This is a genomic window from Pseudidiomarina homiensis, from assembly GCF_003987225.1.
Lineage (GTDB): Bacteria > Pseudomonadota > Gammaproteobacteria > Enterobacterales > Alteromonadaceae > Pseudidiomarina > Pseudidiomarina homiensis.
This window is the reverse complement of sequence record NZ_PIPX01000001.1, coordinates 57672-115342: the sequence shown is the minus strand read 5'-3', so window position 1 is coordinate 115342 and position 57671 is coordinate 57672. Positions and strand designations below refer to the sequence as shown.

Here is a 57671-nt window from a genome sequence, read left to right as displayed (position 1 = left end):
AGCCCTTAATTAGATCAGGGAACTCACGCTCTTTAAGTGTCATGGAACTAATAATAGCTTCCATGCGCACTGTCATTTTGTCGTCCATTTGACCTTTCACTTGAGCACTCATCTTGCCCATGCCTGGCAACTTATCCATGAGGCCCATCATGCCGCCCATATCCCGCATTTGTGCCAATTGCTCACGAAAGTCTTCGAGCGAGAACTTGCCCTCTTTCATGACTTTCTTAGCGACTTTTTCTGCTTTGGTACGATCGACTTTTTGCTCAAGCTCATCAATCAATGAGAGCACATCGCCCATGCCCAGAATGCGTGATGCCACACGTTCTGGATGGAACGGCTCTAATGCCGTATTTTTTTCACCAACCCCTAAAAACTTAATCGGTTTGCCAGTGATGTGGCGAATGGATAACGCTGCACCACCGCGGGCATCACCATCAGTCTTGGTCAAGATAACACCGGTTAACGGCAGTGCTTCATTAAAAGCGTGCGCCGTGTTCGCAGCGTCTTGACCGGTCATCGCATCAACTACGAATAAGGTCTCAACCGGATTGATGGCAGCGTGCAAATCTTTAATTTCAGCCATCATGGCATCATCAATCGCCGTACGGCCTGCGGTATCGACTAACACCACATCGATGAATTTTTTCCGTGCATGGCTGATTGCCGCTTCAGCAATCGCTACCGGCTTTTGCTCCGTGCTCGAAGGGAAGAATTCGACTTCAACTTCATTCGCCAACGTTTCCAACTGCTTAATGGCCGCTGGACGATAAACGTCAGCCGATACTACCAATACTTTCTTCTTTTCGCGTTCACGCAGAAAGCGCGCCAACTTACCCACGCTGGTCGTTTTACCGGCACCTTGCAGGCCTGCCATCAAAATAACCGCCGGCGGCTGCGTGGCTAGGTTCAACGGCACATTGCCTTCACCCATCGCATGCTCAAGTTCCTGCTGAACAATCTTCAGGAATACTTGGCCAGGAGTTAGGCTTTTATTGACTTCAGTGCCCACTGCTCGCTCTTTGACGCGCTTAATAAATTCGCGCACCACTGGCAACGCCACATCTGCCTCCAATAAGGCCATGCGTACTTCGCGTAAGGTGTCTTTAATGTTGTCGTCGGTTAGACGCCCACGACCACTGATATTTTTTAACGACTGCGAGAGGCGTTCACTTAAATTCTCAAACATCGGTTGTTGTCCATCTACTGCTAGCTGGAGATAATCTGGCGGCGATTATAACGTAATTCAAGCAAAGTTTCCCGATCCTATTGGGTTTCTCTGGCACAATGCATATACTTGGGCTTTCAAGTCAGGAAGTTACATCATTTAACCTGTGGAAACGATAATGCTAGGCCTGCTCGTTCTTACCTTAGTTTTGTACATTGTCAGCGCTGGACTCCTCTGGCGTCAGTTGGCGCATAAAGACTCGTCGACCACATTGATCAGCTGGGTAGCATTAGCTGCAGTCGTCAGTCACGGTGCGCTACTCGCGTGGTATTTGGCCAGCGATGGCTTTGACCACCTTAATGTGGCGAGCAGCTTAAGCGTTGTTGCTTTTTTACTGGCGTTGCTCTCTTTTCTAAAAGTGCAACCTAACAGCGGACTTGTGCTACGTCCGGTTATTTATTTGTTCGCCGCAGTCAGTTGTCTTATCTTAGCGCTCAGTCCGGCCCATTGGGGTGCGAGTATTGCCAATACTCATGGTCTCGCGATCCACATTATTCTGAGCCTACTTGCCTACGCAATTTTAATGTTAGCGACACTCTATGCAGTGCAATTGCTGTATCTTAATTATCTGCTGAAAAACCACCGGATGAATGTATTATCGAACTACCTTCCGCCTTTAATGGTGGTCGAAAGATACTTTTTCCGCCTGTTAAGCAGCGGGACCTTGTTACTTTTTATCGCAATTGCTAGCGGCTTTGTCTTCCTCGATGACATGTTTGCCCAAGGGCAGGCTCACAAAACGATTCTTAGTTCTATCGCGGTGCTCATCTACCTCGCCATTGTTGTCTTACATCGCGTACAAGGCATGCGCGGTCGCATGTTGGTCATCGCTAGTGTCGTCGCCAGTATCCTCCTCAGTCTTGGTTATTTTGGTAGCCGCTTCGTCCGTGACGTACTGCTGAGTTAATTCAAACTTGACTTGTCTGACCATCTCATTAAATTAGGCATTCAAGTATTCAATATAGGTAACCTTCTTGGACGAGATAGCCACGTCGACCCTGCTCATTATTTTAGGGTTATTACTGTTTCTCTCGGCGTATTTTTCAGGTTCGGAAACTGGCATGATGTCGGTCAACCGCTACCGCCTGCGTCACCTCGCACAACAAGACCACGCTGGCGCTAAACGCGTGCAGTATTTGCTCGATCGGCCAGATCGGCTGATTGGCCTGATTCTGATAGGCAATAACTTGGTCAACATCGGTGCTTCAGCCATCGCCACGGTCCTCTGCTTTCGCTGGTTCGGTGACGCTGGAATTGTGGTTGCTACCTTTGGTTTAACCATCATTGTTTTGATTTTTGCGGAAGTAACACCCAAAACCATCGCCGCCTTACATCCTGAGCGAGTCGCTTTTCCGAGTTCTATCATTCTAAAACCGTTGCTGACGATCATGTATCCATTCGTAGCTACGGTGAATTTTATCACCAATGGTTTTATGCGCCTGTTAGGCGTGAACCCTAACACCACGATGGGGCAAGATGCGTTAAGTTCAGAAGAACTACGCACGGTGGTCAACGAAGCACAATCAATGATCCCGAGCAGCCACCAAGACATGCTGCTCAGCATTTTAGATCTGGAAAAGGTTACGGTTGAGGATGTCATGATCCCCCGTGCGGACATTAGCGGGATCGACGTACAAGACGATATCAAGTCAATCATAAAGCAACTTTCGCAAGCGCAATACACACGCCTGTTGCTTTACCGTGGTGAAATCGATGATGCCATTGGTTTTTTACATGCTCGCGACATCATGCAAATTGTGACGAAAACCAATAGCGAAACGGATAAAGCAGAACTCATTCGCTCTGCCCGCGAAATTTACTTCATTCCTGAGGGCACACCGCTTAACGTGCAGTTACTAAAATTTCAGCACAACAAAGAGCGTATTGGCCTTGTCGTTGATGAATACGGCGACATTCAAGGGTTGGTAACCCTCGAAGATATCCTCGAAGAGATTGTTGGCGACTTCACCACAAATATTACGCCGGCGCCAAGTGAAACGGTCACGGCGCAAGAAGATGGCTCAATTGTGGTGGAAGGTACCGCTAACATTCGTGAACTCAATAAAGAAATGAATTGGGAGCTGCCCACTGATGGACCCAAAACAGTGAGCGGCTTAATTATTGAGTGGCTAGGCGATATTCCGCAGCAACCTTTATGCTTGCGCATCGAAGGTTACGCGCTAGAAATCGTCGAGAGCAGCGAAAGCATGGTCAAACAAGTGCGCTTCTTGCCTCACGAGTCACACCATCAAGAACAACAAAATTTGTTTAGTTGAACGCCCTAGAAGAACAGATCCAAAAACCAGTTTTTCTTGAGGTCCTCTTCACAACGACGTAATTGCGCGCCATAAACACCGGCGCGCTGTTTTACGCGTTCGGCCGTTCGCATCAGCCAAGCTTTGGAGCGATAGGTCTGATGTTTATAGCCCGTCCAACCTTCATGGTAGTTTAAGTAGAGCCCGTAAGCGTCCCACTTCGACACCCCGTTCAAACGGTGGCTTTTATCAATGAACCAGCCCATGAAGTCAATAGCGTCTTCAAACGAGTCGCGCGAGGCCCAACTGTTGCCAGTTTCTCGCTCATAGTCATCCCAAGTTGGCGTCTTTGCTTGTGAATAACCATAAGCACTACTCACCCTCCCCCATGGAATGATCCATAGCAGGTAATCTCTTGGCGGCACAGCGTCATGCTTAAATGAGCTTTCTTGGTACATCATCGCCATTGGAATTTGAATCGGCACACCCCAACGGTCACGCATTTCAGCAGCAGCATCATACCAATCAGGCTTTTCATAAAAAATTTCGCACAAATCTTCCGGCTGCTCCGGAGGCGCCGAAGCACAACCCGAAAGCGCCATGACTATGGCGCTTGCTACCGTAAGTGACTGCCACTTTTTCATTACTTCTCACACTCCGCCGCTGTACACTTCGCCTTAGTAAAATAATCATCAAGGAAAGCATCGAACGAGGTCCCTTGGTCATGCTGCTCTCTCGCCTCTTGCTCAGCAATCGAGGCCTGTGTCCAGGTGGCAAAATCGGCCTCGCTGAAATATTTCAGCGGTGCCTGCAACTCTTTTTGATAAGCTCGTGCTAAGCGCATACCCAGATGACTGTTATCCAGATTTTCATCGCGCATCAGCGCCAGCATACGTCCAGACAACGTTAGCTCCGGATTCAGAACCATTTGATAATGCTCGGCAACCGTTTCGCTGTATGCGTTGTCGTCGCCTTGATCCATGAACCGAGCAAGAGCCTGTAGGTCAGCGAACAACTCTTCTAACCAATCACTAATAGGACGCTCATAGCCGTTGTCATTTAACGTCAACCGCGGGTTACGTCCATCAAGCACAACTTTATTAAAGTTCTTTTCGGTAACTTGTTGAGCATCCCAATCGAGTTCTGGACTATCATTGAGCAAGCAATACAGCAACAACAAATCGAGCATCCGAATTTGCTCAGCCGTGATCCCAACAGGGCTAAACGGATTGACATCCAGTGCACGCACTTCGATGTACTCAACACCACCGCGTTCTAACGCTTGAGTAGGCGTTTCACCGTTTTGCGCGACACGTTTAGGACGGATCGGTGAGTAAAACTCGTTTTCAATTTGCAAAATGTTGCTATTCAATTGGAAATAGTCAGTGTCACCTTGTGCGTTTTGCTGTTTTACACCAATTTTGCCAAACCGTTGCGACGGTGTGGTAATTGCTCGGCGTAGGCGCGTGACGTAATCTTCAAGTGAGTTATAGGTAATTTGCAGGTCGGCCTGCTCTTTGTTGGTGTAACCTAAGTCACTCATCCGCAATGATGTACCATACTCGCGGTAAACCGTGCCTTTGCCTAAAGACTTCAGTTCGATAGTACTATCGGCATGCTTGAGGAATGACTGACAAATCGCTGGCGAAGCGCCAAACAAATAGGGAATCACCCAGCACACGCGTTTGTAGTTACGAATTAAACCGAAGTAACGCGTAGAAATATAGTCCGCTGAGGGTTCAACGCCATCCTGCGCTGCCAACGCTTGCCACATCGCCTGTGGTACCGAGAAGTTAAAATGTACACCGGCGATAATCTGCATACCTCCACCATAACGGTACGTCAGCCCACGGCGATACAAGTTCTTCATACGACCGCTGTGAGAACTCCCATAACGCGCAATGTGGATGTCGTGTTCATCGCCAACAAAGCACGGCATACTTAGCGGCCACATCAACTCGTCACCCATATAACGGTAGGTATAACTGTGTATGTCGGTCAGTTGATCAAGTGTGACCTGAATATCCGTTGCCACGGGCGTAATAAACTCGAGCAGCATCTCAGCATAATCGGTGGTGATATGCGGGTGCGTCAACGTTTTACCCAACTCTATGGGGTGCGTGGTCGGCGCTAAACGTCCTTCCGGAGTAATACGAAGACACTCACGCTCGATTCCACGCTGGATGCCTTTCACTGCCTTCTCATCCGCGGTTGATTGCAAGTGCTCGAGCGACTTCAACAGTGTTGTTTGCAAACTCAGTCCTGCCTTTGGCTACATCGGGGTTAGATGTTGCAAAGCTTACTGTTTCTGACCACAAACGTCCATGATCATGAGATAATTTGGCGAATGCATGCGCCCGTGGCATGATATTTAGCAACCTTTACGATGATTGGAACCGCATGGCCGATAACGAGAACAGCCCGAGAGATTTAGCAGAACTAGAGCAAGCGATTGCATCTGCTGAGGCTGCGAACCAAGCCAAAAGTGAATTTTTGGCTAATATGAGTCACGAAATTCGTACCCCGATCAATGCTATTTTGGGGATGACACAACTGTGTCTAAAAACTGAGTTGAATGATAAGCAGCGGGGCTATTTAAAATCGATTGAAGGATCGTCCAAGATACTCTTGGGGATTATCAATGATTTACTTGATTTCTCGAAGCTGGAAGCCAATAAACTTACCATCGAATCCATTCCATTTGATTTAGAAGAAGTCCTGCGCAACCTTGCTGATCTCTTTGCCTATCGCGCGCATGATAAAAATTTAGAATTCATTATCAATTTACCGCCGAATTTACCCACGCAATTGGTCGGCGATCCACTGCGACTGAATCAAGTACTGGTTAATTTAGTCAGCAACGCAATTAAATTCACTGAACACGGCGAAGTCGTTGTCTCGGTTACCAAGCTTGATCAAACCGATAGCCATTTGTTTTTACGACTATCGGTGACCGATACCGGTATTGGGATGGACGAAGAGCAACGGCATAAGCTATTTCAAGCTTTCACCCAAGCAGACACCTCGACAACGCGTAAATACGGGGGCACCGGCTTAGGTCTTGCCATCAGCCAACGCATCGTCAAACTCATGAATGAACATGGTATCGGCGTTACCAGCAGTAAAGGGCAAGGCACTACCTTTTTCATAGAACTGCAGCTGCCGCTGCAGCAGCCCCAGCAACCACGGATTCCTTTATCAGTGCTGCCGGAACTTGCCGGTAAACGCATCATGATTGTCGAAGACAACCTCACCACGCGTGAAATGCTCAACGACTTATTGCGCAGCTTACAGATTGACGTTGTCAGCTTTCGCACCGCTGAAGATGCCCTCAGCAAGCACCAAAAAAAGCCTTTCACGGCCGCTATCATTGATTGGCAACTCCCCGGCATGAGTGGACTTGAACTCTGCCAACGTCTTTTGCAACATCCAGAGCCACCCAAATGCATTTTAGCGACCAGCTACCATGCCACTGAGCTCATTGATAAGGCGCGCGAATATGGTGTCCAAGGCCATCTTCTGAAGCCGTATACAAGTCATGCCGTGGTGCGGGAGCTTAGCTCTGTATTAGCGCTCTATTCCCAACGCCACACCGAACAAGCGGACGACTATTGGCAAGAGTTGCAAGGCACTCGCGTGTTATTGGTTGAAGACAACGATATCAATCAACATATTGCCAAGGAAATGCTTGAACATTTGGGGCTGCAAGTCGATATTGCCCAGCATGGCCGTGAAGCCATCGAGTTAGTCGAGCAACACGCCTATGGTATCGTCTTTATGGACATTCAAATGCCAATCATGGACGGTTATAGAGCAACACGTGAAATCCGCTCACGCTTTTCGTACGAGCAGCTTCCGATCATTGCCATGACCGCAAACAGTGCCAGCGAAGACGTTGAACAATCACTTGCGGCAGGCATGCAAGACCACTTGGCGAAACCCATCGATGAAGCAAAATTACAAGCAACGGTGAAAAAGTGGTGTCGCCGTGACCGCCAAATCGAGCAAACTTCGCAAGCTGCCAATTCCATGACTGACAAGAAGCGACGCTACCCTAATCATCATGACATCGATTTTCAGAGTGCGTTGACACGTCTCAATCACAACATTGAGCTCTACGTCGATTTGATTGCGCGACTTCATGGGAGTTATCAAGAAGCCCCCCAACGTGTCGTCGACTTTCTGAGTAAAGGTCAGCACGAGGAAGCTCGACGCTATTTTCACACCCTGAAAGGCTCGGCCGCAAACCTCGGCTTATTGGGGATCGAAAAACTTGCTACACAATTAGAGGCAGCAATGAAAAATGCTGAACTTGATCAGGTCGCAGACCATATTACACGCCTGCGCCCGATGCTAGAGCAAGCACAGCTTGCCGCAACCGATTTAAAACTATGGGTGGAACGCCAATGATTCGATTTTTATTTCTAATACCGCTAGTACTTGGACTGATGTGGTGGCTCTATCTAAGAGCGAATGGATTCACCTTGAAGCAAGGTCGTAAAGGCTTTGTTTACATCTTAGTTGTAAGTTTATTTATCGCTGCGGTATACACGTTGTTGTTGTGGTTAACAGGACGCCAATTTTAGCGCCCTGTTCCACCATTCCTTAACCTACCAAGGCAAGTAGGATACCAGCAGCCACTGCTGAACCTAACACACCCGCCACGTTCGGTCCCATTGCGTGCATGAGCAGAAAGTTGCTTTGATTGGCATCTAAGCCAACCTTGTTAACTACTCGCGCCGCCATAGGTACGGCCGAGACTCCAGCTGCACCAATCAGCGGGTTGATTGGCGTCTTACTAAAGCGTGCCATTAATTTCGCCATCAACACACCAGAAGCAGTACCAATACTAAAAGCGACCGCGCCGAGCGCTAAAATCCCGAGCGTTTCTACAGTTAGAAACTCGCTCGCTGAAAGTTTTGAACCAACCGCAAGTCCCAGAAAAATAGTCACAATATTGATGAGTTCGTTTTGCGCTGTTTTGCTAAGTCGCTCAACCACGCCCGCCTCACGCATCAAGTTACCAAGACAAAACATCCCCACTAATGGCGTTGCCGTCGGTAAGAACAACAGCGTCAAAAACAACACAGCTAATGGAAATAAGATTTTCTCACGACGGCCGACCTGACGCAGTTGCTCCATACGCACAGAGCGCTCTTCTTGCGTCGTTAACAACTTCATGATCGGGGGCTGAATGATCGGCACTAACGCCATATAAGAATAGGCAGCAACGGCGATGGCACCTAGCAGCTCAGGACTCAGCCGTGAGGCTAAAAAAATAGCCGTGGGGCCATCGGCGCCACCAATAATCGCGATTGCGGCGGCGTCCTGCATACTGAACTCGAAGCCGGGAATAGCATTTAACGCAATCGCGCCAAATAAGGTTGCAAAGATGCCGAACTGAGCAGCAGCACCTAGCAACAATGTCCGTGGGTTAGCAAGTAACGGACCAAAGTCCGTCATCGCGCCAACCCCCATAAAAATGAGCAGTGGAAAGACGCCTGTATCAATACCGACAACATAGATGTAATAGAGAATACCGCCTGGTTCGGTGAAGCCAGCGAGTGGGATATTCGCTAAAATGGCGCCAAAACCAATCGGCAACAGCAATAAAGGTTCAAACTTTTTACGGATGGCCAGATACAGCAGCAAGGCGCCAACCAACATCATTACCGCTTGCTGCCAAGTAAATGCAGCCAGAGCAGTGCTTTGCCATAGTGTTATCCATCGCTCCATGACTTACTCCAACGTCAACAATGCATCGCCGACAGCGACGCTGTCACCTTCTTTGGCGTACACTTCAGCTATTGTGCCATCCCGATCAGCTTTGATATCGGTTTCCATTTTCATCGCTTCAAGGACGATCAAAACGTCACCTTCACTAACCTGTTGGCCAGGTTTGACGACCACTTTAAATACGTTACCGGCAAGTGGTGCGGTTACTTCTTCCGCGGTTCCAGCACCACTGCTCTGTTTTACCTCGTCGGTAGATGCTTGTTGTGACGCGCTAACCGTGCCCGCCGGGCCAACTTCAACGTTGAACAACTTACCATCGACTTTCACGCTATAGGCTGCAGACTTACCCTGCACTGGAGCGGCTTTGGCCTCAGCCTGCGGCGTTGATTCAGCTTCGGTAGCTGACGGGATAGGTTCAAAAGCATCAGGGTTATCGCGATTTTCAAGATACTTTAAGCCAATTTGTGGGAACAATGCGTAAGTCAGCACATCGTCGACTTCATTATCGGCAATCCGCAAGTTCTTCTCTTTAGCGTGCTCGCGTAACTCGGTAGTGAGCTTCTCCATTTCGTCATCAATAAGGTCAGCTGGCCGGCAGGTAATCGGCTCAGCGCCTTCAAGCACAAGCTTCTGTAGTTCTTCATTTACCGGTGCGGCGGTCGCGCCGTACTCGCCACGCAAAACTCCCTTGGTTTCTTTCGATATCGACTTATAACGCTCACCACTTAATACGTTTAATACCGCTTGAGTGCCAACGATCTGTGATGTCGGCGTGACCAAAGGAATAAAGCCAAGGTCTTCACGCACCCGTGGAATTTCAGCTAACACTTCATCAAATTTTTCTACCGCGCCCTGTTCACGAAGCTGGTTTTCCATATTCGTCAGCATGCCACCAGGAACTTGGGCCAACAAGATACGTGCATCAACGCCCTTGAGTGAACCTTCAAATTTCGCATATTTCTTGCGTACGTCACGGAAGTAACTGGCAATATCTTCCAGTTTTTCGAGATCAAGTCCGGTATCACGCTCAGTACCTTCGGTCATCGCGACAATTGTTTCGGTTGCCGAATGCCCATAGGTCATACTCATCGATGAAATTGCGGTATCTAACATATCGATACCGGCGTCAATGGCCTTCTGATAAGTAGCAGTACTTAATCCCGTGGTTGCATGACACTGCATAGCAATTGGCAAATCAGTGGCCTTTTTCAGAGCCGTAACCAGTTCATAGGCAGCTTGGGGCCGCAATAAGCCAGCCATATCCTTGATGAATAGAGAATCACAGCCGAGGTCAGCAAGTTCTTCTGCCATGGCGACCCACTTGTCTAGCGTATGCACTGGGCTTACCGTGTACGACAACGTTCCCTGCGCATGGCCTTCAACGTCTTTGGCAGCCTTAATTGCAGTTTTTAGATTGCGCACATCATTCATTGCATCAAAAATGCGGAACACGTCAACGCCATTTTCCTTGGCGCGTTCAACGAAACGACGCACAACGTCATCAGCATAATGCCGATAGCCCAACAAGTTTTGTCCGCGTAAGAGCATTTGTTGAGGTGTTTTCGGCATCGCCTTTTTCAGTTCGCGAATGCGCTCCCATGGGTCTTCGCCTAGATAACGGATACAAGCATCGAACGTTGCACCACCCCATGACTCCATTGACCAGTAGCCTACGTTATCAAGCTGCTCGGCAATAGGTAACATATCGTCCAAACGCATACGTGTTGCCAGTAGCGATTGGTGAGCGTCACGTAACACCAGCTCCGTCAGTTTTAATGGCTTTGACATGCTAGACTCCTTCCCTTCGTGGTTCGTTATTCGTTGTTTGCGGTTCGCTATTGGTGATCGCGGCGGTAGGCGTGAACGGCAGCTGTGATCGCTGCTACGCGCTGTGCGTCAGTTGCTTGCGTTTTGGCTTGTGGCGCCTGTTGTGGCGCCTGCGCAGGAGCTGTCTCGTCGGTTGCGGCAAAGCGCCGCAATAGCCCCATGGCTAACAGTAACAAGGTCAGAAAAACAAAGACCGTGATCATGCCAGTTAGCATGATGGTGAATGCTTCAGAGAGTTGTTGTTGCATCGTGTACCTGCCAGCTGAATCTTAAAAATAAGCGTAACTGAAAAGCAGAATAACACAACTTTCAGAGATGAAAGTCTTTGTAAGGTCTATAGAAGGTATAAATCTGAGAAATGGCGCGCTCGGGAGGACTCGAACCTCCAACCGCCTGGTTCGTAGCCAGGTACTCTATCCAGTTGAGCTACGAGCGCACTATATCGGTAGTAATTTGATTACAATGGCGCGCTCGGGAGGACTCGAACCTCCAACCGCCTGGTTCGTAGCCAGGTACTCTATCCAGTTGAGCTACGAGCGCGTTGTAAACAAATGGCGGTGAGGGAGGGATTCGAACCCTCGATAGGGCTACAAACCCTATACTCCCTTAGCAGGGGAGCGCCTTCAGCCTCTCGGCCACCTCACCGCTTACTTGTGGCGTTGCATTCTAATGGCACAGCCAACAATGTCAATTAATTTTTCTGAATTCAGGTTCGTTTGTGGGAATTTTGAACATCTCGCGTAAATTTCCCGCAGAACGCGTTATTTTCTGATGTTACAGACAAAAAAAGCTGATGACCGCTCATCAGCTTTCGCAACAGGAAAACATTATTCGGACGAGTCAGACTTATCCTGATGTTCTGCCTGAATTCTCATATAAATCTCTTCTCGGTGTACCGAGACATCCTTGGGCGCATTGACACCAATCCGCACTTGGTTCCCTTTTACACCCAATACCGTGACTGTGACCTCGTCTCCGATCATTAAGGTCTCACCCACTCGACGGGTTAAGATCAACATGTTACCTGCTCCTTCCCTACTTTTTATGTGTGGGCATCCTTGAGAAACTCCACACGACCAGCCTGATTTTAATTCTGATAATGATGGTGCATGATTTATCACCAACTGTCATGCAACCATCATTCTAGCAAGGAACTTTCGACCTTGACAGCATGAATGTTAGCAACCGCCGCCAACCTCATGTTGTTTATCGCAGTAATTCCTCGATTCGCCGCTGTGCGGCCGAAAGCGCTGCGCTAATCTTGCTTGCATCGCTACCACCCGCTTGCGCCATATCAGGGCGACCACCACCTTTACCACCTACTTCAGCAGCGGCACAGTTAACAACGTCACCGGCTTTTACTTTAGCAGTTAAGTCTTTGGTCACGCCAACAATTAAACTTACTTTGTCGTCATTGGCTATCGCTAAGACCACGATGCCACTGCCCAGTTGATTTTTAAGATCATCAACCATACCGCGCAGGGCTTTACTCTCTACGCCTTCAAGCTCGGCCAAGATCACTTTGTGACCAGCAATCTCTTCTGCCCGTTCAACCAAGCTTCCACCTGCCTGAGCGGCCATCTGCTGCTGCATATCAGCAATGGTGCGCTCCAGCTCTTTGCTGCGTTGCAATTGCTGCTGCAGGCGCTCAGGCAACTGACCGATATCCGCTTTCAACATGCTTGCACTCGTACGTAGCAGTTGTTCATGTTGTTGGGCATGACGCAAGGCAGCAAGGCCTGTTACCGCTTCGATACGGCGTACACCTGACGCAATACCGGCTTCACTGACAATACGGAAACTGCCAATATCACCGGTTCGCGTGACGTGCGTACCACCACACAATTCGATCGAATAATCACCCATGCGTACCACGCGCACTTCGTCATCGTATTTTTCGCCAAACAACGCCATGGCACCGGCTTGCTTAGCTTCATCAATCGGCATAACGGCCGTGGCTAATTCATGATTCGCCACAATTTGTTCGTTCACTTGTTGCTCAATCGCACTAATCTCTTCAGCGCTAACTGCGGCAAAGTGCGAAAAGTCAAAACGCAGTCGCTCAGCAGTGACCAAGCTCCCCTTTTGCGTCACATGCTCACCAAGAATGTTACGTAACGCGGCATGCACAAGGTGCGTTGCACTGTGATTACGCTTCACCGCAGCGCGGCGCTCGGCATCAATGTGTGCGGTTACTTCATCACCCACCCGTAACGCGACATCAGTTTGGCCATGATGCGCAATAGCTTTGCCGATATAGCTGGTGTCGCTCACGACGAATTCGCCGCCGTTAGCTTGTAAGTAACCGGTGTCACCTATTTGGCCACCACTTTCGGCATAAAAAGGAGTCTGTGAGAGTACAACAACACCTTGCTGGCCCGCCGTTAATTGCTGCACAGGTTTACCGTCAGCAAATAGCTCGATAATTTTGCTGCGGCCTGCAACGTCGGTGTAGCCGGTAAACTCACTTTGCTGGCTCGACTTCAAACGCTCGTTGTAGTCCACACCAAACTGTGATGCTTGCTGTGCGCGCTTACGTTGAGCGGCCATTTCTTTATCGAAGCCTTCAACGTCGATGGTGAGCTCTTTTTCGCGTGCGATGTCAGCCGTCAAGTCAACCGGGAAGCCGTAAGTGTCATACAGTTTGAACACCACATCTCCTGGGATAACGGTGCCGTGGAGTTCATCCAAGGCATCCTGCAAAATAGCTAAACCGCGCTCTAAGGTTTTGCCGAACTGCTCTTCTTCACGCAGCAGCGCATCAGCAATAATTTTTTCTTTGTCGACTAACTCAGGGTAGGCAACACCCATTTGCTCGAGTAAGGCCGGAACCAGTTTATGGAAGAAGGTACCTTGCGCGCCCAACATGTTGCCGTGACGCACTGCGCGACGAATAATGCGGCGCAATACGTAGCCACGGCCTTCATTTGACGGTTGCACACCATCGGCAATCAGGAAGCTGCATGAACGAATGTGATCGGCGATAACTCGAAGCGATTTACTATTTAAGTCCTCAGTACCGATAATTTGTGCAGCGGCCTTAATCAGCGCTTGAAACAGGTCGATTTCGTAGTTGCTATGTACGTGTTGCAACACCGCTGCAATACGCTCAAGGCCCATACCGGTATCAACCGAAGGCTTTGGCAGCGGCTCAAGAGTACCGTCCGCTTGACGGTTATACTGCATGAAAACCAAGTTCCAAATTTCGATGTAGCGGTCACCGTCTTCTTCTGGTGTGCCTGGTGGTCCACCCCACACCTCTTCGCCATGATCATAGAAGATCTCAGAGCAAGGTCCGCAGGGGCCAGTATCACCCATGGCCCAAAAGTTATCTTTTTCGCCGATGCGCGAAATGCGATCTTCTGGCACACCAATTTCGTTGGCCCAAATAGCGTAGGCTTCATCGTCTTCGGTAAAGACCGTCACCCAAAGCTTTTCTTTTGGAAGTTGCAGCACACCCGTGAGGAATTCCCAAGCGTATTGAATGGCTTCACGCTTGAAGTAATCGCCAAAACTGAAGTTACCCAGCATTTCAAAGAAAGTGTGATGCCGTGCGGTATAGCCGACATTCTCTAAGTCATTGTGCTTGCCACCGGCACGCAAACAGCGCTGCGACGAGGTCGCTCGGTTGTAGTCACGTTTCTCATCGCCAAGGAAAACATCTTTAAATGGCACCATGCCGGCATTGGTGAACAGCAAGGTGGGATCGTTCCCTGGAATCAATGATGCTGAGGGCACACGTTGGTGGCCTCGTTCAGCAAAATAAGACAAAAACGCTTCACGAATTTGCGCGCTAGTCATACTCATATGGACACTTTCCTACTACAACTTGTCGGGGTGAAAATTTCGATTATTTAGCGCGCAAGACTACCACGATTGTCGGCTTTCGACTAGTCTGCAAACGCATCGGACTGCATAGCCAGCGCCGCTTTGATCTCATCAAAGCGAAACCCTCGGTTCAACAAATGCCGCATGATTTTGTCCCGCTCTTTTGGCGTTTGCGGTGGCTGCTCACCAAATTTTTTGCATAAGCGCTCATAGCAAAGTTCACGCCAATCGGGATTTTCCTTAGCCAAGGTTGACTGTAATAGATCTTCATCGATGCCTTTGGTCGCCGCTTGGGCCTTTATTTTTAACCAACCATTGCCGCCGAGCAACGCTTGCCGTAGCCAGATTTCGGTGTAGCGTTGATCGGACTGCCAACCATGTTCCTGCGCCTTTGCTAAGGCCTGCTCAATTACCGCGTTGGAGAACCCGCGTTGCCGAAGCTTTTGTTTAAGTTCCAAAGCGCTGTGTTCGCGGCGTCCCAATAGACGCACCACAACCTCGTCGGCCTGAATTTGTTCTTCAGCTTGTGTCATTTGTCTCACCATGGAATTTTTTTACTAGTCTACACTCTATAACTACAAGTGTTGAGCGCCAATGCCTCAGCGTTATCTAGCTAAAAAAGGAAGATTTATGCGTTACTTAAGTTCAGCTTTTGTTGGTCTTTGTGCTCTTGGCCTGGTCGGTTGTCAGCCACCAACTACAGCTACTGCAGCGCCGCAGCACACCTTGTCAGTATCTGGCTCGGCCAGTGTCGAAGCGGTTCCAGATCGGGTTCAGCTCAGCTTGAACGTCGAACGGATGGGGATGGATATTCCCGCTTTAAAGAGTGAAGTAGATGGCATTACACGAACGCTACTTACGCAACTAAACGAACTAGGTGTCGAAGAAACGTCGATTCAGTCTCACGCGATTCGTGTGTACCCGCAACACCGTTATAGCGATGGCGAACAAAAGTTGATTGGCTATCAAGTGAATCGTCGAATCATTATCGACTTTGACGATGCTAATCAACATTCTGGCTTTTTAGAATTTGCCCTTAACAATGGCGTGCAGCGCGTTGACGAGCCGGTTTACCAATTGAGTAACGCTGACGCCCTTTACCAACAAGCGTTAACTCAGGCGATTGAGGCTGCACGCAGTAAAGCAGAACAGATGGCCGCAGCGGCGGGCGTTGAAATTAGCGGGGTACATAGCTTGCAGGAGAACTCCCAACAAGCGCCTATGGTGCGCTATCGTGTCGCCGAGGCGAGCATGGCAGACTCGGTCAGCTTACCCGGTCAGCAACGTGTCGAAGCCACTGTGTCGATGGTATTTACCTTAACTGGGCAAAACTAAACTCAAGCAATGGGGTCCACCGCCGCCACGGATCATTTCCGTGGCATCGATGGGCTCGACCGCAAGCTCAGGTAGGGCGTCTCGCAGCAATGCCAATGCCTGTTGATTACTCGACTGGCATGAACGATAGCTAAACTGTGGCACCAATAACACCTCTGGTAAGCGGATCATATTCACATAACTTGCTAAGCTCCCCGTCATGCCCCGCGCACGAACACCTGGTCGGCGTTGCACATCAGCAAACAAGGTTGGATCGTCGTACACGAGTTGGCTCTCCGGTAATTGCAGCCAACGATACTTTTTTGCCCACGGTTGCTGCCGCAACTGCTGGACTTCGGCATTCCATAGAGGATCATTTTGCGAACCGGCAAAGGCAATAACATCGGCGCCGATAAACTGGATCTGGTTATCAACATGCCCACCCGTTTCATCTGCGTTTAACCCGTGCTGAATCCAAATCACTCGCGACAAGCCCAATGCACATTGCAACTGGCGCTCTAGTTCGCTTAAACGCCACTGCGGATTGCGCCGCTGCAGGCTTTTGGCGTGCACAAGTGCGGTACCAGTGCCGTCATGGCTGAGCATTCCGCCTTCAAAAATAAACGGCAGTTTGCCAAGCACTGAATGACAGCATTGCGCTAACTGCTGTGGCACTCGGCGGTCACGCTGATAATGACTATGGACACCTTGCCAACCATCAAATTCACCGGCCACAGCCCGCACTTTAAAGTTCTCACGAACAAAGTGCGGGCCACTGTCGCGTAGCCAAGCATCATCATATCGCAGCGGCGCCCATGCGAGTTCGTCGGGTAATTGTGGAATAGCAGTTTGCAATTGCGGAGGATGAATACCTAGAAGCACCGCGTGATGTTTGGCGACGGCATTCAATAATTGCAGAATAGCTTGTTGAGCGGGCCTTGCATTGGCCCGCCAGACGTCATTTCGATACGGCCACAGCGCCAGCAGCGGACCCTGCAGCTGCCAGTCAGCCAACAAGGTCATTTGCGTGTGCGTTGTTTCGCGTTCTGTAGGCGTTTCGCTTGATTACGGCGAGCACGTGCATAGCGCTTTTGCCGTGATTCTTGCTTACGAGGGTCGATAAAAGTGCGTTCTTCAGGCTTTAGCCCTACTAACTCACGCAGATAATTAATTTGGTTGAGTGATAACTCGCCCCAACCGCTTTGTGGTAAGCCTTGTTCAAGTTGAATGTTGCCATACCGCACGCGCATTAGGCGACTTACTGTCACCCCTTGTGATTCCCACAAGCGCCGCACTTCGCGGTTTCTGCCTTCCGTTAAAACCACACGGAACCATTGATTCATGCCTTCGCTATGCGTGCCACCCGTGCGTTTAACTTCTTTAAATGCGGCTGGACCGTCTTCAAGCTGCACACCTTTCATCAGCTTACGTAACATCGCGTCGGTGACTTCGCCAAAAACGCGCACTGCGTATTCACGCTCAATTTGGTGACCAGGGTGCATCAAGCGATTCGCTAACTCGCCATCAGTGGTAAACAACAATAGCCCTGATGTATTTACATCGAGTCGTCCAACAGCGACCCAACGCGCACCCTGAACACGTGGCAAACGGTCGTAAACTGTAGGTCGCCCTTCGGGATCTTTACGCGTACACATTTCACCTTCAGGTTTGTGGTACATCAATACCCGACAAACAACGTCTTCCGGCGGCTTGATGGCAACTTCGCGCCCGTCGATGCGTACCTTGGCATCACCGTCAATGCGCTCACCTAAAGTGGCAATCTGGCCATTCACACTAATGCGCCCAGCCGCGATCATCGTTTCTAGTTCACGGCGTGAACCATGACCTGAACGGGCTAGTACTTTTTGTAACTTTTCACTCATTGGGTGCTTTCACTCTCTTTTGGCGCTGTCTCAGCGTTTATTGTCTTTGCGGGGGGCTCAGGTATCGCCGGCAACTCAGCTAAATCGGTTAAATTAAAATAATCTAAAAACTCGTTGGTGGTGGCGTAAAGTTGTGGTCGCCCTGGAACCTCACGATGCCCTACTACCTTAACCCAACCACGTTCCTGCAAGGTTTTCATAATCTGTGTACTAACGCTAACACCGCGGATTTCTTCAATATCGCCACGGGTTATGGGCTGCCGGTACGCAATCAGTGCCAGGGTTTCCAACAGGGCTTGTGAATACCGCGGCGGCTTTTCTTGCCAGAGGCCAGCAATTATACCACCTAATTCGGCGCGCGTCTGAAATCTGTAACCCGACGCTACTAACTGTAACTGAACACCTCGCTCGCGATAATCTTGCTCGAGTTCGTCCAACACCTCGCGAACCTGCTTACGGCTTGAATCACGTCCTTGTTCCAGCAAATAATCACAGAGCTGCGCCACGGTTAACGGTGCGTCGGCGACAAACAACAGAGCTTCGATAAGTTGTTTAAGCTGTTGGTTCTGCATAGACCTGTCCACGTGTTGAAATATGGATTTCGCTAAAAGCATCCACCTGTACCACGTCAATGAGGGCTTCTTTGACGAGTTCAAGGACCGCTAAAAAACTGACCACTACGCCTTGTTTCCCTTCTGCTGCCACAAAAAGATCCGCAAAGCGCAGGCGTTGCTGCGTTTGCAGCATATCGAGTATGCGACTCATGCGCTCCCGAGTTGAAAGTTTTTCGCGCTGCACTTGGTGATGATGCTGTAATTCTGCCTGTGCCATCGCATGCGCGAACGCCACCGCCAATTCTGCGAGGGCAATATCAGGCAGTTGCTGTTGAATGTGCTCTTTAGCATCCGTCTCAGCATGCACAACAAAATGATCGCGGCCTGACTGAGGGAGTTCGTCGAGATGGCTCGCGCCTTGGCGAATGGCTTCATACTCTTGTAACCGTCGTACCAGCTCCGCGCGCGGATCAACTTCATCGTCCTCTTCCGCCGGTGGGCGCGGCAACAACATGCGACTTTTAATTTCCGCTAACATTGCGGCCATTACTAAATAATCCGCTGCCAACTCCAGTTTAAGTTCCTTCATCATATCTACGTATTCCATGTACTGCTTGGTAATAGGTAGTATGGGCAACTCAGTAATTTCTAGTTTCTGGCGGCGAATCAAGTACAGCAGCAAATCCATTGGACCAGAAAAGCTTTCTAAAATAAGCTCAAGGGCGTCAGGCGGAATATAGAGATCTTCAGGCTTCTCGATCACCGGCTCACCGCGTACAAAGCCAAGCGGTAATGACTGTTGTTGAGGAGAAGGGTTACTTGCGTCCATGGTGGCCTGGTTCGTTTACAACGTAAACGGTGTTGGGTCGCCAGCCCCTACTCGGGTGACAACAATATCGCCGTCCGCTAAATCGACAACTGTAGTCGGCGCCTCGCCGCGGTGCTCACCGTCGATAATACCGTCGACTTGGTTATCGAGCTTTTCGCGAATTTCGTAAGGATCTGATTCGGCAAAATCGTTATCGCCAAGAATCAAGCTGGTCGACATCAGTGGCTCACCGAGTGCCGCGACTAAGGCTGCAGTTATGGGATCATCGGTAACCCGAATACCGATGGTTTTGCGCTTTGGATTCATTAAACGCTTCGGCACGTCCTTAGTGGCTTTGAGAATAAAGGTGTAAGGCCCAGGGGTGTTGTTTTTCAATAGCCGAAAAGCACTATTATCCACGCGAGCATACGTCGACAGCTCAGACAAATCGCGGCACATGAGTGTGAAGTTGTGGTTTTTATCGATATCACGAATGCGACAAATACGTTCCATCGCATTCTTATCGCCGATGCGGCAACCAATGGCATAGCCTGAATCCGTCGGGTAAACCAATACTCCGCCTTGCTTCACAACTTGCACGGCTTGTTCAATCAAACGTGGCTGCGGATTTTCTGGATGAATCGCAAAGTATTGACTCATAGGTTTTATTAGCTCGATATCAGGAAAGTGTCCATGTACTCCATATTGGCACAGTGTCTGGCGGTAAACAAAGGTTTTTGCCGAGTTCTCGCCATGGCCTAGGGCCATGAAAATCCGAGCCTGCAGAAGCCTCGAGACCAATTTCGCGCGCCATCGTAGCGAGTGCTAGTCGGTCACCTGGACGCTGCTGACTTATGGCGACTTCGACGCCATCGACACCCCACGCTTTGCTGTCGCGTAAAAGGCGGCGTAGCCATTTATTACTCAACTGATAGGCGTGCGGATGCGCAATGGCTGCTTTACCACCAGCGGCCTGCACCGCCGCTATAGCATCAGCCAGCGAACTCCACTCGGTTGCAATATAAGCTTGTTGACCTTTCCCTAAGTAGCGACGGAACGCTGATTCGATGTCTTTTACCCAGCCCTGTGCCACCAAAGCATCAGCAAGATGCTTTCGAGTCGGCATGGTGAGTTCACCAGCAAGCGGCGGAGTGACGTCGATACCGGCTTTGTGCAGCTTCGCCAGCATCGCTTCGTAGCGCTGTTGCCGCATCTGCTGCTGTTGTTGCAACAATTCAACTAACGCGGGGTGTTCAACGTTAACGTTCAAGCCCACCAAGTGAATTTCAAAAGCTTCCCAACGGCAAGTTATTTCCACGCCAGCAATGAGCTTTAATGGTAGTCGCTGCTCTTCAATCGCTTGTCGCGCCACCGCAATGCCGGCAGTGGTGTCGTGATCGGTCAACGCCAAGTGCGTCACGCCAAAGTCGACTGCGCGCGCTACCAGCTCAGCCGGCGCCAATTCACCGTCGGAAAAATGACTATGACAATGCAAGTCGTATAAGTCGTTGCCAGCATTCGGCGCAAAAGTTACCTGATGACTTTCCATTACAATCTCGCCGCTAACTCAGCGCCCTGCCTAATCGCGCGTTTCGCATCGAGCTCAGCGGCCACATCAGCCCCACCAATAAGGTGCACAGCTTGCCCCGCCTGCTGCAATTCTTCTTGTAGTTCACGTAACGGCAACTGCCCGGCACAGACCACAACAGTGTCTACCGGTAGCAACTGTTCGTTACCGTCAACCTCAATCCACAGCCCCTGGTCATCAACTCGCTTATAAGTCACGCCAGCCAGCATATGCACGCCTTTTTTCTTCAACGTCGCGCGATGTACCCAACCCGAGGTTTTCCCTAAGCCTTTGCCCACTTTGCTCGTTTTCCGCTGTAACAGCCACACTTCACGTGACGTCTGCTCAGGTTTTGCTTGGGTTAATGCGCCGCGGCCTTGATAGTCCTCGTCGACGCCCCAGATGTCGTTCCATTCATGAATGTTTAACGCCGGTGAGCTCTCGGTCGTCAGGTACTCCGCAACATCAAAACCGATGCCGCCAGCACCAATCAGTGCCACCTTGTCGCCTACAGTTTTATGATCACGCAGTACATCAAGGTAACCAAGCACTTTGCCATGATCGGCGCCGACAAAATCAACCTCACGCGGCACGACACCAGTCGCTAAAACAACCTCATCAAACTTCTCAGCCAGCAACGACGTCGCTGTCTGGCGACTGTTCAAGTGCACATTGACACCAGTATCAGCCAAACGTTTCTCAAAGTACCGCAGTGTCTCGTGAAACTCTTCCTTGCCTGGGATCTGTTTGGCGTAATTGAACTGCCCACCAATCTGGTCAGCGCCATCGAACAAATGAACTTGATGACCGCGTTCGGCAGCATAACAGGCAAACGCAAGTCCCGCGGGTCCAGCACCCACCACGCCAATGCGCTTGGTTTGTTGCGCCGCCGGCATCACCAGTTCAGTTTCGTAACAAGCTTGCGGATTCACCAAGCAACTTGCGCGTTTGTTCTCAAACACGTGGTCTAAACACGCTTGGTTGCAGGCAATACAGGTATTAATGCGATCCGCTTGGTCAGCGGCAGCTTTATTCACAAAGTCCGCATCCGCAAGCAATGGCCGCGCCATCGAAACCATATCGGCCTCACCTTGAGCAAGAATTTTCTCGCCTATCTCTGGCGTATTAATACGATTCACGGCGACCACCGGAATCTTAACTTGCTCACGAACCTTTGCGGTGATCCAACTAAATGCGCCGCGCGGTACCGAGGTCACGATAGTAGGTACACGCGCCTCATGCCAGCCTATACCACTATTGATTAATGTCGCGCCAGCCGCTTCGATCTGCTTGGCGAGCGCAATCACTTCGTTGTACTCATGCCCATCGGGGACAAGATCGAGCATCGACAGTCGATAGATGATAATAAAGTCATTGCCCACCGCTTGCCGCACTGCTTTCATGATCTCTAATGCAAAGCGCGACCGATTTTCAAACGAACCACCCCAACGGTCGTTGCGTTTGTTGGTACGAGGACACAAAAACTGATTGATCAGATAGCCTTCGGAGCCCATCACCTCAACGCCGTCGTAGCCAGCTTTCTGGGCTAATTTGGCACAGCGTGCGAAGTGTTTGATAGTGGTCAAAATCTGGCGTTCCGACATTGCCGTTGGCGTGAATGGCGAAATCGGCGCTTTGAGCTTGCTCGGTGCTACGGCAAAAGGATGGTAAGCATAGCGCCCGGTGTGCAAAATCTGCAGACAAATCTTGCTGTCATGTTTGTGTACTGCTTCGGTTATTTTGCGATGCTTAGCAACATGCCAAGGACGGCTCAACTCAGAGCCAAAGGGCTGTACCCGGCCGCGAAAATTAGGACTGATGCCGCCAGTAACGATAAGACCGACGCCACCTTTCGCGCGGGCTTCATAAAATGCAGCGAGCTTGTCAAAACCGTGCTTTTCTTCTTCAAGCCCAGTGTGCATAGAGCCCATCAAGACACGGTTTTTTAACGTGGTAAAGCCCAAATCGAGGGGCTTAAGCAAGTGCGGATATGGGGTTGTCACAGTGACCTCAACTTAAACGACTGTTTGAATCGTTTCACTGTACTGATTTCACCGCTTGGCGGCAAGTGCCAAGCGGTGAACGTCGGGTGGTAGACTTAGAAATAATAGCCAATATTGATGTTAAAGCGGGTATTGGTATCTTGCGAATTCCCCGCCATTGAGCCACCAATAAACGGTTGGTTCTTGCCGGTCACTAAGTCAAAGTAGGTGTAGAGGCCGCCGGCCGATACCGCCATACCCAAGACATTCATCACCGTGTCTTCGCCGCCACCACGCTTGTTCGTCATCAAGCTATAATCGTTGTAAAACGTCAAGTTGGTGATGGGGCCAATTTTCACCGGCATGCTGTAAGCAATATTAGCCGTATAAAGTGTCGCTTTACTTGGAATAGTGTCGTAGAACGCATAGGCCCCTACCACAATGCCGTCATTGGCCATGTCCATATCATATTCGTATTGACTCACTTGCCCCATGAAGGTCCAACGGTCTACCGAATAGACACCATGCGCAGCCCACGCACTGCGGTCACCAACGTCATCGACACCATCATTCATTTGCCCAAACTGTCCCGACAAGCCCCATTCAAAACTGCGATCGTCAGCCAAGGCATATTTGCGCGCAACACGTGCCGCGAAGCTATTTGATTCGCCTACTGCCAAGGTTGGCGTATCGTAAATGCCTTCATCCTCAAAGCGAACGCCCAGCGGATCATAAGCGTAACGGTCATCGCGATTGCTCACAAAACCGTCCACTCCGCCTTGTTCATCGTTTTTAAAGAAGGCGATGTCAAAGTCCCATTCTGGGTCGCGATAGCGTAATTTCACACCTGCATCATGATCATCTTCTAGCCCAACATAGAAGTTCGAGCTAAAGAAATAGCTATTGGAGTTATACGGCGTGATACCGAAAGGCACTTTGGTTATGCCCAGTTGGCCTTGCCAGTTTTCGTCGAAGTTATAACCGACCCATGCATGCTGCACCGACTCCATGTATTGGAACCAACGATATTGAGCCGATAAGATGACATCGCCAATAGAGCCACTGTAGTCGATTCTGAGCAAATCAAAGTCGAAATCACCACTGCGGTCTTTGTTGCCATCGTTATAGTCTTCCCATACGTACTGCGCACGCACAGCGCCACCAATACTGATCGGCGCGTTCTGTGCAGCCTCAACATCTTCCTCTAGACGTTCGACGCGGGCGGCAAGCGCCGTATTGTTGGTAATTCGCTTACGCGGTGCAACCGCTTCGCTGGTTGCCGAATCGTTGTCACCGTCCCCCTCCTGCTTGACGATCACAACCTCTTTCTCGACTTCTTTTTCACGTTCTTCGGCAAGCTGTTCTTCAAGTTCTGCAACGCGGTTTTGTAATTGCTCCATTTGCTGCAAAAGCTTTTCTAACTGCGCCGCAGTCGCACTATCACTGTCTTGCATTGCCATAGCGGGGGAGCTCAAAAGAGCTCCCACACACACGGCTAACATTGTCTTTTTCATATGCCCTCCTTACCGCAACACATGCAAGAAATGCATATGCTTATGGTAGTGATCAATAACATCACCAATCACTGCATCACGCGACCAACCAAGAATATCGTAGTCTTGACCACCTTCGCGTAAATGAACTTCCGCGCGATAATATTTCTGCTCTTCACTCACTTCTGTTGGCTGTTCTTCGCCATCAGCATGAATGAACGCAGGTTGGATGTGGCTGACTAAATGAACTTGATAAATAAAGTCAATTTCATCGCCATGGATAACTCTAAACTCCATCGCTTCACTGTCGTCTATGGTCAACTGCACCGTCAGTCCGCTGGCTTTCATTTCTTCAGCAACGTCATCAAAAGCAGGCTTCACGACTTGCTGTAAAAAGCGCTGCCCCACTTGCTTACTTGGAAAGTCGATAATGTTGTGTAAGCGTTCTCGCCAATTCTTGTTGCTCAAGGCTGAGCCGGTCAGATAATTGTTCTGCAGTGCATCTTTCTTGTGCACATCAATGCGTAATGCTTTGATCAAGCCAAAGGTGGTGATCATCAGAATAATCGTAAAGGGCAATGCCGCTGCGATGGCCATGGTCTGTAAGGCACCCAAACCACCCGCAAGCAAGAGCACGATAGCGACAACACCCTCGCCACTGGCCCAGAAAATACGCTGCCACACTGGTGTGTCATCGCGGCCATTGGAACACAGCATATCAACGACCATAGAGCCTGAGTCTGACGACGTGACAAAGAACACGATCACCATGATCGTAGCAAGTCCTGACAAGAATGTGCTAAACGGGAACTGTTCTAAGAACGCAAAGAGCGCGACTGGCGTATCGTTTTGCACCAACTCACCCAGCTGGTCGGCACCTTGGTTCAAAATCATATCAATGGCAGAGTTACCAAAGAATGTCATCCACATAAGGGTGAAGCCTGCGGGCACGAGGAGCACACCAAGCACGAACTCACGAATAGTACGTCCACGCGATACGCGGGCAATGAACAAACCAACGAACGGTGCCCAACTTAACCACCAGCCCCAATAGAAAACCGTCCAACCGCCAATCCAGTCGGTCTTCTCATAGGCAAATAAATTAAAAGTATTGCCAACGATTTCAGAGACATAAGCGCCGGTATTTTGCACAAACGCTTGTAATAAGAATACCGTAGGCCCTGCAATAAGGACGAAGAGCAGTAACAATACCGCAAGCCCCATATTCAGTTCAGACAAACGACGGATGCCTTTATCCAAGCCGGTTGTCACCGAAATGATGGCTAGGCAGGTGACACCAATGATCAAACCAACTTGCACCATATCCGACACCGGAACGCCGAATAGATAGCCTAAGCCAGAGTTGACCTGCGCAACGCCGAAGCCCAACGATGTAGCAACACCAAACACCGTGCCAATCACCGCAAAAACGTCAACAGCATGACCAATTGGCCCGTAAATGCGTTCGCCAATTAACGGATAAAGTGCCGAGCGCAACGTCAATGGTAAGCCGTGACGATAGGCGAAAAACGCCAAGATAAGTGCGACAATAGCGTAAATAGCCCAGGCGTGGAGTCCCCAATGGAAGAACGTTATCTTCATTGCTTCACGCGCTGCTTCGACGGTGCCGGCCTCAACCACCGGCGGCGCAAGAAAGTGCATCACTGGTTCGGCCACACCGAAAAACATCAAGCCGATACCCATACCGGCTGAAAACAGCATCGAAAACCAGGTGAGCTTGGAATAGTCTGGACTCGAATGATCGGGGCCAAGTTTTATTGTACCAAACCGTGAAAAGCCTAAGTACACCACCGACAACAAGATAACGGCAACGGCGGTTACGTAGAACCAACTCGCATTGGCAATAATCGCCGCTTGAATTGTGTCGAAAGTGCCAGAGGCCGCTTCAGGAAAAACACTCGAAAATAATAAGATGATAAAGATGAGTCCCGCCGCACTATAAAAGACGGGGGGGTTTAGACGGGCTTTCTCGCTCGACTCCATGCTCGATTCTCCCAGTTGTTATGATTTTCCATTTATTATAGAGGGTTATGAGCAGGTTGCGAATTTCGATCACAATACAAATAAAAAGGCCTCCACAAAGGGAGGCCTTTTTTAAGCGTTTTTGCTATCTAAAACTTAGATAACTTCAGCGCGCTCTACAATTTCAACAAGTGCCCAAGACTTGGTCTTAGATACTGGACGCGTTTCGCGAATAATCACGGTATCGCCCATTTTGCACGAGTTGTCTTCGTCGTGAGCATGTAACTTGGTAGTACGAGAAATGTACTTACCATATACAGGGTGTTTCACCCGACGCTCAACAGCAACAGTGATAGACTTGTCCATCTTGTCACTGATTACACGACCTTGCAGAGTACGAACACGTTTTTCTTCAGCCATTACGCACCTGCCTTCTGATTCAGAATAGTTTTCACACGTGCGATATCACGACGCACTTGCTTCAACATGTGAGTTTGATTCAGCTGACCAGTCGCTGCTTGCATACGCAGATTAAACTGCTCACGACGCAAACCCAGCAATTCTTCTTGCAGCTGCTCAACGGTTTTATCATTCAGTTCGTTCGCTTTCATTACATCACCGTCCGAGATACAAAGATGGTTTTGAATGGCAGCTTACGTGCCGCAAGAGTGAACGCTTCACGCGCTAGCTCTTCCGAAACACCGTCGATTTCATACAGGACACGGCCTGGCTGAATTTGAGCTACCCAGTATTCCACGCTACCTTTACCTTTACCCATACGAACCTCAAGAGGCTTTTTGGTAATTGGCTTATCAGGGAACACGCGGATCCAAATTTTACCCTGACGTTTCACGTGACGCGTCATGGCACGACGAGCCGCTTCGATTTGACGCGCAGTCATACGACCACGGTCAACAGCTTTCAAACCGAAAGTACCGAAGCTAACTTTGTTACCTGCTTGCGCCAGACCACGGTTGCGGCCTTTGTGAACCTTACGGAATTTTGTACGCTTTGGTTGTAACATTTAGTATCTCCTTACTTACGGCCTTTAGGGCGTTTCGCTGGAGCTTGTGGCTTTTCTTCAACTGGCATACCGCCCAGTACTTCACCACGGAAGATCCAAACTTTCACACCGATGATACCGTAAGTGGTGCTAGCTTCTGCAGTTGCGTAATCGATGTCTGCACGCAATGTGTGCAGCGGTACGCGACCTTCACGGTACCACTCAGTACGAGCAATTTCTGCACCGCCTAAACGACCGCTAACTTCCACTTTGATACCCTTGGCACCAAGACGCATTGCGTTTTGTACCGCGCGCTTCATCGCACGACGGAACATTACACGACGCTCAAGCTGTCCAGCAATGTTTTCACCAACCAGCTGCGCATCCAATTCAGGCTTACGCACTTCTGAAATGTTGATTTGAGCTGGTACGCCAGTCAATTTAGAGACTGCTTGACGCAGTTTCTCAACATCTTCACCTTTCTTACCGATGACCACGCCTGGGCGTGCAGTATGAATGGTGACACGGATGCTTTTCGCAGGACGCTCAATCACAATGCGCGAAACTGAAGCGTTGCTTAGTTTCTTGCGAAGTAATTCACGCACCTGGTGATCACTGTGCAGGTTATCGGCAAAATCTTTTGTATTCGCGAACCAGGTTGCATTCCATGGCTTGGTGATACCTAGGCGAATACCATTAGGATGTACTTTCTGACCCATAACTTATCTCCTAGCTATCTGATACAACCACAGTAATGTGGCTGGTACGCTTAAAGATACGATCAGCACGACCTTTCGCACGAGGCTTGATGCGTTTCATGGTAGGACCTTCGTCAACCATTACTTTAGCAACCTTCAACTCGTCGATGTCGGCACCTTCGTTGTGTTCAGCATTCGCGATAGCTGACTCCAACACCTTTTTCAGCAGACCAGCTGCGTCTTTAGGGCTGTAGTTCAGAACATCCAGCGCTTTCGCTACTGGTAAACCGCGAATCTGGTCAGCAACCAACCGGCCTTTTTGCGCAGAAAGGCGAGCAAACTTGTGAATAGCAATAGCTTCCATCTCAACTCTCCCTTAGCGTTTCTTGGCTTTCTTATCAGCGGCGTGGCCACGATAAGTGCGGGTTGGTGCAAATTCACCAAGCTTGTGACCAATCATTTCGTCAGAAACGAAAACTGGCACGTGTTGGCGACCGTTATGAACAGCGATAGTAAGGCCGATCATATCAGGGATAATCATTGAACGACGGGACCAAGTCTTAATAGGCTTTTTGTCACCGGCTTCCAACGCTTTCTCCACCTTCTTTAACAGGTGAAGGTCAATAAATGGACCTTTTTTAAGAGAACGTGGCATGTTTAATCCTCAACTCTTATTTGTTGCGACGACGTACGATGAACTTATCAGTACGCTTGTTCTTACGGGTCTTATAACCCTTAGTCGGTGTACCCCAAGGAGTAACCGGATGACGACCACCTGAAGTACGGCCTTCACCACCACCATGCGGGTGATCAACTGGGTTCATCGCCACACCACGAACGGTAGGACGAACACCACGCCAGCGCTTCGCACCAGCTTTACCCAATTGACGCAGCATGTGTTCTGCGTTGCCTACTTCACCGATGGTTGCACGGCAATCCGACTGAATTCGGCGCATTTCGCCAGAACGCAGACGTAAAGTCACGTAGCCGCCATCGCGAGCCAAAACCTGTACATAAGCACCAGCTGAACGCGCCAACTGAGCACCTTTACCAGGTTTCATTTCGATTGCGTGTACCACAGAACCTACTGGAATGTTACGCAGTGGTAAGGTGTTACCCGCTTTGATCGGTGCATCTGAACCAGACTGAATTTGATCACCAGCTTTCATGCCCTTAGGAGCAAGAATGTAGCGACGTTCACCGTCTGCATACAGAACCAATGCGATGTTTGCTGAACGGTTTGGATCATATTCCAAACGCTCAACTTTCGCAGGGATACCGTCTTTGTCGCGTTTAAAGTCGATCATACGGTAGTGATGCTTGTGACCACCGCCGATGTGACGAACAGTAATACGACCATTGTTATTACGACCGCCTTTCTTGTTGTTTTTATCCAACAAAGGCGCGTAAGGTTTACCTTTGTACAGGTCTTCGTTTACCACTTTAACGACGTGGCGACGACCTGGAGACGTAGGCTTACACTTAACTAATGCCATGTGAATTCCTCCTCTTACTCAGCGCCGCCGACGAAGTCGATGTCAGCACCTTCTTTCAGGGTGACATAGGCTTTTTTCCAGTCACTACGCTTACCGAAGCGCATGCCGGTACGTTTGGTTTTGCCTTTCACGTTGACAGTACGAACGCCTTCAACTTCAACCTCGAACAGTTTTTCAACTGCTGCTTTGATTTCAGCTTTGTTTGCGTCAGTAGCAACTTTGAAAACCACGGTGTTTGCAGTTTCTGCAGCAACCGTCGATTTTTCTGAAACGTGAGGAGCAATGATCACTTTTAATAAACGTTCTTCGCGCATCATGCTAAAGCCTCCTCAAGTTGCTTAACTGCGTCCGCAGTCATCAGAACTTTTTCAAAAGCAATAAGGCTTACTGGGTCAACAGCTTGAACGTCACGTGCGTCAACTTTGTGCAAGTTGCGTGATGCCAAGAACAAGTTTTCATCAAGTTCTTTCGTCACGATCAACACGTCGTTCAATTCCATTTCTTTCAGTTTAGCAGCCAACTGCTTCGTCTTTGGTGAATCAACACCAAAGCTTTCGACCACGATTAAACGGTCCTGACGAACCAGTTCAGACAAGATGCTTTGCATCGCGCCGCGGTACATTTTCTTGTTTACTTTTTGGTCGTGGTTACGTGGTTTCGCTGCAAAAGTAGTACCACCAGAGCGCCAGATTGGGCTACGGATAGTACCTGCGCGAGCACGGCCAGTACCTTTTTGGCGCCATGGCTTTTTGCCACCGCCAGCTACTTCAGAACGCGTCTTTTGTGCTTTGGTGCCCTGACGAGCGCCTGCAGCATAAGCGACAACGACTTGATGAATCAAAGCTTCGTTGAACTCACGTCCAAAGGTAGCTTCGGAAACTTCAAGAGCGCCTTTTGCGTCTTTCAATGTTAATTCCATCACCATTCTCCTCAGACGTTACGCCTTAGCCTTGACTGCTGGCTTGATGATGACATCACCGCCAGTAGCACCAGGGACAGCGCCGCGAATCAGCAACAAACCACGCTCAGCGTCTACACGTACGATATCAAGCGTCTGTACGGTAATTTGTTTGTTACCCATTTGGCCTGCCATTTTCTTGCCTTTGAATACCCGACCAGGAGACTGGTTTTGCCCGATAGAACCCGGTGCACGATGTGACAACGAGTTACCATGGGTAGCGTCCTGAGTACGGAAATTCCAGCGCTTAACAGCACCTTGGAAACCTTTACCTTTAGAGGTGCCGGTAACGTCTACTTTTTTGGTGTCCGCAAAAATTTCTACGGTGATTTCTGAACCTACTGCGAAATCTTCACCTTCGCCGTCTTCTAGGCGGAATTCCCAGAGACCACGACCTGCTTCGACACCTGCTTTCGCAAAGTGACCAGCAGCTGGTTTGTTTACGCGGTTCGCCTTTTTGTCACCTGTTGTAACTTGAAGCGCACGATAGCCGTCTGTTTCCTCAGTTTTAACCTGAGTCACACGGTTAGCAGTCACTTCAATCACAGTAACAGGTACAGAAGCGCCGTCTTCTTGGAAGACACGTGTCATTCCTACTTTACGACCGACTAGACCAATAGCCATTGTTAAAACCTCTCGTGTGTAATCCTATTACTGCCCGCTTAACCTAGGCTGATCTGAACATCAACGCCAGCTGCAAGGTCGAGACGCATAAGTGCATCAACAGTTTTGTCAGTTGGGTCCATGATATCGATCAGACGCTTGTGGGTACGGATCTCGTACTGGTCACGTGCATCTTTGTTCACGTGCGGTGAAATCAACACGGTGAACTTTTCTTTGCGCGTAGGCAGAGGGATTGGACCACGTACCTGAGCACCAGTGCGTTTTGCAGTTTCTACGATCTCTGCAGTTGACTGGTCAATCAGACGGTGATCGAACGCTTTCAGTCGAATCCGAATTCTTTGATTAGCCATAAAAAATCAAAGCCTCAAAATAAAGAGCATTTAAAAAAGAGCACAGAAAAAAAACCTGCACCCTGGCAGCATACCGGGCGAGGTATTTTCAACGAATCAACATTCAATCCCCTATCGGGATTGCTGTGGCAACCTAACTTACAGCGTTGCGCCCTACGTAGGGATCAACAACTGTGGCGGCGAATTATACACGGAAATGACTTAAAAGCAAACCTGTTATTCGCTGTTCGCTATTCGCACGTTCACTGCGTTCACTCTTTGTTTAAGATCTAAACAAACAGCAAACAGCGAATAGCAAACAGCGCTTTTCACGAACAGCGAATAGCAAACAACGCCTTTAGTGTTGTTCCGCGTAGGCTTCGACTTCGCGCCAGACGCGGAGTAAATTCTCGTTTAGAATTTTCTTGATGTCAGCTTCAGAGTAGTCGCGATCAAGTAGACCTTGCACCAAGTTCGGGTACGTTGACACGTCTTTCAAGCCGACCGGTAATGAATCGCCTACACCATCGTAGTCCGAACCAATACCAACATGGTCGATACCGATAAGTTTCACCACGTGATCGATGTGGTCGAGCACTTGCTCAAGGGTGGCATATGGGAATGGGTTGTCCTTCTGCAATTCGGCAATTTGAGCTTTAGCTTCTTCACTGTCTTCACCGTATTTCGCTTTTACTTGCTCAATTTGCTGATTGATCATGTCGCGGTAGCGGTTAGCCGCCTGCGTGACAAAGGTGGAGCCGAAGTTGATCATGATCACGCCACCGTTTTCACCAAGCGCTTTGATCATAGCGTCGCTCATATTACGTTCAAAACCTGGCGTATAGCGGCGTAAAGATGAGTGCGAGGCAATAACAGGAGCTTCTGAAATTTCTAATGTCTGCCAAAAGGCATCATCAGAAACATGTGAAATATCGATCATCATGCCGATGTTGTTCATTTCTTTCACCAGCTCTTTACCGAACGGGCTTAAACCATCCCACTGCCGACGAATATCGTAAGACGAATCCGCAATGTGGTTAGAAAGTGAATGGGACAACGTAATGTAGCGAATGCCGCGATCGTAGAATTCTTTTAGGTTGGCCATGTCGCCTTCCATCGGCGAGCCGTTTTCCATACCCAAAGCAATTGACATAAGACCTTGCTCAAATTGTTCCTCAACGTCAGCAACGTCATAGGCCATTGCAAATTTCTCAGGCGCACGCCAAGCGAGTGCTTCCATACTGTCAATGAGACGGTGTGCGAGTTGTTTGCTGGCACCTGGTGTTTGCTCAAGTTGAGCAGGAATGTAGATCGACATGAACGGTACATTCAAACCGCCCGCCACTGCTCGTGGGTAATCAAAATCACCACTAGCGGTAGCTTTAGTAACATCTTCCCAGTGCTCAGTGAGGCGATATGGCACGTCGATGTGCGTATCAATAAGCATATTGTCTTGCGCCAGTTGCACCGCGCGCTCACTTGCTTTGTACTCTTCTGCGTTGACCGGGGTGTGCAGAGTTGCACTAACCGCTAGGCTCACAGCGCTGACCATTCCTAACCATGCGTATTTGTTCACTGCTTGTTCCTCTGATGAAGATTTATTCTTATGTAAGTGAACAGCAGACTAGCACAGAAAGCGCGAAAAAATCACCCTGTGTTAGTGGCGTTAAACGTATGATTTATTGCAACGACCGCACCAGCAACCACCGTACTTACTACCGGTGCGAACATAAGCAAAAGTAACCAACCTGAAGTGTAATCAACCATAACGATTACTCAGCTTTAAGACGCTGCGGTTTCACAACTTGGCGGTTGTCGGCAATGATAACTGCTGTTTCCGACTGTGCGTGACGAAGTTTGGCCAACTGGCGTAGCTGCTCTTCGCGGCTTTGTTGATCAAGTTGTTGTTTCACTTGTTGCGCTTGGGCATGCAAACTCATGCCGATTGCAGCTTCAAGATCAGTCTTCGTAGTGGCCAAAGCACTAGACGATGTTGCAGCAAAGGCCAAAGCAAAAAGGGCGACGGTGGCTTTCATGGTGTTCTCCTAACAGTGAATAAGGTGCTAGTCGTTTTAAGAAGCGACTAACAGTTAAGTCGTTAGAAGTTATTCAAAGGTTGTGCCAACTTTGACATTAAATGTATAAATGATTGTTTAATAAGTGTTTTTAGAGCAACAATTAAAGAGAGAGAGATGTGACTAGGATGGTGAGTTTGCCGATTCGACCAACTTTTGGTCTGCTAGCGCACGTGCGGATAACACGAACTCAAGCCCGCCACGCAGCAATTGCTCAGCACTTGCGGCGGTAGGTCCCTGTTGGCTTAACCATTGACGCCAGCGCTTCGCACCAGGCTGGCCTTGAAACAGACCTAGCATATGCCGAACAACATGCCAGCAACGACCGCCTTGCGCGAGATGCTGTTCGGTGTACGGGATCATTTGTTCGACCACACGCACTTGTTCAGCAAAGCTTGCTTGTTGCATCTGTGGCACTTCGCTTGGGTGCGCGCAAAGGCTATCAAAGCAACTCAGGAACGCCGGATTCTGATACGCCTCACGCCCCACCATCACACCATCTACATGCGCAAGGTGCTCAACGATCGCTTCAGCACTAGTGATGCCGCCATTGATCATCATATGCAACTGCGGATAACGTTGCTTGGCACGGTAAACACGTTCGTATTGTAATGGTGGTATCTCGCGGTTCTGCTTCGGACTTAAGCCCTGCAACCAAGCTTTGCGCGCATGCAAAGTGAGGTATTCACAGCCCGCATCCGTCACCGTATCAATAAAGCGATACAGAAAGTCGTCACTATCATGTTCATCAATACCTAGGCGTGTTTTCACCGACACACGAAGTTGCGGAGCAGCTTTTTGCATAGCGCTGATACAGCTTGCTACGACTTCGGGATCAGCCATCAGGCAGGCGCCGAAACTACCATTTTTAACGCGATCTGACGGGCAGCCAACGTTGATATCGACGGCCTGATAACCACGTTCGAAAGCACGTGCTGCGCACTCTGCCATGGCCGCCGGGTCACTCCCGCCGAGTTGCAACACTACCGGTTGCTCTTCAGGGTTAAAGGCTAAGAAATCATACTTACCGTAGATAATGGCGCCAGTTGTCACCATTTCCGTGAAAAGCACGGCTTTCTGGCTAAATAACCGATGAAAATAGCGGCAATGACGATCGGTCCAATCCAGCATCGGGGCTACTGCTAACGTAGGTTGGTTCAGCGGTGCTTGGATCATAACGTCTCGTACTTGCGCTTGCAGATAAAAGGAGGCCGTATTCTACGGTTTCAGCCTCCTAATGCAAGTTCTCAGTGATGCTGCGGCATTAAACTTGGCGCTCGCCGAGCTTGGCTTAACTGCTCGTAGGCGAACGCAGCTTCAATAAGCACGCCTTCTGCGCCAGCACCGGCAAAGAAACTCATTCCTACGGGTAAGTGTTCAACGAAGCCCATTGGGACACTAATATGCGGGTAGCCCGCGACGGCCGCCGGTGAACTTGCCGAGCCTGAATAGTTATCGCCATTGATCAGGTCAATCTTCCACGCCGGCGCTGTGGTCGGGGCAATAAGAAGATCCAAATCATATTCAGCTAACGTGGCATCAATACCATCTGGACCAGCTGCCTGTTTTGCCCGTGCTAACGCCGCTTCATAATCGGCTTGCTGTTCGCCTGTGCGCGCGTCTGCCATCACAAAGAGCTCCTGCCCAAAAAACGGCATAATGGAATCGGCAAACCGGTTGTTAGCCTCGAGTAAGCCAGCAAGGTTTTGGTACGGCGCAGCTGGATGTTGCGCAAAATAGTCCGCCAGACCATATTTAAATTCATGTAACAGCACAGTGAACTCATCTTCGCCCCAGTTTCTACCGTTGACGAAAGACAGATCATCCACCAGCTCTGCACCGGCATTCTCGAGTACCTGCAATTGCCCTTCGAAGACCGCATCAACGCCACTGTGGTAGCCCATCAAATCACGCATGACGCCAATTCGCTTACCTTGCAGACCATCAACTCTAAGATGTTGGGCAAACCCTTCACTGACCGCATAGCTTGCCTCATCACGAGGATCTTCGCCCAGCATCGCGTCAAGCATGTAGACTGCGTCGCTGACCGAACGTGCCATCGGCCCAGCAGTATCTTGGCTATGCGCAATCGGAATAATACCGCTACGGCTCAACAAGCCTAGGGTAGGCTTAATGGTAACGATGCCAGTAATTGCCGCCGGACACACCAAGGAGCCGTCGGTTTCGGTGCCCACTGCTAACGGAATCAAGTTGCCACTCACTGCGGCCGCTGAACCAGCACTCGAGCCACACGTACTACGACTGGTATCAAATGGATTTTTGGCCTGTCCACCGTAGCTACTCCAGCCAGAACTCGACCCCGTCGAGCGAAAATTTGCCCATTCGCTCAGATTGGCTTTACCGATAACAATGGCGCCAGCGTCACGTAACCGCTGCACGATATATGCATCGGTACTGGGATAATGATCTGCCAGTAACAATGAACCTGCGGTATTCGCCAGACCATCGGCAGTATCGATATTATCTTTTAGCAATACCGGCACGCCATGCAACGGTCCCCGCAATTTCCCTTGCGCGCGTTCTTGATCCAGCGCTCGAGCCACAGATAATGCCTCAGCTAACGGCAATAACTGCGTTACCGCGCGTAAATCTGCACCACGTTCATTGTGCTTGGCAATTTGCCCGTAGTAATGGCGTACCACTTGTTCGGCGCTTAGTTCGTCCGCCTGCATTGCGGTCTGCAATTGCTCGACCGTGACTTCTTGGAAGTTGAATTCAGCGGCTGCTACGCCTTGGCTTTGCCACAGCAGGCCGGCGCTGAACAGTGTCAGCAGTAAGCGACGCCAACTGGATTTCGGTTTTGTTGTCATTGTTCATGTACTCCCGATGGGATTGCTACCCGAATGTTATTCATCGTGATAAACTGCGCCTTATGACAACGAAAGAAACGACTCGCTTGGTCACTAAGGCCGAAAAATTATGTGCGCAACGTGGGGCAAGATTAACTCCTGCGCGACGCGAAGTCTTCGAAATTCTGGCAGACCAGAGCGGCGCTATTGGTGCTTACGACCTACTCGATAAACTCAAGTCGGCAGTCCCCAACGCTAAGCCGCCAACGATTTATCGCGCACTAGACTTTCTGCAAGAACAAGGCTTCGTACATAAAATTACATCATCGAACAGCTACGTACTATGCAGCCATTTTGACCACCAACACCCTGTACAAATGCTCATTTGTGAGCGTTGTGGTTCAGTGCAAGAGATTCAATCAGAAGGTGTGTACAACGCGCTACGTAAACAAGCCGAAGACCAAGGTTTTCGCGTTGAAAGTCAAACCATTGAAGCTCATGGTGTTTGTGGCAACTGCGCCTAAGCACCTAAGCAAAAACGGACCTAATAGTCAGGTCCGTCTGGAATTTCGTGCTGCGCTAAGTTGTCGAAACGAGAGTATTGTCCCTGGAACTTGAGTTTCACCGTGCCAATCGGACCATTCCGTTGTTTACCCAGAATAATCTCGGCGATGCCCTTCTCTTCGCTTTCAGGGTGGTAAACCTCATCACGATAGATAAACATAATAACGTCGGCATCTTGCTCGATTGAACCTGATTCCCGCAAGTCAGAGTTCACTGGTCGGCGATTTGAACGTTGCTCCAATGAGCGGTTAAGCTGCGAAAGTGCAACCACTGGCACTTCGAGTTCCTTCGCTAACGCTTTTAACGAGCGTGAAATTTCCGCGATTTCCAAGGTACGGTTTTCCGCCATTCCGGGCACGGTCATGAGCTGCAAATAGTCCACCATGATCAACGATAACCCTTTATGGTCGCGCGCCACACGCCGCGCACGCGAACGAACCTCGGTCGGCGTCAAGCCTGATGAGTCGTCAACATAAATATTGTTCTTTTCTTTTAAGATCGAAATGGTTGAGGCCACCCGACTCCAATCTTCGTCCTTCAATTGACCATTACGAATACGGGTTTGGTCGACGTGACTCAATGATGCCATCATCCGCATCATGATTTGTTCAGACGGCATCTCAAGACTAAACACCAAAACAGGCTTGTCTTCACGCATAGCGACATTTTCACACAGGTTCATGGCAAAAGTCGTTTTACCCATGGACGGCCGTGCGGCCACAATAATCAAATCGGAAGGTTGCAAGCCCGCAGTCATGCGATCAAGGTCAGTAAAGCCCGTTGAACGCCCGGTCACTCCGTTAGCATTTTTACTGGTTGAGAGCTCTTCAATACGCTGTACTGTGCGCTCCAAAATCGGTGAGATCGCTTGAGGCCCTTCATTCGCACTCGTGCGTTGTTCAGCAATCTTGAAAACTTTGGCTTCGGCAAGGTCAAGAATTTCGGCACTGGTACGATTTTGTGTGTCGTAACAATTTTCGGCGATCTCGTTTGAAGCAGAAATGAGTTCACGCAGAACCGCACGTTCACGCACGATTTGTGCATAGGCACGAATGTTTGCAGCGCTGGGAGTGTTCTTCGCAATTTCACCTAAATACGCAAAACCGCCAACATCTTGTAACTCACCGGCAGCTTCTAGATTTTCGGAGACCGTCACCAAGTCGATCGGCTGATTACGCTCGGTAAGCCGTGACATTGCGGTAAAAATCAACCGATGTCCGCGATGATAAAAATCTTCGGCAATGATATCACCGGCGATGGCATCCCATGCCTGATTATCAAGCATTAAACCACCCAATACTGACTGCTCAGCTTCAATTGAATGCGGTGCTGTCTTGATTGCGGCAAGCTTAGAGTCGCTGCGGGATTGCTTTTCAGGACGGTTTGCGGCCATGGTTCTCTCAGAATTTAAAACGATGGCTAAGACTATACAAAATGCGGCGGAAGGAAGAAAGCGGATCCGTTACGGATCCGCTCCGATTGTTGATTTTTAACGCTTAGTTTTTCGTGAGTCGAATATCACCGCTCATGGTGGTGACTTCAATAACACCTGAGCCAGAGCCGATTGTGGTCTCCAGTGAGGCACCGATCCCCCAGCGTGATTCCTCTGCGCGAGCGTCACTCAGACGGTTAACGATGGAACCACCGCCACTTACTTGTGCACTGACCTTGGCATTAACGTTACCGCGAATGGCGAGCGCTACATCACCACTGACCGATTCGCCAGTGACGCGGCCATTATTGAGTAGAACAAAATAAGCTTCAGCGTCACCGCTTACTGAGCGCAGCTCTAGCTCTTTTACTTCGTCTAACGCTAGCTCGATGTCACCTGACACCGTTTCTGCAGTAACTTCTGACGCCGTACTAGCTGCATTGATGTCACCGCTCGTCGAGCCATAACTCACTGTAGTCGCTTTATTACTGCGGTCCAGGATATCACCGCTTACCGATTTCATTTGCACCGTGCCGGCAAGGTTTTTGCCTTGCACATCGCCACTGACTGAATTCAAGCGAATATTTCCAGTTACGTTTTGCGCTTCAAGATCGCCACTAACACTGTTTACACGCACATCGCTGTTGAAATCGTTCACCCAAAAATCCGTTGAAACACCTTCCACACTAAGCTTCGCTGAACGTGGGAGTGTGATGCTTAAGTCGGTCGCTTCATCGCCAGAAAAGTTATTGCGCTCTTCCATGTCAACAATGATCGATAAGGTGCTACCATCAAGGGTAAACGTCAGGCCGGTGGCATATTTATCGAGCTCGCCTTTTACCTCGGCATAGTTTTCGTCGGTACCACTAATGCGGACGTCACCACGCATGTTCTCAATCTTCACGAACACGTCAGCTGGAACTTCTAAGCGCTCGTCGACGCGTTGTTGATCTGCATACGCAATGCCGCTGAAAACCAGACCCGACAAAAGGGCCACGTTGGTTACTACATTGACTAATGTTTTCATGCTCATCTCCTACGATTAAAGCTGTTGTAGTTTGTCGCTCACGACAAATTGTGATTCCAATAATTCCAATTCTTTGCTGTGCAGCCACTGTAAGAGCTGCCATAGCGCTTGATTATTTGGCTCTGCCATCAGTTGCGCGCTCACTTCATCGATACTGGCGCGGATTTGCTCTATTTCAGCCGCCACAAACTCACTTTCACCATTCCAACCCACCGCTTGGTACTGCGTTAGAACAAACTGGCGCTGCTGTTCGTGCTGCTTGTTCATATAGGTCAGTAGCGCGCTCGCTGCTGGCTGTTCAGGATTAACTACCGGCGCTTGCAGACTCATAAAGGTCACACCACCAACGGCCAAAACCATACAGGCCGCACTTGCCCACACCCAATTCAGCCACTTGCTAGAACGTTGCTGGCGACGGGCAAGACTATGCTCAATACCAGTCCATAGCTCACGCTCTGGGGCGGGTGCTGCGTTACCATTCGCAGCTTCATTAATTAAGCGGTCTAATTTGTTACTTGCTGTTGAATTACTCATCACTCAGCCACTCCTCTAACAATGTCCGGGCACGATGAACCTGTGCTTTACTAGTGCCTACCGCAATACCTAATTCTGCAGCGACTTCTTCATGACGCAGGCCTTCAATACAGTGCAGAACGAAAACCCAACGCATTTGTTCTGGTAAACGTTTGATCAACTTATCCAGCTCACCCAAGTCAGCACTTTCTTGCTGCACCAAGGCTTCAGCATAATTGCTGTCATCGGTTAAAGTGACACCTTGGCGCCAGCGCTTCTGTTTGCGCATTTCACTAATGGCCACTCGCGTCGCCACCGTATGCAGCCAGGTGCTAAATTTGCTCTCACCGCGAAAGCTCGCGAGCGCGTCCCATAACTTGATGAACACTTCTTGAGTTAAGTCGTGCGCAGTATCACTGTCACCCGCTAAACGCCAGACCAAGCTGTACACTTTACGGTGGTGTCGCTCGAACAATTGCTGAAAGGCTTGCATGTTGCCTTTTGCTGCTTGTCGCACCAAGCCTGTGTCAGGATCCTCGAACGCTTGATGGGTTAAAACTTGTGCCGTCACCGGTTTGCCCTTTTTGCTTTTCTTGTTAAGTAGGTCGTAGGGATTGCGTTAAAGGTTTACACGCATTTGCAAAAAAGCAAAAAAAAACCGTAGCCTGTTACCAGACTACGGTTTCTTCAGTGCTTTGTGTTTGTGCTAATTACTCAGCAGCAACCACTTGCAACTTGATGCTAGCAAATACGTCAGCGTGCAAGTGCAACTCGATGTCGAACTCGCCAGTCTCACGTAAAGTGCCGTTTGGCAACAATACTTCGCTCTTCTGTACTTCAACGCCTGCTGCAGTGACTGCATCAGCGATGTCTTTTGTACCGATAGAGCCGAAAAGTTTACCTTCGTCACCAGCTTTAGAGCTGATCACGATAGCTTCAAGTGCATTGATTTTCTCTGCACGTTCTTCAGCAGCAGCCAAATCAGCAGCGATTTTCGCTTCTAATTCTGCGCGGCGCTCTTCGAATACTTTGATGTTCGCTTGGGTTGCAGGAACTGCTTTACCTTGTGGGAACAAAAAGTTACGTGCATAGCCAGACTTAACAGAAACTTGGTCACCCAAGCCACCTAAGTTGGCGATTTTGTCTAATAGAATGATTTCCATTGTTCGCTACCTCTGAGTTTCTGAGATCGTTCGCGATGCCGGCTTACTGATGTGAATCAGTGTAAGGCAGCAACGACAAATAACGTGCACGTTTGATGGCACGCGCCAACTGACGCTGGTACTTCGCAGAAGTGCCAGTGATGCGGCTAGGAACGATTTTGCCACTCTCAGTGATATAGTTTTTCAGAGTAGCGATATCTTTGTAATCAATTTCTTTTACGCCTTCAGCCTTAAAACGGCAGAATTTACGGCGACGGAAAAAACGAGCCATGATGGTCTCCTCAAATCTTCACAAGTTGCTGGGCATGCAAGACCAATTTACCAACACCGTTTTTATCTTCGATACGATTCAAAAAACCGGTAACTTGTACCTGCGACCCAACGGTCAATTCGTGTATCCATTGCTTTGCTTCTGCACCACCTAAAACGACTAAGATTCTTACGAAACTGCGTCGTGGGTACCCTGCTTCTTGCTGCTCTGATTGATGATCCAATACAAAACGCAAATGGCTAATGCCGGCTGGGCTGGTGGTTAACTTGGGTGGTTTGCTAATGCTGCCACCTAAGACAAGTTGATTACTAAGCTCCACAATGGTTAGACGTTAACAAGTCAGCTTACGCTGCTTCGTTGTCGCCTTGTTCTTCGTTGCGGCTGTCGCCTTTACGCTCTTCTTTCTTAGTCAAAGGAGAGGCTTCGGTGATAGCTTCTTTCTTACGCATGATCATGTTGCGCAATACTGCATCGTTGTAACGGAAAGCTGTTTCCAACTCTTCAACAACTTCAGCAGACGCTTCGATGTTCATCAACACGTAGTGTGCTTTGTGCAACTTGTTGATTGGGTAAGCCAATTGACGACGGCCCCAGTCTTCCAAACGGTGGATGGTGCCGTTACCTGATTTGATGGTCTCGCTGTAACGCTCGATCATGCCAGGTACTTGCTCGCTCTGGTCCGGGTGGACCATGAATACGATTTCATAATGACGCATTTCTGCTCCTTATGGTTCATAGCTACTGATAGGCTCAGTCACACCTGCAGCAGCAAGGAACGCTTTTTGTGAATTAAAAAACTTCAGACTGATTTAAGCGGCGGGATTTTAGCCGAATTCGCCTAGGATCACAAGCTCGCGCTGTGTTTTTCTGCGTTTTCAACCAAATCAATGAGCACTTTAACAAATTGTTCGGGTAAGGCGCCCATGGCATCGTAAGGACCTTGAATCTTGAAACGTTGCTCATGGGTACTATTATCAGCCCCCTGCTGCGGGGTGGTAAGTACGCCATGAATCATCAGCTGGTCGCCTTCTTCAATGCGAACATTGAGATGCCAAGCATAGGGCTCAGCAGCCTCTACCATGCGCCATTCATGCCGTTGTTCGATACGTTGTTGGACATCAAAGAGAATATCCTCGGCCGCTTGCGAAGGCACCGCTTCAGCGAATTCCAAAAACAATTGTGGCTTGTTCGTCCGTTCACCTGGCAAAAAACTTCCAGTCGGCAGCCAAGCTGCCGCCAAGAACGTCATCACAATAAGTGACAACACCACTGGGCGTAAGCGTAGGAAGGGAACCTTTTTCATCGGGGTTAGCCTTGTCGTTGCCGTACGGCTTCAAATAAACACACGCCCGTTGCGACCGAAACGTTAAGGCTTGAAACCGTGCCCAACAATGGAATTTTAATCAGCTCATCACAGGTTTCTCGGGTCAAACGACGCATGCCGTCGCCTTCTGCGCCCATCACTAAAGCGGTCGGGCCCTTTAGGTCAACGGCATAGACGGACTGCTCTGCTTCACCGGCGGTCCCCATCACCCAAACCTGCAGTTCTTGTAATTGCTTTAACGCCCGCGCCAAATTAGTAACTTGCACCAACGGCATCGTTTCAGCTGCACCACACGCGACTTTGCGTACGGTTGGATTAAGTGATGCTGATTTATCCTTAGGCACAATAACGGCGGTCACGCCAGCGGCGTCAGCGGTCCGTAAACAAGCTCCGAGGTTATGCGGGTCGGTGACACCATCAAGCACTAAAAACAATGGAGCTGTGCCGCTGTTTTGCACTAGATCCGGCAGGTCATTATCGCTGAGCAAAGGCGCTTCAAGCGCGACCACAACCACACCTTGATGGTTGCCGCCCTCAGCTTTCTTTTCCAAGGTTTGTTTCGGCACAAACTGCGGTCGAATACCTAGTTTTTGCGCACTCTGAATAAGTGACTGTAAAGCCTTATCTTGGCGCTCGCGCAAGGCAAACATTTCCACCACTCGTTCAGGGTGACGTTCGACCAAGGCGCGGACGGAGTGCAAACCAAATACTGCTACTTTCTTGCTCATGCTAGGCGTAATTCCTTACTGTTTTTTCTTAGAGCGCTGTTTTTTCGCTTTGCGCTGTTGTTCAACTTTGGCGCGCTTGGCTTTGATTTTTCCGGCCTTTTCACGTTTTTGTTGGCGCTTACTTTTCGGTGCGGACTTTTTCTCGGTCCGGCGCTCGCTGCGATTTTCTTCACCTGGCATACGGTCTTTGCCGGTCGGGCTTTCCGCTGCCAATAGCGCTAAATCTATTTTGCGTTCATCAAGATTCACGCTACGTACTTTAATACGTACTTTATCGCCAAGGCGATAAACACGGCGGCTATTCTCACCGATCAATAGATGACGCTCATTATCGAAGTGATAATAATCGTTATCTAAATTAGATACGTGCACCAAACCGTCGATATGCAAGTCATCCAAACGGATAAACAAGCCAAAGTTGGTGACCGAGGCAATGACTCCAGTGAATTCTTCACCCACGTGATCTTGCATGTACTCACACTTGAGCCACTCATCCACTTGGCGCGTTGCGTCATCGGCTCGGCGCTCAGTCATGGAACAGTGCTCCCCGAGCTCATCAAGCTGCTCATCAGGATACATCCAAGCACCTTCAAGCGCCTGATTTGGTCCTTGCTGCTTTTTCAACAGTGCTTTAATCGCACGGTGCAATACTAAATCAGGGTAGCGTCGAATCGGCGAAGTAAAGTGCGAGTATTCATCCAGCGCCAAACCAAAGTGCCCAGCGTTATCAGGGCTATAGACCGCTTGCTGCATCGAGCGCAACAACATGGTTTGAATCAACTCAGCATCCGGACGTTCACGTACCTGCGCCAAAACCTCTGAGTAGTCACTGGTACTCGGGTCATCACCGCCTTTCATGGTTAAACCTAGTTCGGCAAGAAAACCGCGGAAACTGGTCAAACGCTCGGCTGAAGGCGGCTCATGCACACGGAACAAGGCGCCCGCCTCTTCATGCTTCTCAATTAAGCGGGCGGTCGCCACGTTGGCCATGATCATGCATTCTTCAATGATGGTGTGGGCGACATTACGACGCACCGGCTCAATGCTCTCAATTTTGCGCTGCGCATTAAAAATAAAACGCGTTTCTAAGGTTTCAAACTCAATGGCTGAGCGACCTTGGCGCGCTTTTTTTAGCACTTTAAACAACGAATGCAAGTTCTCGATTGGCGTCAACACGGCTTGGTATTCTTGACGTAGCTTTGGGTCACCGTCGAGAATTGACGCCACCTTGGTATACGTCATCCGCGCATGCGACTTCATCACCGCAGGGTAAAACGTCGAGTCGACAAGTTTGCCGCGATTAGAAATCTTCATTTCGGCAACCATGCACAAACGATCGACGTCAGGATTCAGCGAGCAAAGGCCGTTGGATAATTTTTCCGGCAGCATCGGCACGACAAAATTCGGGAAATACACTGAATTCCCGCGCTCTAATGCATCTTTATCCAGCGCCGTATTCGGTCGTACGTAATAACTCACGTCAGCAATAGCGACCCACAAGCGCCAGCCGTCGCCCTCAGGTTCAGCATAAACGGCATCATCAAAGTCACGTGAATCCTCACCATCGATGGTAATGAGCGGCAGTTCACGCAAATCCTTGCGGTCTTTGTAAGCTTCTTGTGGGACTTCTTCAGCTAATTTCTCGACGTACTCAAGTGTCGCAGCGCTCCACTCCGTCGGAATATCGTGCTCACGAATGGCAATTTCGATTTCCATTCCTGGTGCCATATGGTCACCAAGAATTTCTGTTACTTCGCCCACTGGCGAGGTACGACGATTTGGTCGACGGGTGATTTTCGCCACCACAATCTGACCATGTCGGGCACCATTGCGGGCTTCATCTGGAATCAAAATATCTTGGTTCAAGCGGCTATCATCTGGCACGACAATGCCAAGATCGTGATCAATAAAGAAGCGTCCAACCACGCTCATCTCGCGTGATTCAATCACGCGTACAATGCGCCCTTCGCGGCGTCCTTTCGGATCTTTGCCCTGCTCTTGCACTAGCACGATGTCGCCATGCAATACGCTGTACATTTGCTTGGGTGGAATAAAGAGGTCATCGCCGCCATCGTCGGGGCGACAAAAGCCGAAGCCATCGCGGTGGCCGATAATGCGTCCCTTAATAAGGTTCATGCGGGTCGGCAGACCATAGGCATTGGCTTTGGTGTAAATGAGCTGGCCATCGCGCTCCATGGCGCGCAGTCGGCGCTTGACGCCAATATGTTGACGCTCATCAGTGAGCTGAAAGCGCTCTAAAATTTCATCGAAAGTAATTGGCTTCAAGCGTGCTTCAACGGCAGCTAAAAGCTCGTCCCGTGATGGGATTTCAACCTCATATTCAGGTTGTTGTTTGTTTTCTTCGGTCATAATACCTCGGGGTAAACTCACGCGAATTCGTGTGTTTCCAATTGCCCTAAGCATAACAGAGAACATGATAAAACACCGCATTCTTCTTGCTTAAAAGTTAAGCAGATTAATGAGTTGAGTACGGGTGAGGTGCTTCTTAATACAGATGGTGCCGAAGGGGGGACTTGAACCCCCACGCTGTTACCAGCGGCGGATTTTGAATCCGCTGCGTCTACCAATTCCGCCACTTCGGCATTGAAGATTTGACTTGAACGTCGGTAGTGCGAGGCATTATACGCAAGGGATTTTTCCGATCAAGCAAATTATGACAGTTTTCGTTTGTTCGGCTATTTCGTGAGCAACTCGCACTTTTTCTGCGCCTTTCTTGCTTCTCCGCGGCGACTTAATGATAATCTGCACTCGCCCAAAATGATCCACAACCGAGGTTCTTATGACTGCAGGACGGTCCGAAATAAACCCAGCACAAAAACTCCATGCATCATTTCCGAGCGCCGGTTTTTTCCGTCGTTTAGCAGCTTGGGTTTATGACCTACTGGTTGCCGTCGCCATCGTCATGTTAGCTTCTGGGTTGGCGTTAGGCTTTGCCGCGGCGCTTACCGCAATGGGCTGGGTTACCCTGCCTGAAGACATGGATCATGCGGCTTGGCTCAACAGTTCACCGTTGTATGGTTTGTACTTGCTCACCGTGCTCGGCCTATTTTTCGGTTGGTTTTGGTACCGCAGCGGCCAGACCCTTGGCATGCGCGCATGGCGTTTGAAGATCCAACAACGCAACGGCGCGCGCATTACTAAAAAGCAAACCATTGTGCGTTTGCTTACCTGTGGATTCGGACTCGGGAACTTATGGGTTTTAGTCGATTTTAAAAACCGTCGCGCATGGCACGACTACGCCGCAGGAACTGAAATGGTCACCCTGTCCAAAGAAGCAAACCAACTCTACTATTGGAAAGAGCTTTAAAGCGTCTATTTTCGCAGCATCACTTACGTTGCATTACTTACGTTGCATCAAATAAAGCGCGGCGCCAGCAAATAACAAGCTAGGCAATAATGCGCCAAGGATCGGCGGCAAACTGTAAACCTGTGCCAAGGGGCCAAAAATTTCATTACTGACGTGGAACCCAAAGCCGGTAATCACCCCGAGCAAAATGCGGGCGCCCATGGTTTGCGAACGCAACGGACCAAAAATGAAACTTAACGCCACCAATAGCATTACGGCAACGGTAATTGGTGCAAACAATTTCCGCCACAGGGCAAGTTGGTAGCGTTCGGTGGCCTGCTGGTTAGCACGTAAGTACTCTAAGTAATCCACCAGCCCAGAAATCGATAGCGCTTCAGGCTTTACCGTAACTACACCAAGCTTGTCGGGTGTGAGTGATGACTGCCATACCCAGCGAGGGCGCTCCTCGCGAACGATCCGTTCAACACTATGTTCGGTGATTTCAACATTGGTCAGGAGCCACTGTCCGTTTTGGTAGGTTGCGGTTTGCCCTTGCACCACGGACTCAAGTTCACGCTGATCGTTGAAGCGATAGACGGTGAGATCACGTAGCCGCCCAGTGTCTTCAACTTCGCTGATATTCACAAAGTGCGTACCATCTTTGGCCCACACCCCTTGCTGCGCCGAGATTAAACTACCGCCGGAAATCGCTGAGGCGCGTAGCTCGCGGCCTTGCGCTTCAAGTTGTGGCGCAACCCACTCACCCATCGCCATCACTGCAAGCATCATCACGATCGCCGCTTTCATTACTGAACCGACGATATTAAGGCGCGAACGCCCAGCCGCAAGCATCACCACGAGTTCAGAATTACTGGCCAGCATGCCCATGCCGATCAAACCACCAAGCAACGCCGCCATCGGGAAAAACACTTCGATATCGCGCGGCAAACTATACAAAACAAATAAGCCTGCTTCGGCAACTGAGTAAGTACCTTTACCCACTGATTTCAATTGCTCAACAAAACGGATCAGTCCAGATAGCCCACTCAAAACTGCGAGGCTTAGCAGCGAAGTAGTAAGGACCGTGCGTGCGATGTATTTATCGAGAATACTAAACTGCAACATGCTACGACCTCCGCAATTGCGCTAACACACGCAACCCGAACGGACGACCTTTGCCGACCAAAATAATGCCAAACAGCAGCAGGAGCACATGAATCCACCACAACCCAATGGGAGCCGGGATCACTCCATCAGCCACCGCTGACCGCGCCGCCATAAGCAAGAGAAAATAACCAAGGTAAATCAACAGTGCAGGCGCCATTCGTGCGAATTTTCCTTGACGCGGATTAACCCGACTTAGCGGCACCGCAATCAATGTTAGTAACGGCATTGCCAACGGAATTGCGACGCGCCACTGCCATTCTGCAGCGGCCTCTGGATGGTCTTCCGCCCATAACTCTGTGGTGCCATAAGCTTCCAGCTTACGACTGTATTCGGTCGCCTCTTGTTCCTTAATCTGCAATTGGTAACTCGCAAATTCCATAACTTGATAGTCGCCTTCACCGGTATTGCGCGCATAGCGCGTACCGTCATTCAGCACCAACTGCTGTGAACCGCTATCGTTAGCGATAACAGTACCGGTATCGGCCATGACGACACTACCGCCAATGATGCGCTCGTTTTCATCGCGCAGTGATTGAGCCACGAAGACTTCATCGAGATCGCCAGACTCGGTTAAACCTTTTACGAAAATAACCGCTTTCTGGTTACTCGCTTGCTGGAAGCGCCCAGGCATGATCACCGACAAACCAGTGTCACTCCGCGCCCGCTCTTCAACTTGGCGCTCTTGCTCCAATGACCAAGGCACCAGCCACAGAGTTAATGTCGCGGTTACAATTGCTAAAATGGTCGCCAGTACCAAGGTAACCCGCGTCACATACCACTCACTCACCCCGCAGGCATGCAACACGGTCATCTCGTTGTCGGCATAGATGCGACCATGGGCCAACAAGATGCCGAGGAACAAGCTTAAGGGAAGGATTAATGCAGCAAGCGCAGGTAGGTTTAATCCGAGTAACTTAATCACTAAATCGCCAGGGATTTCGCCCGCAGAGGCGTCTGCCAGCACGCGAACGAATTTTTGGCTGACAAAAATGGTCATCAACACCGCTAAAACGGCGATTTGAGATTTGAAGGTTTCTCGCATTAAATAGCGGAATATACGCACTAGTGACCACTCTTAACGTTGCTTTTTGCTGGAAAAAACGCAATTTTTCAGTAAACTTGTCATTTTGACAAGAATTATTCTACGGCAGCCCTACCCTGTCAACCGCCGAAAACGGGAGTCATTATGGAGTTTAGCGTTAAAAGTGGCAGTCCAGAAAAACAACGTTCCGCCTGCATTGTCGTGGGCGTGTTTGAACCACGCCGCCTGTCAGGCGTTGCCGAACAGCTTGACCAAGTCAGTGATGGTTACCTCAGCGGCTTACTCCGCCGTGGTGACCTTGAAGGTAAAGCTGGGCAAATGTTGTTACTGCATCATGTGCCAAACATTCTCAGTGAACGCGTACTCTTAGTCGGTTGCGGTAAAGAACGTGAACTTGATGAACGTCAGTATAAACAAATTATCGAAAAAACCATCCACACTTTGAACGAAACCGGTTCAATGGAAGCAGTTTGCTTCTTAAGTGAACTGCACGTTAAAGGCCGCGATACGTATTGGAAGGTACGCCAAGCCGTCGAAGCTGCGCAAGCGGGTTTATATACCTTTAACCAATTGAAAACCCGTAAAGAAGAGCCACGTCGGCCGCTACGCAAGCTGGTTTTTAATGTGCCAACCCGCCGCGAGTTGCCAATTGGCGAACGAGCGATCCAACACGGTCTAGCCATCAGTAAAGGCGTGAATATTTGTCGCGATGTTGCCAACATGCCGCCGAACATTTGCACGCCACGCTATTTAGCCGAGCAGTCCCAAGCGTTAGCCGACAACTACGAGAATGTGACCTTTACCGCCGTTGATGAGAAGCAAATGGCTGAGCTCGGTATGAATGCTTATCTTGCCGTCGGCCGTGGCTCTGAACACGAGTCGGTATTATCGCTGATCCATTATCAAGGTGCGGATGCCGACACGCCACCTATCGTGCTAGTTGGTAAAGGTTTGACCTTTGACGCCGGTGGTATCTCGATTAAACCAGCGGCCAACATGGACGAAATGAAATATGACATGGGAGGCGCCGCTTCTGTACTTGGCGCCATGCAAGCCTTGGCTGAATTGCAGCTGCCCATTAATGTGATCGGTGCGATTGCCGGTTGCGAAAATATGCCTGACGGTAAGGCTTATCGCCCTGGCGACGTGCTCACCACCATGAGTGGTCAAACTGTGGAAGTTCTCAACACCGACGCAGAGGGGCGCTTAGTCCTATGTGACACGCTCACCTACATTGAGCGTTTTGCGCCGGAGGCCGTTGTCGATGTAGCGACGCTCACCGGTGCTTGTATTGTCGCCCTTGGTCACCACGCAAGTGGTCTCATGAGTACACATAACCCGCTGGCGCATGAACTGCTCAATGCCTCAGAACAAAGCGGTGATCGTGCTTGGCGCTTACCCTTATGGGATGAGTACCAAGAAGCCCTCGACAGCCCCTTTGCCGATATGCAAAATCTCGGTGGTCGTGACGCAGGAACGATTACCGCAGCCTGCTTCTTGTCGCGATTTACCAAGAAGTACCACTGGGCGCACTTGGACATTGCCGGCACTGCATGGCGCAGTGGTGCGAAAAAAGGCGCTACCGGTCGTCCTGTCCCTATGCTGACGCAGTTCTTATTGAACCGCGCTGACCACGGACAGCACGATTAATATGGTGCACGGGATATTTTACGTCCTCGATGGACTCGACGATGCACAACAGCTTTCGCTGTTCTGCCAAGTGGTTGCCGAACGTTGGCGGGAACTTGGCAGCGTGCGCGTTTGGTGCCGTGACCAAAAACATGCCGAAGCGCTGGATGAAGCGCTCTGGCAGCAGCCTGCAGATGCCTTTGTCCCACATAATCTGGTGGGCGAAGGGCCGAGCCAAGGCGCTCCGGTTGAAATCTGCTGGCCTGAAGCACCCGTTGGTCCGCGGCGGTGCAAAGTGGTGATAAACTTTATGCCAACTGCTCCGCAATTCGCCGGTGCCCAACTGGTGCTTGATCAAGTTCCTAGCAACCCCGAGGCACGCCAAGCTGCGCGCGAGCGTTTCAAATGGTATCGCCAACAAGGGGTGCAACTCAGTACCGTTAACGCTACTGAGTTAACTCAAATTACAGCAAATTAAAGTCGTGAAGGTTTCGCATGGATAAAACGTATTCGCCCAATGCTATCGAGCAAGCGCTCTACCAAAAATGGGAGCAGGCAGGTTATTTCAAACCCTCCGGCCAAGGCAGCAGCTACTGCATTATGATTCCGCCACCTAATGTCACGGGTAGTCTACACATGGGGCATGCTTTTCAGCACACCATCATGGATACCCTGACCCGTTACAAGCGCATGGATGGCTACAATGCGCTATGGCAAGTGGGCTCGGACCATGCCGGTATTGCCACGCAAATGGTGGTTGAGCGCCAACTCGCTGCTCAAGGGCAAACCCGCACGGAATTAGGTCGTGACAAGTTCATTGAGAAGATTTGGGACTGGAAAGCACATTCCGGCGGTACCATCACCCAACAAATGCGCCGTCTCGGCGACTCCGTCGATTGGGACCGTGAGCGCTTCACCATGGACGAAGGCTTATCCAACGCCGTCAAAGAAGTGTTTGTGCGTCTACACAAAGAAAACCTGATTTACCGCGGTAAGCGTCTCGTTAATTGGGATCCGAAACTACAGACTGCGATCTCAGACCTCGAAGTTGAGAACAAAGAGCAGCAAGGCCACATCTGGCACTTGCGTTATCCGTTGGCTGACGGTGCTCAAACTGCTGACGGCAAAGACTACTTGGTAGTTGCAACCACGCGCCCGGAGACCATGCTCGGAGACGTTTGTGTCGCGGTACACCCTGATGATGAACGCTACCAAGCATTGGTCGGTAAATGTATTGAACTGCCACTCGTAAACCGCCGCATTCCAATTATTGCCGACAGCTACGTCGACCAAGAATTTGGTACCGGCTGTGTCAAAATCACCCCGGCGCATGACTTCAACGATTACGACATTGGTAAACGTAATCAAATGGCAATGATTGCCGTACTTGATGACCACGCTAACGTGCGTGAGCGCGCCGGTTTGTATACTGCAACGGGTGAAGCCATTGATAACATCGGTGACTTTGATGGCATGCTGCCAGAAGCCTATCGCGGCCTTGAGCGCTTCGAAGCTCGCAAACAGGTCGTAGCTGACTTTGAGGCGTTAGGTTTACTCGACAAAGTCGAAAAACACACCAACAAAGTTCCCTACGGTGATCGCGGTGGCGTGCCGATTGAACCGCACTTGACCGACCAATGGTACGTGCGCGTCGCACCGCTGGCTGAAGTCGCGACCAAGGCCGTGGAAGACGGTGAAATCGAATTCGTGCCGAAGCAGTATGAAAACATGTACTTCGCGTGGATGCGTGACATTCAAGATTGGTGTATTTCACGCCAGTTGTGGTGGGGCCACCGTATTCCGGCATGGTACGACAACGACGGTAACGTCTACGTGGGGCGTGACGAAGCCGAAGTGCGTCGTGACAACAACCTAGCCGACGATGTCGTATTGCAACAAGACGACGACGTACTTGATACCTGGTTCTCATCAGCACTATGGACCTTCTCGACTTTAGGTTGGCCAGAAAACACAGATGATTTGAAGACCTTCCACCCGACCGACGTGTTGGTGACGGGCTTCGATATTATTTTCTTCTGGGTCGCACGTATGATCATGATGACCATGCACTTCTTGAAAGACGAAAACGGCAAGCCTCAAGTTCCGTTTAAGACCGTTTATGTGACCGGTTTGATTCGTGACGAAGAAGGTCAGAAAATGTCGAAGTCGAAAGGTAACGTACTCGACCCGCTCGACATGATTGATGGCATCGATCTGGAAACCTTGGTCCAGAAACGCACTGCCAACATGATGCAGCCGCAGCTTGAAGCGAAAATCAAGAAACGCACCGAAAAGCAGTTCCCTGAGGGGATCACTGCCCACGGTACCGACGCACTGCGCTTTACTCTAGCTGCACTTGCTTCGACTGGTCGTGATATCAACTGGGACATGAAACGCCTCGAAGGCTACCGCAATTTCTGTAATAAACTTTGGAATGCCAGTCGCTATGTGTTGATGAACACTGAAGAGCATGACTGTGGCGTTAACGGCGGTGAGCTACAACTGTCGTTAGCCGATCAGTGGATTGTTGAGTGCTTTAATGACACGGTAAAACAATTCCGTCATGCGTTAGATAACTACCGTTTTGACCAAGCAGCAGCGATTGCTTATGAGTTCACCTGGAACCAATTCTGTGACTGGTATCTTGAGCTAACCAAGCCGATTCTGTTCAACGGCAGCGAAGCTCAGCTACGCGGCACTCGCCATACGTTGGTAACCGTGCTTGAACAACTGCTGCGCTTGTTGCACCCATTGCTGCCATTTATTACCGAAGAAATTTGGCAGCGTGTTGCGCCATTGGCTGGCGTGCAGGGCGAGACGATTATGTTGCAAGCCTACCCGCAAGCGCAGCAAGAACGCTTTGCCACCGCGCGTGATGACATGGAATGGCTTAAGCAAGTGATTGTTGCCGTGCGCAACATTCGTGGCGAAATGAATCTTTCGCCGAATAAGCCGTTGCCAATTTTGATTGCCAACGCCGATGATAAAGCTCAGCAACGCCTACAGGAAAACCAAAGTTTCTTGGCAGCATTGGCGAAGCTCGAATCTATCGACTTTTTAGCGTCCAGCGAGGAAGCACCAGCAAGTGCGACTGCCTTAGTCGGCCGCATGGAAGTGCATATTCCTATGGCGGGACTTATCGATACTGCGGCAGAACTTGCGCGCCTTGATAAAGCCATCGAAAAAGCAGAGAAAGAAGTTGCCATGTTTGCCCGTAAGCTCGGCAACGAAAACTTTGTTAGTAAAGCGCCAGCCGAAGTCATTGCAAAAGAACGCGAGAAGCTTGCTGACGCTGAAGAAACCTTGCAACAGTTACAACAGCAGCGTACGAAAATCGCCGCTCTGTAAGCTATTGAGAGACCACAGCACTACTTTTTGCTAAGCGAAAAGTAGTGCTGTTACTACCGCCACCAAGGCAGCCAACATTGGGATTGCCACAGTCACCACAAATATATCCTTGTAAGCCTCTTTATGGCTTAATCCCATCAGCGTAAACAAGGCAATGACCGCCCCTGAATGCGGTAACGAGTCCAAGCCACCTGCGGCTAGGTTCGCAATACGATGTAAAACTTCAGCACTAACCCCAGCGTCTAAATAGGCGGGTGCCAAACTCGACATAAAGATCTGCAATCCTCCGGATGCTGATGCGGTAACGCCCGAAATCAAGTTCGCCGAGACGAAAACAGACAATAAAGCAGGCATATCAAGGCCGAGTAACCATTGGGCAAAGGCATGAAAACCTTCAGTTTGAATGACCACCCCGCCAAACCCAATCACAGCGGCAGTATTGATGAGGGGGAGCATGGCATCGTCCACTCCACGCCCAGCAGCTGCGACAAATTGTTGCCGTACAGGCGCAAACAGTACAAAGCAAAGTAAGCTCCCCAAAATTAAGGCGAAACTCGCCCATAGCACCGGTTGGCTATTAGCAAAAGTCAGCCAATCTGCGCTCACACCGGCCATCGCCAGTAGTCGTGGGACGAGAATAGTGATAAGCACCATCAGGATCGGCAATAGCGAGCGTACTAACCCTGGCAATTCGGCATCTTGTGCAGGAGCCAGGGCTGCCATTTGTTGATCTTTGTCATTGGCGACATAGTGCTCACCTTGAGCTAACGCACGTCGCCATTGCCACTGCAGGTACCACATCCCGATACCGGCCATTATGAATCCGGCTAACAGTCCATACCAACCGCCAGCAAAAAGATCGGTCCCCAAGCCTCGCGCCGCAATCACATTATGAATCGATGGCGTACCGGGTAAAGCGGTCATGGTAAAGGTTCCTGCGCCTAACGCGATTGCCGCAGCATAAAGGCGTCGCGGAATATTCGCACTCCGCATAAGACTCACGCCAATCGGATACATGGTAAACATCACCACAAAGACAATAACACCGCCGTAGGTGAGCACCGCACAAACCAACATAGCAATCCATAACGCGCGTTGCTGCCCTAGCCGCGCGGTTATCCCCATAGCAACACCCTGTGCGGCATGGCTGGCCGCCATAATGCGACCAAACAAACCACCACATAAAAAGAGCAATAAAAAATTGCCAGCGAAACTAAAGGCCCCAGAGGCACCGAATGGAAAATGTTTAAGAAAGACATCAGCGAGCGCAATGTTATTGCTCAAGCCAATCACTAAAATAGAGAGGAGTACGGCGAGTAGGATATTGACGCCGCGCAGCGCCAGTAAAATAAGTAAAGCGAGTCCAGCAATGAGCCCTAGATCTGCGAGCATGAGCGCCCCCTGTTTTGGTTTTAATAAGGGGGCTTGATGAACGCGTTATTCTTCTTCGTCGGCATCACCAAAAAACGTGCCCCAGCCATCGTAATCGACGCCGGCAAGATCTGCTATTTTGGCTACTTCTTGGATTTGCTGGCGTAAAACTTCATTGTCTAGTTTTACCTCACAGACCGCTGCAAAAGCAAACAAACGACTGCCATCATCGAGCTCAAATTCATCAGCATCATCAACGTGATAGCCAACTTTTACCAGTTCAACGGCGGCTTTTTCGAGTTTGGTGAAGTCGGTACCAACCAAATGATGCTCAATCGTGAAGAGGTCTTCGCGCTGAGCACCATCTTCAAGCAACGCCGCGACGGTCTCGTCACTCTGTGCGAGTAATGCTTGTATGTCATTTGCCATGGCTAGACGCTCCTTTAGGCGAAGTGGTCGCCAACTCATGATCGAGTTCGCTGATTTTGTTTTGCATCAATTGGTGACAATGAGCACTCAAAGCGCGTACCGAATCTGCCCCGAATTCACTCGTTTGAATCGGTGGCAACATTTCGATAATCAGCTTGCCATTGTTCCAGCGATTAAGTTTAATGCGACCGTGCAAGTTAGACACACAAATAGGTACCACGTCCGCTTGTGCTTGCACCGCTGTACGAAAGGCTCCAGTCTTAAAAGGTAATAAGCCACGTCCGTAGCTGCGCGTTCCCTCTGGGAACAACAACACCGAAATCTTTCGTTCCTTGATCGCTTCTGCAGCTTGTTCAATCGTACCGCGGGCACGTCCACTATTTTTGCGATCAATGAGAATGTTTCCCGAAAGCCAATACAACTGACCAAAGAACGGGATCCACTTTAAGCTTTTCTTACCGATACTTACCGTACGTGGAGGCATTGCTCGGCTAAGGGTGAAAATGTCATAGGTATTTTGATGATTAGCGATATAGACATAAGGACCACCATCATAGAGGCCCTCAGGTACACGAATCTCTAATTCCACACCAAGCAACTTATGCATACGCCCATACCAATGGGCAAAAATTGGCGTATTGTTAGGGTGAAACGGGCGCACTAGGCAAAATAACAAGCCTAAAACACCACAAATCACGACAAAACAGCCCAATAAAATCAATCGTACTACTGCGAGCATGCCATCTCCTCGTATTTTACTGCGCGCTAGTATACCTGTTTCCGCAGCAAAATACGTCCGATCAGTCTTGGCTCTCGACATCGATTGCGTCAACCCGTTGCAAGCCTCGTGGTAATTTGTTGCCACGACGGCCACGTTCACCACGATAATGCTCTAAATCAGCGGGCTTAAGTGTCAGCTTGCGCTTACCGGCGAGCAAGGTAATCGCAGCATCATTCGGTACCACCGATGTCGCGACCACATATTCTTCACGCGATTGCGCACGCAACGCCGGAATGCTAATCATCTTATTGCCCTTACCTTTCGCTAGTTCAGGTAAATCGGCGACAGGGAAGATCAGCATGCGCCCTTCATTTGACACCACCACCAACAAGTCGTCATCGCGATTATTCACGCGTTGGGGCGGCAGGATTTTCGCGCCCGTAGGTAAATTCAAAATCGCTTTACCATTCTTATTGCGGCTCACTAAATCGCTAAACTGACAGACAAAACCGTAGCCAGCATCAGAAGCCAGCAAGTAACGCTGATCATCTTTCGCCATCATCACTTGTTCAACGGTTTCACCAGCAACCATGCTAAAGCGGCCGGTCAGTGGCTCGCCTTGGGTCCGTGCGGAAGGTAATAGGTGTGCCTCACAGGCAAAGCTACGCCCTGAACTATCGAGGAACACAACCTGTTGGTTGCTCTTGCCCTGCGCACTTGAAAGGTAGCTATCGCCAGATTTATAGGCCAAACTCGAACCGTCGATATCATGACCTTTCGCAGCACGTACCCAACCTTTTTTGGACAGTACCACAGTGACCGCCTCGGCAGGCGTTAAGTCGCGTTCACTTAAAGCCTTAGCCTCTTCACGCTCAACCAAAGGTGAACGGCGGTCGTCACCATATTTCTCTGCATCCGCAAGGATTTCTTTGCGAATAAGCGTCTTCAAACGGCGATCGGAGCTAAGTAACAACTCAAGCTGTTCGCGTTCTTTTTCCAACTCATCTTGCTCGCCTTTCAGCTTCATTTCTTCAAGCTTGGCCAAATGGCGTAATTTCAACTCCAAAATAGCTTCAGCTTGCGTTTCCGTCAGCGAAAAGCGTTTCATTAATTCAGCTTTGGGCTCATCTTCATAGCGAATAATAGCGATCACTTCGTCGATATTAAGATACGCTATCAATAGG

General features: G+C 49.8%; 59 protein-coding genes and 4 tRNA genes (2 of these 63 cut by a window edge). 9 read left to right on the top strand and 54 right to left on the bottom strand.

Annotated features, from left to right (window positions below; all coding sequences use genetic code 11):
- Window positions 1–1189: the 5' portion of a signal recognition particle protein gene (ffh, locus tag CWI70_RS00565; RefSeq protein WP_126769586.1), read on the bottom strand. The gene continues 185 nt to the left of window position 1, outside the view; the window shows 1189 of its 1374 coding nt (coding positions 1–1189); it begins with the start codon at window positions 1187–1189; its stop codon lies off the left edge, out of view.
- Between the two features lie 157 nt (window positions 1190–1346).
- Here ffh and CWI70_RS00560 point away from each other — a divergent pair, with 157 nt between their 5' ends.
- Entirely contained in the window at window positions 1347–2135 is a 789-nt protein-coding gene (locus tag CWI70_RS00560; RefSeq protein ID WP_126769585.1) for a cytochrome C assembly family protein, read from the top strand.
- Between the two features lie 67 nt (window positions 2136–2202).
- On the top strand, window positions 2203–3504 hold the full coding sequence (locus CWI70_RS00555; protein WP_126769584.1) for an HlyC/CorC family transporter: 1302 nt from the start codon (window positions 2203–2205) through the stop codon (window positions 3502–3504).
- Window positions 3505–3509: 5 nt separating this feature from the next.
- Here the strand turns inward: CWI70_RS00555 and CWI70_RS00550 are convergent, their stop codons facing one another.
- Both CWI70_RS00550 and gshA read right to left on the bottom strand, forming a co-directional pair.
- A complete protein-coding gene (locus tag CWI70_RS00550; RefSeq protein ID WP_126769583.1) occupies window positions 3510–4127 on the bottom strand; it encodes a transglycosylase SLT domain-containing protein in 618 nt (205 codons plus the stop codon).
- Window positions 4127–5737, bottom strand: coding sequence for a glutamate--cysteine ligase (gshA, locus tag CWI70_RS00545; protein WP_241967794.1), 1611 nt, complete (start codon window positions 5735–5737; stop codon window positions 4127–4129). The genes CWI70_RS00550 and gshA overlap by 1 nt, the downstream gene beginning before the upstream one ends.
- Before the next feature lie 146 nt (window positions 5738–5883).
- On the opposite strand from gshA, the gene CWI70_RS00540 reads away from it, so the two are divergent.
- Entirely contained in the window at window positions 5884–7893 is a 2010-nt protein-coding gene (locus tag CWI70_RS00540; protein WP_198677627.1) for a response regulator, read from the top strand.
- 195 nt (window positions 7894–8088) lie between these two features.
- Here CWI70_RS00540 and CWI70_RS00530 read toward each other — a convergent pair whose 3' ends face one another.
- From CWI70_RS00530 to CWI70_RS00490, 9 genes are all read right to left on the bottom strand, one after another.
- Complete coding sequence (locus tag CWI70_RS00530; protein WP_126769580.1) at window positions 8089–9219, bottom strand: sodium ion-translocating decarboxylase subunit beta; 1131 nt, start codon at window positions 9217–9219, stop codon at window positions 8089–8091.
- A 3-nt stretch (window positions 9220–9222) separates the two neighbouring features.
- Window positions 9223–11007 (bottom strand): sodium-extruding oxaloacetate decarboxylase subunit alpha, encoded by a 1785-nt coding sequence (gene oadA, locus CWI70_RS00525; protein WP_126769579.1) that lies wholly within the window; start codon window positions 11005–11007, stop codon window positions 9223–9225.
- A 47-nt stretch (window positions 11008–11054) separates the two neighbouring features.
- Window positions 11055–11294 carry an OadG family transporter subunit gene (locus tag CWI70_RS00520; protein WP_126769578.1) on the bottom strand — a complete coding sequence of 80 codons (240 nt, stop codon included), beginning with the start codon at window positions 11292–11294 and terminating at the stop codon, window positions 11055–11057.
- A 111-nt stretch (window positions 11295–11405) separates the two neighbouring features.
- Window positions 11406–11482, bottom strand: a tRNA-Arg gene (locus CWI70_RS00515).
- 27 nt (window positions 11483–11509) lie between these two features.
- Window positions 11510–11586: transfer RNA gene (locus tag CWI70_RS00510), tRNA-Arg, on the bottom strand.
- Between the two features lie 12 nt (window positions 11587–11598).
- Window positions 11599–11691, bottom strand: a tRNA-Ser gene (locus tag CWI70_RS00505).
- Between the two features lie 182 nt (window positions 11692–11873).
- The gene (gene csrA / locus CWI70_RS00500) at window positions 11874–12065 is read right to left on the bottom strand and encodes a carbon storage regulator CsrA (protein ID WP_126769577.1); all 192 of its coding nucleotides are present in this window, start codon (window positions 12063–12065) and stop codon (window positions 11874–11876) included.
- A gap of 187 nt (window positions 12066–12252) precedes the next feature.
- Window positions 12253–14853, bottom strand: a complete 2601-nt coding sequence (gene alaS, locus CWI70_RS00495) for an alanine--tRNA ligase (protein WP_126769575.1) — start codon at window positions 14851–14853, stop codon at window positions 12253–12255.
- Between the two features lie 83 nt (window positions 14854–14936).
- A complete protein-coding gene (locus CWI70_RS00490; RefSeq protein WP_157980837.1) occupies window positions 14937–15407 on the bottom strand; it encodes a regulatory protein RecX in 471 nt (156 codons plus the stop codon).
- Between the two features lie 97 nt (window positions 15408–15504).
- On the opposite strand from CWI70_RS00490, the gene CWI70_RS00485 reads away from it, so the two are divergent.
- Complete coding sequence (locus CWI70_RS00485; protein WP_157980836.1) at window positions 15505–16209, top strand: SIMPL domain-containing protein; 705 nt, start codon at window positions 15505–15507, stop codon at window positions 16207–16209.
- Here the strand turns inward: CWI70_RS00485 and CWI70_RS00480 are convergent.
- The 24 genes from CWI70_RS00480 to CWI70_RS00365 all read right to left on the bottom strand — a co-directional run bounded on the left by CWI70_RS00480 (window position 16192) and on the right by CWI70_RS00365 (window position 36472).
- On the bottom strand, window positions 16192–17211 hold the full coding sequence (locus CWI70_RS00480) for an agmatine deiminase family protein (protein ID WP_126769569.1): 1020 nt from the start codon (window positions 17209–17211) through the stop codon (window positions 16192–16194). The genes CWI70_RS00485 and CWI70_RS00480 overlap by 18 nt on opposite strands.
- Complete coding sequence (gene rluB / locus CWI70_RS00475) at window positions 17208–18071, bottom strand: 23S rRNA pseudouridine(2605) synthase RluB (protein ID WP_126769567.1); 864 nt, start codon at window positions 18069–18071, stop codon at window positions 17208–17210. The genes CWI70_RS00480 and rluB overlap by 4 nt, the downstream gene beginning before the upstream one ends.
- Window positions 18068–18643 carry an SMC-Scp complex subunit ScpB gene (gene scpB / locus CWI70_RS00470; protein ID WP_126769565.1) on the bottom strand — a complete coding sequence of 192 codons (576 nt, stop codon included), beginning with the start codon at window positions 18641–18643 and terminating at the stop codon, window positions 18068–18070. Before scpB ends, rluB begins: the two co-directional genes overlap by 4 nt.
- Window positions 18624–19454 (bottom strand): segregation and condensation protein A, encoded by an 831-nt coding sequence (locus CWI70_RS00465; RefSeq protein WP_126769563.1) that lies wholly within the window; start codon window positions 19452–19454, stop codon window positions 18624–18626. Before CWI70_RS00465 ends, scpB begins: the two co-directional genes overlap by 20 nt.
- Window positions 19455–19469: 15 nt before the next feature.
- The gene (locus CWI70_RS00460) at window positions 19470–20093 is read right to left on the bottom strand and encodes an L-threonylcarbamoyladenylate synthase (protein ID WP_126769561.1); all 624 of its coding nucleotides are present in this window, start codon (window positions 20091–20093) and stop codon (window positions 19470–19472) included.
- A gap of 19 nt (window positions 20094–20112) precedes the next feature.
- Window positions 20113–20982, bottom strand: coding sequence for a PHP domain-containing protein (locus CWI70_RS00455; RefSeq protein ID WP_126769559.1), 870 nt, complete (start codon window positions 20980–20982; stop codon window positions 20113–20115).
- Window positions 20982–23003 (bottom strand): NADPH-dependent 2,4-dienoyl-CoA reductase, encoded by a 2022-nt coding sequence (locus CWI70_RS00450; protein ID WP_126769557.1) that lies wholly within the window; start codon window positions 23001–23003, stop codon window positions 20982–20984. The genes CWI70_RS00455 and CWI70_RS00450 overlap by 1 nt, the downstream gene beginning before the upstream one ends.
- A 95-nt stretch (window positions 23004–23098) precedes the next feature.
- A complete protein-coding gene (locus tag CWI70_RS00445; RefSeq protein WP_198677626.1) occupies window positions 23099–24496 on the bottom strand; it encodes a carbohydrate porin in 1398 nt (465 codons plus the stop codon).
- Between the two features lie 9 nt (window positions 24497–24505).
- Window positions 24506–26479 carry a BCCT family transporter gene (locus CWI70_RS00440; protein WP_198677625.1) on the bottom strand — a complete coding sequence of 658 codons (1974 nt, stop codon included), beginning with the start codon at window positions 26477–26479 and terminating at the stop codon, window positions 24506–24508.
- Window positions 26480–26614: 135 nt separating this feature from the next.
- Window positions 26615–26878, bottom strand: a complete 264-nt coding sequence (rpsQ, locus tag CWI70_RS00435) for a 30S ribosomal protein S17 (RefSeq protein ID WP_126754487.1) — start codon at window positions 26876–26878, stop codon at window positions 26615–26617.
- Complete coding sequence (gene rpmC / locus CWI70_RS00430; RefSeq protein WP_126754486.1) at window positions 26878–27069, bottom strand: 50S ribosomal protein L29; 192 nt, start codon at window positions 27067–27069, stop codon at window positions 26878–26880. Before rpmC ends, rpsQ begins: the two co-directional genes overlap by 1 nt.
- Window positions 27069–27482 (bottom strand): 50S ribosomal protein L16, encoded by a 414-nt coding sequence (gene rplP / locus CWI70_RS00425; RefSeq protein ID WP_126754485.1) that lies wholly within the window; start codon window positions 27480–27482, stop codon window positions 27069–27071. Before rplP ends, rpmC begins: the two co-directional genes overlap by 1 nt.
- An 11-nt stretch (window positions 27483–27493) precedes the next feature.
- Window positions 27494–28180, bottom strand: coding sequence for a 30S ribosomal protein S3 (gene rpsC, locus CWI70_RS00420; protein WP_126769553.1), 687 nt, complete (start codon window positions 28178–28180; stop codon window positions 27494–27496).
- A gap of 10 nt (window positions 28181–28190) precedes the next feature.
- The gene (gene rplV / locus CWI70_RS00415; RefSeq protein ID WP_126769551.1) at window positions 28191–28523 is read right to left on the bottom strand and encodes a 50S ribosomal protein L22; all 333 of its coding nucleotides are present in this window, start codon (window positions 28521–28523) and stop codon (window positions 28191–28193) included.
- A 12-nt stretch (window positions 28524–28535) separates the two neighbouring features.
- Window positions 28536–28814: a 30S ribosomal protein S19 gene (rpsS, locus tag CWI70_RS00410; RefSeq protein WP_008488670.1), complete on the bottom strand. Its 279-nt coding sequence runs from the start codon at window positions 28812–28814 to the stop codon at window positions 28536–28538.
- A 16-nt stretch (window positions 28815–28830) separates the two neighbouring features.
- Window positions 28831–29655, bottom strand: coding sequence for a 50S ribosomal protein L2 (gene rplB, locus CWI70_RS00405; RefSeq protein WP_126769550.1), 825 nt, complete (start codon window positions 29653–29655; stop codon window positions 28831–28833).
- Window positions 29656–29669: 14 nt separating this feature from the next.
- Window positions 29670–29972, bottom strand: coding sequence for a 50S ribosomal protein L23 (rplW, locus tag CWI70_RS00400; protein ID WP_126754482.1), 303 nt, complete (start codon window positions 29970–29972; stop codon window positions 29670–29672).
- Window positions 29969–30574: a 50S ribosomal protein L4 gene (gene rplD / locus CWI70_RS00395; protein ID WP_126769548.1), complete on the bottom strand. Its 606-nt coding sequence runs from the start codon at window positions 30572–30574 to the stop codon at window positions 29969–29971. Before rplD ends, rplW begins: the two co-directional genes overlap by 4 nt.
- An 18-nt stretch (window positions 30575–30592) precedes the next feature.
- Window positions 30593–31237 carry a 50S ribosomal protein L3 gene (gene rplC, locus CWI70_RS00390; RefSeq protein WP_126769546.1) on the bottom strand — a complete coding sequence of 215 codons (645 nt, stop codon included), beginning with the start codon at window positions 31235–31237 and terminating at the stop codon, window positions 30593–30595.
- 38 nt (window positions 31238–31275) lie between these two features.
- Entirely contained in the window at window positions 31276–31587 is a 312-nt protein-coding gene (gene rpsJ, locus CWI70_RS00385) for a 30S ribosomal protein S10 (RefSeq protein ID WP_126769544.1), read from the bottom strand.
- 337 nt (window positions 31588–31924) lie between these two features.
- Entirely contained in the window at window positions 31925–33118 is a 1194-nt protein-coding gene (locus CWI70_RS00380) for a dipeptidase (RefSeq protein ID WP_126772590.1), read from the bottom strand.
- Window positions 33119–33338: 220 nt separating this feature from the next.
- Entirely contained in the window at window positions 33339–33602 is a 264-nt protein-coding gene (locus CWI70_RS00375; RefSeq protein WP_126769542.1) for a hypothetical protein, read from the bottom strand.
- A 162-nt stretch (window positions 33603–33764) separates the two neighbouring features.
- Entirely contained in the window at window positions 33765–34817 is a 1053-nt protein-coding gene (gene dusA, locus CWI70_RS00370) for a tRNA dihydrouridine(20/20a) synthase DusA (protein ID WP_126769541.1), read from the bottom strand.
- A gap of 71 nt (window positions 34818–34888) precedes the next feature.
- Window positions 34889–36472, bottom strand: a complete 1584-nt coding sequence (locus tag CWI70_RS00365; protein WP_126769539.1) for an amidase — start codon at window positions 36470–36472, stop codon at window positions 34889–34891.
- A 62-nt stretch (window positions 36473–36534) separates the two neighbouring features.
- Between CWI70_RS00365 and zur the strand changes: the two genes are divergently transcribed.
- Window positions 36535–36975 carry a zinc uptake transcriptional repressor Zur gene (zur, locus tag CWI70_RS00360; protein WP_126769537.1) on the top strand — a complete coding sequence of 147 codons (441 nt, stop codon included), beginning with the start codon at window positions 36535–36537 and terminating at the stop codon, window positions 36973–36975.
- Window positions 36976–36995: 20 nt separating this feature from the next.
- Here the strand turns inward: zur and dnaB are convergent, their stop codons facing one another.
- The 12 genes from dnaB to CWI70_RS00300 form a co-directional block, all read right to left on the bottom strand.
- Complete coding sequence (dnaB, locus tag CWI70_RS00355; protein ID WP_126769535.1) at window positions 36996–38408, bottom strand: replicative DNA helicase; 1413 nt, start codon at window positions 38406–38408, stop codon at window positions 36996–36998.
- A 103-nt stretch (window positions 38409–38511) separates the two neighbouring features.
- Window positions 38512–39474 (bottom strand): DUF4097 family beta strand repeat-containing protein, encoded by a 963-nt coding sequence (locus tag CWI70_RS00350; protein ID WP_157980835.1) that lies wholly within the window; start codon window positions 39472–39474, stop codon window positions 38512–38514.
- 15 nt (window positions 39475–39489) lie between these two features.
- Window positions 39490–40008 carry a hypothetical protein gene (locus CWI70_RS00345; RefSeq protein WP_126769531.1) on the bottom strand — a complete coding sequence of 173 codons (519 nt, stop codon included), beginning with the start codon at window positions 40006–40008 and terminating at the stop codon, window positions 39490–39492.
- A complete protein-coding gene (locus CWI70_RS00340) occupies window positions 40001–40558 on the bottom strand; it encodes an RNA polymerase sigma factor (protein ID WP_241967793.1) in 558 nt (185 codons plus the stop codon). The genes CWI70_RS00345 and CWI70_RS00340 overlap by 8 nt, the downstream gene beginning before the upstream one ends.
- 139 nt (window positions 40559–40697) lie before the next feature.
- Window positions 40698–41150, bottom strand: a complete 453-nt coding sequence (gene rplI / locus CWI70_RS00335) for a 50S ribosomal protein L9 (RefSeq protein ID WP_126769529.1) — start codon at window positions 41148–41150, stop codon at window positions 40698–40700.
- Between the two features lie 43 nt (window positions 41151–41193).
- Window positions 41194–41421, bottom strand: coding sequence for a 30S ribosomal protein S18 (gene rpsR, locus CWI70_RS00330; protein WP_006956988.1), 228 nt, complete (start codon window positions 41419–41421; stop codon window positions 41194–41196).
- A 10-nt stretch (window positions 41422–41431) separates the two neighbouring features.
- Window positions 41432–41740, bottom strand: coding sequence for a primosomal replication protein N (priB, locus tag CWI70_RS00325; protein WP_126769527.1), 309 nt, complete (start codon window positions 41738–41740; stop codon window positions 41432–41434).
- A gap of 25 nt (window positions 41741–41765) precedes the next feature.
- Window positions 41766–42137 (bottom strand): 30S ribosomal protein S6, encoded by a 372-nt coding sequence (gene rpsF, locus CWI70_RS00320; protein WP_126769525.1) that lies wholly within the window; start codon window positions 42135–42137, stop codon window positions 41766–41768.
- Between the two features lie 128 nt (window positions 42138–42265).
- Window positions 42266–42724, bottom strand: coding sequence for a hypothetical protein (locus tag CWI70_RS00315; protein WP_126769523.1), 459 nt, complete (start codon window positions 42722–42724; stop codon window positions 42266–42268).
- A 5-nt stretch (window positions 42725–42729) separates the two neighbouring features.
- Window positions 42730–43473, bottom strand: coding sequence for a 23S rRNA (guanosine(2251)-2'-O)-methyltransferase RlmB (rlmB, locus tag CWI70_RS00310; RefSeq protein WP_126769521.1), 744 nt, complete (start codon window positions 43471–43473; stop codon window positions 42730–42732).
- Window positions 43474–43488: 15 nt separating this feature from the next.
- A complete protein-coding gene (rnr, locus tag CWI70_RS00305) occupies window positions 43489–45864 on the bottom strand; it encodes a ribonuclease R (RefSeq protein ID WP_309137183.1) in 2376 nt (791 codons plus the stop codon).
- A gap of 125 nt (window positions 45865–45989) precedes the next feature.
- A tRNA-Leu gene (locus CWI70_RS00300) sits at window positions 45990–46076 on the bottom strand.
- 197 nt (window positions 46077–46273) lie between these two features.
- Here CWI70_RS00300 and CWI70_RS00295 point away from each other — a divergent pair.
- The gene (locus tag CWI70_RS00295) at window positions 46274–46801 is read left to right on the top strand and encodes an RDD family protein (RefSeq protein ID WP_126769520.1); all 528 of its coding nucleotides are present in this window, start codon (window positions 46274–46276) and stop codon (window positions 46799–46801) included.
- Window positions 46802–46834: 33 nt separating this feature from the next.
- Here the strand turns inward: CWI70_RS00295 and lptG are convergent, their stop codons facing one another.
- Window positions 46835–47905, bottom strand: a complete 1071-nt coding sequence (lptG, locus tag CWI70_RS00290; protein ID WP_126769519.1) for an LPS export ABC transporter permease LptG — start codon at window positions 47903–47905, stop codon at window positions 46835–46837.
- 1 nt (window position 47906) lies between these two features.
- Window positions 47907–49010 (bottom strand): LPS export ABC transporter permease LptF, encoded by a 1104-nt coding sequence (gene lptF / locus CWI70_RS00285; RefSeq protein WP_198677624.1) that lies wholly within the window; start codon window positions 49008–49010, stop codon window positions 47907–47909.
- 123 nt (window positions 49011–49133) lie between these two features.
- Here lptF and pepA point away from each other — a divergent pair, with 123 nt between their 5' ends.
- Genes pepA through CWI70_RS00270 form a run of 3 tightly spaced genes read left to right on the top strand, consistent with a single transcriptional unit; the run spans window position 49134 to window position 53966 of the window.
- The gene (gene pepA, locus CWI70_RS00280) at window positions 49134–50639 is read left to right on the top strand and encodes a leucyl aminopeptidase (protein ID WP_126769518.1); all 1506 of its coding nucleotides are present in this window, start codon (window positions 49134–49136) and stop codon (window positions 50637–50639) included.
- Window position 50640: 1 nt separating this feature from the next.
- On the top strand, window positions 50641–51096 hold the full coding sequence (locus CWI70_RS00275; protein ID WP_126769517.1) for a DNA polymerase III subunit chi: 456 nt from the start codon (window positions 50641–50643) through the stop codon (window positions 51094–51096).
- A 17-nt stretch (window positions 51097–51113) separates the two neighbouring features.
- A complete protein-coding gene (locus CWI70_RS00270) occupies window positions 51114–53966 on the top strand; it encodes a valine--tRNA ligase (protein ID WP_126769516.1) in 2853 nt (950 codons plus the stop codon).
- Window positions 53967–53996: 30 nt separating this feature from the next.
- Here CWI70_RS00270 and CWI70_RS00265 read toward each other — a convergent pair whose 3' ends face one another.
- The 4 genes from CWI70_RS00265 to parC all read right to left on the bottom strand — a co-directional run.
- On the bottom strand, window positions 53997–55358 hold the full coding sequence (locus CWI70_RS00265; RefSeq protein WP_126769515.1) for a GntP family permease: 1362 nt from the start codon (window positions 55356–55358) through the stop codon (window positions 53997–53999).
- A 45-nt stretch (window positions 55359–55403) separates the two neighbouring features.
- Entirely contained in the window at window positions 55404–55766 is a 363-nt protein-coding gene (gene rraB, locus CWI70_RS00260) for a ribonuclease E inhibitor RraB (protein ID WP_126769513.1), read from the bottom strand.
- On the bottom strand, window positions 55756–56505 hold the full coding sequence (locus CWI70_RS00255) for a 1-acylglycerol-3-phosphate O-acyltransferase (protein ID WP_126769511.1): 750 nt from the start codon (window positions 56503–56505) through the stop codon (window positions 55756–55758). Before CWI70_RS00255 ends, rraB begins: the two co-directional genes overlap by 11 nt.
- Window positions 56506–56566: 61 nt before the next feature.
- On the bottom strand, window positions 56567–57671 hold the 3' end of the coding sequence (parC, locus tag CWI70_RS00250) for a DNA topoisomerase IV subunit A (RefSeq protein ID WP_126769509.1). The gene runs 1136 nt beyond the window's last position; 1105 of the gene's 2241 nt are visible here — the last part of the coding sequence; its start codon lies beyond the right edge, outside the window — the gene reads right to left on this strand; its stop codon occupies window positions 56567–56569.

Excerpts from the sequence above, each read along its gene's own strand:
- CWI70_RS00560 (WP_126769585.1), top strand. The coding sequence starts at position 1,347 with ATGCTAGGCCTGCTCGTTCTTACCTTAGTTTTGTACATTGTCAGCGCT.
- CWI70_RS00550 (WP_126769583.1), bottom strand. The coding sequence starts at position 4,127 with ATGAAAAAGTGGCAGTCACTTACGGTAGCAAGCGCCATAGTCATGGCG.
- CWI70_RS00540 (WP_198677627.1), top strand. The coding sequence starts at position 5,884 with ATGGCCGATAACGAGAACAGCCCGAGAGATTTAGCAGAACTAGAGCAA.
- CWI70_RS00530 (WP_126769580.1), bottom strand. The coding sequence starts at position 9,219 with ATGGAGCGATGGATAACACTATGGCAAAGCACTGCTCTGGCTGCATTT.
- oadA (WP_126769579.1), bottom strand. The coding sequence starts at position 11,007 with ATGTCAAAGCCATTAAAACTGACGGAGCTGGTGTTACGTGACGCTCAC.
- CWI70_RS00520 (WP_126769578.1), bottom strand. The coding sequence starts at position 11,294 with ATGCAACAACAACTCTCTGAAGCATTCACCATCATGCTAACTGGCATG.
- csrA (WP_126769577.1), bottom strand. The coding sequence starts at position 12,065 with ATGTTGATCTTAACCCGTCGAGTGGGTGAGACCTTAATGATCGGAGAC.
- alaS (WP_126769575.1), bottom strand. The coding sequence starts at position 14,853 with ATGAGTATGACTAGCGCGCAAATTCGTGAAGCGTTTTTGTCTTATTTT.
- CWI70_RS00490 (WP_157980837.1), bottom strand. The coding sequence starts at position 15,407 with ATGACACAAGCTGAAGAACAAATTCAGGCCGACGAGGTTGTGGTGCGT.
- CWI70_RS00485 (WP_157980836.1), top strand. The coding sequence starts at position 15,505 with ATGCGTTACTTAAGTTCAGCTTTTGTTGGTCTTTGTGCTCTTGGCCTG.
- CWI70_RS00480 (WP_126769569.1), bottom strand. The coding sequence starts at position 17,211 with ATGACCTTGTTGGCTGACTGGCAGCTGCAGGGTCCGCTGCTGGCGCTG.
- rluB (WP_126769567.1), bottom strand. The coding sequence starts at position 18,071 with ATGAGTGAAAAGTTACAAAAAGTACTAGCCCGTTCAGGTCATGGTTCA.
- scpB (WP_126769565.1), bottom strand. The coding sequence starts at position 18,643 with ATGCAGAACCAACAGCTTAAACAACTTATCGAAGCTCTGTTGTTTGTC.
- CWI70_RS00465 (WP_126769563.1), bottom strand. The coding sequence starts at position 19,454 with ATGGACGCAAGTAACCCTTCTCCTCAACAACAGTCATTACCGCTTGGC.
- CWI70_RS00460 (WP_126769561.1), bottom strand. The coding sequence starts at position 20,093 with ATGAGTCAATACTTTGCGATTCATCCAGAAAATCCGCAGCCACGTTTG.
- CWI70_RS00455 (WP_126769559.1), bottom strand. The coding sequence starts at position 20,982 with ATGGAAAGTCATCAGGTAACTTTTGCGCCGAATGCTGGCAACGACTTA.
- CWI70_RS00445 (WP_198677626.1), bottom strand. The coding sequence starts at position 24,496 with ATGAAAAAGACAATGTTAGCCGTGTGTGTGGGAGCTCTTTTGAGCTCC.
- CWI70_RS00440 (WP_198677625.1), bottom strand. The coding sequence starts at position 26,479 with ATGGAGTCGAGCGAGAAAGCCCGTCTAAACCCCCCCGTCTTTTATAGT.
- rpsQ (WP_126754487.1), bottom strand. The coding sequence starts at position 26,878 with ATGGCTGAAGAAAAACGTGTTCGTACTCTGCAAGGTCGTGTAATCAGT.
- rpmC (WP_126754486.1), bottom strand. The coding sequence starts at position 27,069 with ATGAAAGCGAACGAACTGAATGATAAAACCGTTGAGCAGCTGCAAGAA.
- rplP (WP_126754485.1), bottom strand. The coding sequence starts at position 27,482 with ATGTTACAACCAAAGCGTACAAAATTCCGTAAGGTTCACAAAGGCCGC.
- rpsC (WP_126769553.1), bottom strand. The coding sequence starts at position 28,180 with ATGGGTCAGAAAGTACATCCTAATGGTATTCGCCTAGGTATCACCAAG.
- rplV (WP_126769551.1), bottom strand. The coding sequence starts at position 28,523 with ATGGAAGCTATTGCTATTCACAAGTTTGCTCGCCTTTCTGCGCAAAAA.
- rpsS (WP_008488670.1), bottom strand. The coding sequence starts at position 28,814 with ATGCCACGTTCTCTTAAAAAAGGTCCATTTATTGACCTTCACCTGTTA.
- rplB (WP_126769550.1), bottom strand. The coding sequence starts at position 29,655 with ATGGCATTAGTTAAGTGTAAGCCTACGTCTCCAGGTCGTCGCCACGTC.
- rplW (WP_126754482.1), bottom strand. The coding sequence starts at position 29,972 with ATGATGCGCGAAGAACGTTTATTAAAAGTGATCATTGCTCCTCACGTT.
- rplD (WP_126769548.1), bottom strand. The coding sequence starts at position 30,574 with ATGGAATTAACATTGAAAGACGCAAAAGGCGCTCTTGAAGTTTCCGAA.
- rplC (WP_126769546.1), bottom strand. The coding sequence starts at position 31,237 with ATGGCTATTGGTCTAGTCGGTCGTAAAGTAGGAATGACACGTGTCTTC.
- rpsJ (WP_126769544.1), bottom strand. The coding sequence starts at position 31,587 with ATGGCTAATCAAAGAATTCGGATTCGACTGAAAGCGTTCGATCACCGT.
- CWI70_RS00380 (WP_126772590.1), bottom strand. The coding sequence starts at position 33,118 with ATGGTCAGCGCTGTGAGCCTAGCGGTTAGTGCAACTCTGCACACCCCG.
- CWI70_RS00375 (WP_126769542.1), bottom strand. The coding sequence starts at position 33,602 with ATGAAAGCCACCGTCGCCCTTTTTGCTTTGGCCTTTGCTGCAACATCG.
- dusA (WP_126769541.1), bottom strand. The coding sequence starts at position 34,817 with ATGATCCAAGCACCGCTGAACCAACCTACGTTAGCAGTAGCCCCGATG.
- CWI70_RS00365 (WP_126769539.1), bottom strand. The coding sequence starts at position 36,472 with ATGACAACAAAACCGAAATCCAGTTGGCGTCGCTTACTGCTGACACTG.
- zur (WP_126769537.1), top strand. The coding sequence starts at position 36,535 with ATGACAACGAAAGAAACGACTCGCTTGGTCACTAAGGCCGAAAAATTA.
- dnaB (WP_126769535.1), bottom strand. The coding sequence starts at position 38,408 with ATGGCCGCAAACCGTCCTGAAAAGCAATCCCGCAGCGACTCTAAGCTT.
- CWI70_RS00350 (WP_157980835.1), bottom strand. The coding sequence starts at position 39,474 with ATGAAAACATTAGTCAATGTAGTAACCAACGTGGCCCTTTTGTCGGGT.
- CWI70_RS00345 (WP_126769531.1), bottom strand. The coding sequence starts at position 40,008 with ATGAGTAATTCAACAGCAAGTAACAAATTAGACCGCTTAATTAATGAA.
- rplI (WP_126769529.1), bottom strand. The coding sequence starts at position 41,150 with ATGGAAATCATTCTATTAGACAAAATCGCCAACTTAGGTGGCTTGGGT.
- rpsR (WP_006956988.1), bottom strand. The coding sequence starts at position 41,421 with ATGGCTCGTTTTTTCCGTCGCCGTAAATTCTGCCGTTTTAAGGCTGAA.
- rpsF (WP_126769525.1), bottom strand. The coding sequence starts at position 42,137 with ATGCGTCATTATGAAATCGTATTCATGGTCCACCCGGACCAGAGCGAG.
- CWI70_RS00315 (WP_126769523.1), bottom strand. The coding sequence starts at position 42,724 with ATGAAAAAGGTTCCCTTCCTACGCTTACGCCCAGTGGTGTTGTCACTT.
- rlmB (WP_126769521.1), bottom strand. The coding sequence starts at position 43,473 with ATGAGCAAGAAAGTAGCAGTATTTGGTTTGCACTCCGTCCGCGCCTTG.
- CWI70_RS00295 (WP_126769520.1), top strand. The coding sequence starts at position 46,274 with ATGACTGCAGGACGGTCCGAAATAAACCCAGCACAAAAACTCCATGCA.
- lptG (WP_126769519.1), bottom strand. The coding sequence starts at position 47,905 with ATGTTGCAGTTTAGTATTCTCGATAAATACATCGCACGCACGGTCCTT.
- pepA (WP_126769518.1), top strand. The coding sequence starts at position 49,134 with ATGGAGTTTAGCGTTAAAAGTGGCAGTCCAGAAAAACAACGTTCCGCC.
- CWI70_RS00275 (WP_126769517.1), top strand. The coding sequence starts at position 50,641 with ATGGTGCACGGGATATTTTACGTCCTCGATGGACTCGACGATGCACAA.
- CWI70_RS00270 (WP_126769516.1), top strand. The coding sequence starts at position 51,114 with ATGGATAAAACGTATTCGCCCAATGCTATCGAGCAAGCGCTCTACCAA.
- CWI70_RS00265 (WP_126769515.1), bottom strand. The coding sequence starts at position 55,358 with ATGCTCGCAGATCTAGGGCTCATTGCTGGACTCGCTTTACTTATTTTA.
- rraB (WP_126769513.1), bottom strand. The coding sequence starts at position 55,766 with ATGGCAAATGACATACAAGCATTACTCGCACAGAGTGACGAGACCGTC.
- CWI70_RS00255 (WP_126769511.1), bottom strand. The coding sequence starts at position 56,505 with ATGCTCGCAGTAGTACGATTGATTTTATTGGGCTGTTTTGTCGTGATT.